The organism is Streptomyces sp. NPDC059785, from assembly GCF_042732375.1.
Lineage (GTDB): Bacteria > Actinomycetota > Actinomycetes > Streptomycetales > Streptomycetaceae > Streptomyces.
The window spans coordinates 1-56,083 of record NZ_JBHWHV010000033.1 but is presented as its reverse complement, the minus strand read 5'-3'; the positions used below and the strand labels follow the sequence as shown (position 1 = coordinate 56,083).

The window sequence follows — 56,083 nt, the reverse complement described above, 5'->3', positions numbered from 1 at the left end:
GCGGCGGTCCGTAATCGACGCGCTCTTCGTAGCAGGCCGTTCGTGGCCGGGTGACCCTTTCCCCAGATCTACGAGGAGTGATCATGTCCGAGGTGAAGCTCGCCGCCGAGGCCCGTACCGAGTTCGGCAAGGGTGCTGCCCGTCGTATCCGCCGTGAGAACAAGGTTCCGGGCGTCATCTACGGTCACGGCACCGAGCCGGTCCACGTGACCCTGCCGGGCCACGAGCTGCTGCTGGCGCTGCGTACGCCGAACGTTCTGCTGTCCCTGGACATCGAGGGCCGCAACGAGCTGGCGATCCCGAAGGCCGTCCAGCGTGACGCGATCAAGGGCTTCCTTGAGCACGTCGACCTGCTGCTCGTCACGCGTGGCGAGAAGGTCACGGTCGAGATCCCGGTGCACACCGAGGGCGAGCTGGCCCCGGGCGGGAACCTGCTGGAGCACGTGCTGAACACGCTGCCGGTCGAGGCCGAGGCCACGCACATCCCCGAGTCGGTGACCGTGTCGGTGGAGGGTCTGGAGGCCGGTGCCTCGATCCACGCCAAGGACATCACGCTGCCGTCCGGTTCGACGCTGGCCATCGACGAGGACGCGGTCGTCCTCCAGGTGCTGGCCGCGCAGGCGGAGGAGTCCTCCGAGGAGGGCGAGGGCGAGGGCGACGCGGCCGCCGAGGCCTGATCGCTTTTCGTATGCTCGGCTGTCGGCCGCCGCTCCGGTTCGGGGCGGCGGCCGACGCGTATCAGGGCTCGTTTGCAGCGAGGACGTAGGGAGACAGGGACGTGACGACCGACGCCAATGCCCCGTGGCTGATCGTGGGGCTCGGCAATCCGGGGCCCGGGTATGCGATGAACCGGCACAACGTGGGGTTCATGGTGGCGGATCTGCTGGCGGAGCGGACCGGCGGGAAGTTCAAGCGGGCGGGCAAGGCGCAGGCGCAGGTGATCGAGGGCCGGATCGGTCCGCCGGGACCCGCGAACCGCCGGGTGGTGCTGGCGAAGCCGATGTCGTTCATGAACCTGTCGGGCGGTCCGGTGAACGCGCTGCGGGAGTTCTACAAGGTGCCGCTCGACCGCGTGGTGGCGGTCCATGACGAGCTGGACATCGACTACGGGGCGCTGCGGCTGAAGCTGGGCGGCGGCGACAACGGGCACAACGGTCTGAAGTCGATGACGAAGGCGATGGGCGCGGACTACCACCGGGTGCGCTTCGGGATCGGTCGTCCGCCGGGGCGCCAGCAAGTCGCGGACTTCGTGCTGAAGGACTTCTCGTCGGCGGAGCGCAAGGAGCTGGACTACTTCGTGGACCGGGCGGCGGACGCGGTGGAGTCTCTGGTGACCGAGGGCCTGGAGCGGGCGCAGAGTTCGTACAACTCCTGACTTGTCCGCCCGTCACGTTCCCGGCAGTTGACCGGTGGTGGCGCCATGGCCAATGATCCCGGCCATGCCTGCCACTGCCACCTCCAGTCAGAGCGCGCGAGCGGCGCTGCGGTTCGGGCGGATCGCGGTGATGGGGGTGGTCACGGTGCTGATCCTGGTCGCGGGTGTGTGGGGTTCGTGGGGCACGGCGCAGTACGTGATGCTGACCAAGGGCCGTGAGCAGGGGACGATGACGGTCACGGCGTGCGGGGGCGATACGTGCACGGGCCCCTACCGGCCGGTGTCGCCCGGTTCGCAGGCGCGCGAGGAGGTCGTGATCGGGAAGTCGGTCGCGGTGCGCAAGGGGCGTACGTACTCCGTCGCGCTGAAGCCGGGCGGTGATCACGCGGTGCGCACGGGTCCCGCGGGGCTGCTGTACGCGTGGATCCCGCTGGCGGGCGCGCTGCTGCTGGCGTCGGTCGTGGTGGCGGGCGGTCTGCGGCTGCGGCGGACGGCGTGGCTGATGGCGGGCGCGGGGGTGGCGTTCCTGACGGCGACGTTCGTCGTGCTCTGAAGCGGTTCCGGCATGACGGTGCCCCCGTTCCCGTACGCGTGCGTACGGGAACGGGGGCACCGTCATGAGCGCCGGTCAGCCGGTGTTGCGCAGTCCTGCCGCGACTCCGTTGACGGTCAGGAGCAGGGCGCGGGAGAGCAGCGGGTCGGGCTCCGCGCCGGCCGCGGCCTCGTCGCGCTGCCGCTTGAGCAGGGCGACCTGGAGGTAGGAGATCGGGTCCAGGTAGGCGTCGCGGATGGCGAAGGTCTGCTGGAGGACGGGGTGGGTGTCCAGGAGCTGCTGTCCGCCGGTGATGCGCAGGACCTCGGCGACGGTGAGCTCGTGCTCGGCGCGGATGACGTCGAAGACGTGCTTGAGCTCGTCGGGGACGAGGGTGTCGACGTAGTGGGCGGCGATCCGCAGGTCCGTCTTGGCGAGGGTCATCTCGACGTTGGAGAGGAAGTTGCGGAAGAAGTGCCACTGCTCGTGCATCTCGTCGAGCACGGTGTCGAGGCCGGTCTCGCGCAGCGCCTTGAGCCCGGAGCCGACGCCGAACCAGCCGGGGACGATCTGCCGGGACTGGGTCCAGCCGAAGACCCAGGGGATGGCGCGCAGTCCGTCGAGCGAGACGCCCGAGCCGGGACGGCGGGAGGGCCGCGAGCCCAGGTGCAGGTCGGCGAGCTGGTCGACCGGCGTGGAGGCCAGGAAGTACGTCGGCAGGTCGGGGTCTTCGACGAGGCTGCGGTAGGCGGCGTGGGCGGCGTCGGAGACGACGTCCATGGCGGCGTCCCAGCGGGCCAGGGCCTCGTCGGACTGGCGGGGCGCGGTGTGCAGGGCGGACGCCTGGAGCGTGGCGGCGACCGTCAGCTCCAGGTTCTCCCTGGCCAGGGACGGTACGAGGTACTTGTCGGAGATGACCTCGCCCTGTTCGGTGACCTTGATCTCGCCCTCCAGGGTGCCCCAGGGCTGGGCGAGGATCGCGTCGTGCGAGGGGCCGCCGCCGCGGCCGACGGTGCCGCCGCGGCCGTGGAAGAGACGCAGCCGTACGCCGTAGCGGTGGGCGACGTCGCGCAGCCGGCGCTGGGCGCGGTGGATCTCCCACTGGCTGGTGGTGATGCCGCCGAACTTGGAGGAGTCGGAGTAGCCGAGCATGACCTCCTGGACGTCTCCGCGCAGCGCGACCAGGCGCCGGTAGGAGGGGTCGGAGAGCATGTCCTCCAGGATGGTGTCGGCGGCCTTGAGCTCGTCGGTCGTCTCGAGGAGCGGCACGATGCCGATCTTGGCCCAGCCGGCGTGCAGGTCGAGCAGACCGGCCTCGCGGGCGAGCACGGCGGCGGCGAAGACGTCGTCGGCGCCCTGGCACATGGAGATGATGTACGACTCGATGACCTCGGGTCCGAAGACGGCCAGGGCCCGCTTGACGGTCTGGAAGACGCCGAGGGTCTTCTCGCCGGCGGCGTCGACGGGGGCGGGGCTGGGCGCGAGGGGGCGCCGGGAGCGCAGTTCCTTGGCGAGCAGCTTGCCGCGGTAGTCGCGGGGCATGTCGGCGTAGCGCCAGGACTCCTCGCCGAGCCGGTCGAAGAGCTGGCCGAGGGCGTGGTGGTGGGCGTCGGCGTGTTCGCGGACGTCCATGGTGGCGAGCTGGAGGCCGAAGGCGGCCAGCGTGCGGATGGTGCGGTTCATCCGGCCCTCGGCGAAGAGGCCGCCGCGGTGTTCGCGCAGGGAGGTCTGGATGAGGGTGAGGTCGGCGAGGAGTTCGCTGGTGCCGAGGTAGTCGCGGCCGTCCTCGTGGGGGGTGCCCTTGGCGAGCCGCTGCTTGGTGTTCTCCAGCTTCTGCCGGATGGCGGTGGCCTTGAGGCGGTAGGGCTCCTCGGCGTTGAGGCGCTTGTAGCGGGGGCTGATCTCCGGCAGCCGCTCCAGGTCGGCCTGGAGGGAGCTGAGCAGTTCCTCGGTGGCGCCGGTGTAGCGGATGGAGTTGGAGAGGAAGCCGCGCAGTTCGTCGATCATCTCCAGGGCGTCGTTGATGCCGTGTTCGTGCTGGAGGATGAGGACGTCCCAGGTGACCTGGGGGGTGACGTTCGGGTTGCCGTCGCGGTCGCCGCCGATCCAGGTGCCGAAGGTGAGCGGGCGGGTGTCGTCGGGGATCTGGAAGCCGACGCGCTCCAGTTCGGCGGTGAGGTCCTCCAGGACGTCGCCGACGGCGCCGGCGTGGAGTTCGTCGAGGTAGTAGATGGCGTTGCGGGCCTCGTCGGCGGGCTCGGGGCGGACGACGCGGAGTTCGTCGGTCTGCCAGACGAGGTCGATGTTCTCGGCGAGGCGGGTGTCGTAGCGGCGCCGGTCGGACTCGATGACGGGAGTTTCGAGGAGGGCGGCGATACGGCGGAGCTTGTTGAGGACGGAGCGGCGGGCGGCCTCGGTGGGGTGGGCGGTGAAGACGGGCCGTACGTTGAGGTTCGCGACCGTCTCCCGCAGGTGCTCGGGGTCGGCGTCCTTGAGCCGGTCGGCGGTGCGGGCGAGGAGGCCGCCCTCGGCGGCGCGCTTGGCGCGCAGTTCGCGGCCGCGGTGCACCTGCTCGGTGACGTTGGCCAGGTGGAAGTAGGTGGAGAAGGCGCGGACCAGCTTCGCGGCGGTCTCCAGTTCGGTGCCGCGCAGCAGTTCTGCGGCGGCTTCGCCGTCCTCGCGGGTCAGGCGGCGGACCTTCTCGACCAGTTCCAGGAGTTCGGGACCCTCCTGCCGGACGAGGGTCTCTCCCAGCAGATCACCCAGGCGCCTGATGTCGGCGCGCAGCTCGCTGCTGGTCGTCGTGGTCTGATCGTCGGCACTGCTCACAGGTGCGGCTCCTTGCAGTGTTGAAGCTCGTCTGAAGCTCGTCTGGGAGGGAACCCGGGTGGCGACCGCGCGGCGGGTGCCGCTTAGGGACGTGGCATCCGGGCAGAAAATCAGAGCGGACCGCGCTGTCCGACCGACTCCAAGGATAGGTGTCCATGCGGACGCGCAGACTCACGGGCTCTTGCCGCCGTGCTACGCACTGCCATACTTACGATGCCGTAGGTTACGGACGCGTAGGAAACCCGTAGCTTGCCGGGAAGAGCCCGGGGCTCATGTCCCGGGCAGCTGCCTCCACATCCTCGACCCCCCAGGGGACGCCCATGACCACGAGCTCCGATGTGATCGACGACGCCTCACGGGCGCAAGACGGCACCTCCACCTCCTCCGCCACGCTGGGCGGTGAGCAGAAGCGTTCGGTGGAACAGCTCGCGCTGCTGCTCTTCATCACGGTCCCGTTCCTGGCGCTGGTGGCGGCGGTGCCGCTGGCCTGGGGCTGGGGGGTGAGCTGGCTGGACCTCGCGCTGCTGGTGTTCTTCTACTACCTCGGCTGCCACGGCATCACCATCGGCTTCCACCGTTACTTCACGCACGGGTCCTTCAAGGCGAAGCGTCCGCTGCGGATCGCGCTCGCGGTCGCCGGTTCGATGGCCGTGGAGGGGCCGCTGGTGCGCTGGGTCGCGGACCACCGCAAGCACCACAAGTTCTCGGACGCGGAGGGGGACCCGCATTCGCCGTGGCGGTTCGGCGAGACGGTGCCGGCGCTGATGAAGGGCCTGTGGTGGGCGCACATCGCATGGATGTTCGATGAGGAGCAGACGTCACAGGAGAAGTACGCGCCGGATCTGATCAAGGACCCGGCCATCCGAGCGGTCTCCCGGCAGTTCGTGTTCTGGACGACGCTGTCGCTGGCACTGCCGCCGCTGATCGGCGGGCTGGCGACGATGTCGTGGTGGGGCGCGTTCACCGCCTTCTTCTGGGGTTCACTCGTTCGGGTGGCGCTGCTCCATCACGTCACCTGGTCGATCAACTCGATCTGTCACGCGGTGGGCAAGCGCCCCTTCAAGTCGCGGGACCGCTCCGGGAACGTGTGGTGGCTGGCGGTCCTGTCGTGCGGCGAGTCCTGGCACAACCTGCACCACGCCGACCCGACCTCGGCGCGGCACGGTGTGGAGCGCGGTCAGCTCGACTCCTCGGCGCGGATCATCCGCTGGTTCGAGCGGCTCGGCTGGGCCCATGACGTGCGCTGGCCGTCACGCTCGCGTATCGATTCACGGCGCAACACCGACGGGACGGGTGCCCGCCGCAAGCCGGAGACCGCCGACGCGGCATGATTGACGGTGTGGCGACCGACTCCAGCAGCACCCCGGCAGGCGAGAAGCAGCGGCGAGCGCGTCGCACCCGTATGACGGGGGCCGAGAGACGGCAGCAGCTTCTCGAGATCGGTCGCACGCTGTTCGCCGCGAAGGGCTTCGAGGGCACGTCGGTGGAGGAGATCGCGGCGAAGGCCGGGGTGTCCAAGCCGGTGGTGTACGAGCACTTCGGCGGCAAGGAAGGTCTGTACGCGGTGGTGGTGGACCGCGAGATGCGCCGCCTGTTGGACATGGTCACCGGCTCCCTCACGGCCGGCCACCCCCGCGAACTGTGCGAACAGGCGGCCTTCGCCCTCCTCGACTACATCGAGGAGTACACGGACGGCTTCCGCATCCTGGTCCGCGACTCCCCCATCCCCCAGTCCACCGGCTCCTTCGCCTCCCTCATCTCCGACATCGCGACCCAGGTCGAGGACATCCTGGGCCGCGAGTTCAAGAGCCGCGGCTTCGACTCCAAGCTGGCGCCGCTGTACGCGCAGGCCCTGGTCGGCATGGTCGCGCTGACCGGCCAGTGGTGGCTGGACGTCCGCCGCCCGAAGAAGGCCGAGGTCGCCGCCCACCTGGTGAACCTGGCCTGGCACGGCCTGGACGGCCTGGAACAGAAGCCCCGCCTGATAGGCCACCGCAAGAGCTGACGTCTCACCCCGCGGGGGCGGCGCCACGCGGTTCCAGGAACTCCAGCCGGTTGCCCACCGGGTCCTCGGAGTAGAAGCGCCGGTGGCCCGGGAGCTCGTCGTCCCACTCCACGCGTGCGCCGCGGGCGGCGAGCCGGGCCGCGTACGCGTCGATGCCGGTGACGCGCAGGCCCGGGTGGGCCTTGCGGGCCGGGCGGAAGTCGGTCTCGATACCGAGATGGAGCTGTACGGCTCCGGCGCCGGCGGTGAACCAGCAGCCGCCGCGGGCCGCGAGGACCGGCGGCTTGGGGATCTCCGTCATACCGAGGACGTGCACGTAGTAGGCGCGCAGCGCGTCCTCCGTGCCCGGCGGCGCGGCGAGCTGTACGTGATCGACGGCGACGACGGCGCCGAGCACGGTCAGGCCGCCTTCCGGGCGACGGCGAAGATCCGGCGGAACGGGAAGACCGTGCCGTGGGCGGTGGGCGGGTACGCCTCGCGGAGCGCGGCGCGGTAGTCGGTGACGAAGGCGTCGGCGTCCGCGCCCAGCGTGGTGAGGACGGGGCGCAGTCCGGTGCCCTTGACCCAGTCGAGCACCGGGTCCTCGCCCTTCAGCAGATGCAGGTACGTGGTCTCCCAGACGTCCGTCTCGTCGGCCGCGCAGCCCGCGGCGATCAGGTGGCCGAGGTAGGCGGCGGGGGTGCGGACCGCGTCGTCGTGGCGCAGCGTCCCGGCGAGCCGGTCCTTCCAGCGCGGGGATTCGGCGAGTTCCCGCATCAGACGGTGGCTGGGCGAGTCGAAGTTGCCGGGGACCTGGAAGGCGAAGGTGCCGCCGGGTGCCAGGGCGTCCACCCAGGCGGGGAAGGACGCGGTGTGGTCCGGGACCCATTGCAGGGTGGCGTTGCTGACGATCAGGTCGTACGGCCCCTCGGGGGTCCAGGTACGGGCGTCGGCGGTGGCGAAGTCGAGCCGGCCGCCGCCGGGGGTGGGGCCCTCGTGGTCGGCGCGGGCCCTGGCCAGCATCTCGGGCGAGTTGTCGTAGCCGGTGATGCGGGCGGTGGGCCAGCGGCCGGCGAGCAGCGCGGTGACGTTGCCGGGGCCGCAGCCCAGGTCGGCGATGCGGGCGGGCCGTCCGGGCAGGTCGGGGACGCGGGCTAGGAGGTCGGTGAAGGGGCGGGCGCGGTGGTCCGCGTGGCGCAGGTACTGGCCCGGGTCCCAGGAGGGATCGGCGGCGGTCGGCATGGGGAAGCCTCCTGTGCGGCACTTAGGGCGGGACGGGTACGACGGGGCGGTCATGGCGGGACGGGTACGACGGCGCGGACACGGCGAACGGGGACGACGGGGCGGACACGGCGGGCAGGTGCGGCCGGGCGGTCATGGCGGGCAGGTGCGGCCGGGCGGTCATGGCGAGCAGGTGCGGCCGGGCGGACACGGCGAGCAGGTACGACCGGGCGGACACGGCGGGCAGGTGCGGCCGGGCGGACACGGCGGGACGGTACGACCGGGCGGTCATGGCGGGACGGTACGGCGGGCTGGTTACGGCGGACGGGTACGACAGGGCGGATACGGGAGCGGACGCGGTGGCGTGGCCGCCGGTGAGGGGCCGCGGTGCTCGTCCAGCCTCACACTCGCAGTATCTTGACGTCAAGAGACTTCACGTCGACACAACGACTACACTGATCGTCATGGAGGACGAGGTCGATCGGCTGGTCGCTGCATGGCGCCGGGAGCGCCCGGACCTCGACGTGGAACCGCTCGAGGTGCTCAGCCGGGTGAGCAGACTGGCCCGGCATCTCGACCGCGCACGCCGTCTGGCGTTCTCCGAGCACAGCCTGGAGCCCTGGGAGTTCGACGTCCTGACGTCGCTGCGGCGCGCGGGCGACCCCTACCAGCTCTCCCCCGGGCAGTTGCTCACCCAGACCCTCGTGACGTCCGGGACGATGACCAACCGCATCGACCGGCTGGCGAAGAAGGGCCTGGTGGAGCGGTTGCCCGACCCCAGTGACCGGCGGGGGGTGCTGGTGCGGCTGACGGACGAGGGCCGCGACCGCGCCGACCAGTCGCTGGCCGGGCTGCTCGACCAGGAGCGCGCCATCCTGGCCGAGCTGAGCCGGGCGCAGCGCAGTGAACTGGCCGCGCTGCTACGCCAGTTGACCGCCCCGTTCGACAACATCCCCGGTTAGGTCGACCGGGCCCACCCCGGCCCGGCGGGCGAGCGCGACGGCGGCCAGCGTGGAGTGCACGCCGAGCTTGCCGAGGACGTTCTGCATGTGGGTGCGGACCGTGTGCGGGGAGAGGAACAGCCGCTCGGCGACGGCCTTGCGGCCGAGCCCCGCGACCATGCACCGCAGCACCTCGCGCTCGCGCGGAGTGAGGGACTCCACCAGGCGCTCGCTCTCGGTGCGGTGCTTGCGGGCCGCGGTCAGTTCGCGCAGGACGCCGGTGAGCAGCGCGGGCGGCAGATGCGTCTCCTCGCGCAGCACGCCCCGGATGACGGTGAGCAGCCGGGACAGCGAGCAGTCCTTGGCGACCCAGCCGGAGGCGCCGGCCTGGAGGGCGAGCGCGGCGCGGCGCGGGTCGTCCTTCTCGGCGAGCACGACCGTACGCACCCCGGGCTGGCCGGAGCGGACGCCGGCGACGAGGGAGATCCCGTCGACGAGTCCGTCCTCGTTGCTCTCCTGGACGGGGACGGCCGGGCGCATGCCGGGCACGTTGCCGCCGAGGTCGGCGTCGACGAGCAGCACATCGAATCTGCGGCCCTCCGCCGCCGCGCGCTCCAGGCTGCGCAGGGCGGCGGGCCCGCTGCCCGCGGCGGACACGTCGACGTCGGGCTCGGCGGCCAGGGCCGCGGCGAGCGACTCGGCGAAGATGCGATGGTCGTCGACGACCAGGACTCGGATGCGAACCACTGAAACCCCCACAGGTCGGGGGACGGCCGGTGCGGGTACGGCGCCCGGAGCACCTCCGGCCCCCAGTAGGCCAGGGACCAGGAGTGGGGTGCCGCAGCCGACACGGCCGCCGCCGTGCTGGATCTGCTACCCCCACTCCGGGCGTCGTACCCGACTGTCTCGCCCCCTGATCAGCACCGGCCCCCACCGGTGCTGTTCATCAGGGTAGGCCCGGGAGCGGGCAGCGGAAGCTAATTTGCAGAACTGATTGGCCGGCCCGTTTATGGTGAGCCACATGTTTCGTCTTGAGGCAGAAGTCGACAAAGAGCGACACGATCTCCTGCGCCGACGGCTGCGGGAGGCCAACCTCCGGGCCTCACCCGTGCTGCGTGCGCTGCGCGGAACCCCTGGCGAACGCGAACACCCGCTCCAGGTATGGGCGTTCGACGAGGACGGCACTTGGGCGGGCGGCCTGGTCGGGCACACCTGGGCGAACTGGCTGCACGTGACCTACCTTTGGGTCGACGAGCCGCACCGTGGCCGCGGGCTCGGCGGCCGGCTCCTCGCCCGCGCCGAGCGCAAGGCCCGCGACGACCACGGCTGCCGCGCCGCCCGCCTGGAGACCTGGGACTTCCAGGCCCCGGACTTCTACCGCAAGCAGGGCTACGACGTGGTGTGCGTCATCCCCGATTACCCGCCCGGAATCACGGAGTACACCCTGACGAAACCCCTGGTACACGGCCTGTGAAACGGGTGTGACGGACGGGTCCGCGCACTCAGGTGAGTCTAAGATTGGCTGCCTACCGTGCGGGCCATGAGCCTGCTGCGCAAGCTGAACACCAAGCTCGCCGACACCACCGGTTACCAGGTCCGCCGGGTGCCCGCACCGGGCGCCGCCGGGAACCTGGGCGCCGTACCGAGACCGCGCGGCCCGCGCCCGGCGCGGCCGGCCGAGGCGGCCCGATGTCCGGTGGATCCCGTCCTCGACCGGCTCCTGGAACGGCCGGTATTCATCCTGACGTCGGTCCGTTCCGGGTCGACGCTGCTGCGTCTGATGCTGGGCGCGCATTCGCAGCTGCACGCCTCCCACGAACTGCATCTGACCGGCCTGGAGGTGTACTTCAAGCCGGGCAGCCCCACGGAGCGCTCCTTCCGCGCCCTCGGCCTCGGTCACGAGGACCTGGAGGGGCTGCTGTGGGACCGGGCCCTGCACCGCGAACTCGTCAGGTCCGGCAAGCCGTTCATCGTGGAGAAGACCCCTGGCAACGCCTTCCAGTGGCGGCGGATCGCCGAGACCTGGCCGGACGCCCGCTATCTGTTCCTGCGCCGGCATCCGGCGGCCGTGGCCCGTTCCTGGCACGAGGCCGTCCCCGACCGCTCCCTCGACGAGGCCGCGGGGCGCGTCGTGAAGTACATGGAGGCCATGGAGGAGGCGCACGCCGAGCTCGGCGGTCACGTCCTGCGCTACGAGGACCTCACCGCCGACCCGGCCGCCCAGCTGCGCCGGATCTGCGCCTGCCTCGGGCTCGACTTCGAGCCGGGCATGCTGGACTACGGCTCCGGTCTGGAGAACACCGTGCTCGGCGGCGGCTTCGGCGACTGGAACGACAAGATCCGCTCCGGGCGCGTCCAGCCGGACCGTCCCGCGCCCGAGACGGTCCCCGAGGTGCTGGAGCCGATCTGCCGCACGTGGGGCTACCTCTGAACCGCACCGGCAGAAGCGGGGTCCGGGAGCCGTGGCTCCCGGACCCCCCCCCTTTGGGGGCGCGGCCCGCGCGCCGGCGCCCCCCGCCCCGCGGCGGGGGGCCCACCCACCCCCCCCCCCGCCCCCCGGGGGGGCGCGGGCGCCGGGCCCCCCCCACCCCGCCGATGTCCGTACGCGCGCTCAGCGCAGGCGCCGCGCTCCCGCCGAGGGCACCGCCGGGAACACCCGCGGGGCGGAGTAGCCCGCCGCGGCGAACGCCTCCTCGACCGCCTTGGTGATGGTGTCCGCGTCGGCGGACTCCGTGAGCACGATCGCCGAGCCGCCGAAGCCGCCGCCCGTCATCCGGGCGCCGAGCGCGCCGGCCGCGTTGGCGGTGGAGACGACCAGGTCCAGCTCCGGACAGGAGATGCGCAGATCGTCGCGGAGCGAGGCGTGGCCGTCGGTCAGCACCGGGCCGATGGCGCGGACGTCGCCCGCGTCGAGCAGGGCGATGACCCGCTCCACCCGGTGGTCGTCGGAGACGACGTGGCGCACGTAGCGGCGCAGGCGCTCGTCGGAGAGCCGGGACAGCGCGCCGTCCAGGTCCTCGTACGCGACGTCCCGCAGATGGGAGACGCCGAGCTGCCGGGCGCCCTCCTCGCAGCCCTCGCGCCGTTCCGCGTACGCGCCGTCGCCGAGCGCGTGCTTGACCCGGCTGTCGACGACGAGGAGCTCAAGGCCCTGGGCGGCGAGGTCGAAGGGCACCTGCCGGATGGACAGGTCGCGGCAGTCGAGGTGGACGGCGTGGCCCTCGGTGCAGCACGCCGACGCCGTCTGGTCCATGATCCCGCAGGGCACGCCGACGAAGTCGTTCTCCGCGCGCTGGGCGATCCTGGCCAGCTCGGGGCCGGTGAGCCCCAGCTCGTACAGGTCGTTCAGGGCGAGCGCGGTCACCACTTCGAGGGCCGCCGAGGAGGACAGGCCCGCGCCGGTCGGCACGGTGGAGGCCAGGTGGATGTCGGCGCCGGTGACGGCCGCGTGCCCGGCCTCGCGCAGCGCCCACACCACGCCCGCCGGGTACGCGGCCCAGCTGGTGTTCGTCAGCGGCGCCAGGGAGTCGACGTGCAGCTCGACGGTCGGCCCCTCGATGTCGGCCGAGTGCAGCCGCAGTACGCCGTCGGCGCGGCGCGAGACCGCCGCGACCGCCGTGTGCGGCAGGGCGAGCGGCATCACGAAGCCCTCGTTGAAGTCCGTGTACTCGCCGATCAAATTGACCCGGCCGGGGGCCGCCCAGACGCCCTCCGGCGCGGCCCCGTACAGCGTCTCGAAGCCCTCGCGAACGCGAACCCCCAGCTCAGCCACTGCTCCTCCTTCTGTGCCGGTGCCGGTTCAGGCCCGGTTCTGTGCGAACGCCCACGCGTCCGCGACGATGCCCGCGAGGTCCGCGCGGGACGGATTCCAGCCGAGCCGCTCGCGCGCGGTGGCGGCCGAGGCGACCAGGACGGCCGGGTCGCCGCCGCGGCGCGGGGCCACCACCTCGGGGACCGGGTGGCCGGTGACCTGGCGGACGGTCTCGATGACCTCGCGGACGGAGAAGCCGTTGCCGTTGCCGAGGTTGCAGATCAGGTGCTCGCCGGAGGTGGCCGCGTCCAGCGCGAGGAGGTGGGCCTCGGCCAGGTCGGCGACGTGGATGTAGTCGCGTACGCAGGTGCCGTCCGGCGTCGGGTAGTCGTCGCCGAAGACGGAGATCGCCTCACGGCGGCCCTGCGCGACCTGGAGGACCAGCGGGATGAGGTGCGACTCGGGGTCGTGGCGCTCGCCGCAGTCGCCGTAGGCGCCGGCGACGTTGAAGTAGCGCAGCGACACCGCGCCCAGGCCGTGCGCCGCCGCCTCGCCGGTGATCATGTGGTCGACGGCGAGCTTGGAGGCGCCGTACGGGGAGGTCGGGGCGGTGGGGTCGGTCTCGGTGATGGGAGTGTTCACCGGTTCGCCGTAGGTCGCGGCGGTGGAGGAGAAGACGAGCCTGCGCACACCGGCCTCGCGCATGGCGCCGAGCAGCGCCATGGTGCCGCCGACGTTGTTGTCCCAGTACTTCTCGGGCTTCACGACCGACTCGCCGACCTGGGAGAAGGCGGCGAAGTGCAGCACGGCATCGTAGGAGGAGTCCAGCCACTTGGCGGCGTCGCGGATGTCGCCCTCGACGAAGGCGGCGCCCGCGGGGATGCCCTCGCGGAAGCCGGTGGAGAGGTTGTCGAGGACGGTGACCTCGTGACCGGCTTCGATCAGATGCTGCGCGACCACGCTGCCGACATAGCCCGCTCCGCCGGTGACCAGGTACTTCCCACTCATTTGCTCGCTACCTCTCGCAGTCGCTGGGCCGCGGTCTCCGGCGGCACGTCGTTGATGAACACGTTCATGCCGGATTCGGAACCCGCGAGGAACTTCAGCTTGCCGGAAGTGCGGCGGATGGTGAAAAGCTCGAGGTGGAGGGCGAAGTCGTCGCGCTGGACGCCTTCGAACTCCGCCAGCGGGCCGAACGGCGCCTGGTGCCAGGCGGCGATGTACGGCGTCGGCGGTTCACCTTCGCCGAAAATCCGGTCGAAGCGCCTCAAGAGTTCCAGATAGACCTGGGGGAACTCTGTGCGCGCCTCCTCGTCGAGCGCGAGCAGGTCGGGCACCCGCCGCCGGGGGTAGAGGTGCACCTCGTAAGGCCAGTGCGCCGCGTACGGCACGAAGGCCACCCAGTGCTCGGCCTCCAGGACGACGCGGTCCTTGTCGGTGAGCTCGCGCTCCACCACGTCGTCGAAGAGGTTGGCGCCGCCGGTGGCCTCCTTGTGGGCCGCGAGCGAGCGCAGCATCAGGGCGGTACGGGGGGTGGTGAAGGGGTAGGCGTAGATCTGGCCGTGCGGATGGCCGAGGGTGACGCCGATCTCGGCGCCGCGGTTCTCGAAGCAGAAGATCTGCTCGACGGAGGGGAGGTGGGACAGTTCCGCGGTGCGGTCGGTCCATGCCTCCAGGACGAGCCCCGCCTGTTCCTCGGTGAGGTCGGCGAAGGACGCGTCGTGGTCGGAGGTGAAGCAGACGACCTCGCAGCGGCCGGAGTCGCCGGCCAGCGAGGGGAAGCGGTTCTCGAAGACCGCGACGTCGTAGGCGGAGTCGGGGATCTCGCTCAGCCGGTCGCCCTGAGTGGGGCACAGCGGGCACTGGTCGGCCGGCGGGTGGTAGGTGCGGCCCTGGCGGTGCGAGGCGATGGCGACGGAGTCGCCGAGCAGCGCGTCCCGGCGGATCTCGGACGTGGTGACGGTCCGCTCCAGCGGGCGCCGGTCGACCGCGTCACGGACGGTGTCGTCGCTCAGGTCGTAGTAGATGAGCTCACGACCGTCGGCCAGCCGGGTCGAGGTCTTCTTCACTGCCGGACTCCCCTGTGCCACTCATCGAAACGCACCCATCAAACAGAACCGAACATAACAAACCACAAGTGCGCACGGACGTCAACATCACAATCAAACAAAGAACATCACTTGTAGTGTTCATTTATTTAACGCGGAGGCGTATGTTCCGGTCGGATACGTTCACGCAACGAAGCGAGTTCCTATGCAGTCCCCCACATTCCCGGCCGGAGGCGTCCAGCTCGCCGACGGCCTGCGTCTCCCCACGAACGGTCTCGACTACACGATCCTGGCGATCTACTTCGTCGTCGTGCTGGGCATCGGCTTCGCCGCCCGCCGCTCGGTGAAGACGAGCCTCGACTTCTTCCTGTCCGGGCGCTCGCTGCCCGCCTGGGTCACCGGCCTCGCCTTCGTCGCCGCGAACCTCGGCGCCACCGAGATCCTGGGCATGGCCGCGACCGGCGCGCAGTACGGCGTCGCGGTCGTCCACTGGTACTGGATCGGCGCCATCCCGGCCATGGTCTTCCTCGGCCTGGTGATGATGCCGTTCTACTACGGCTCGAAAGTCCGGTCGGTGCCGGAGTTCCTGCTCCAGCGCTTCGACAAGTCCGCACATCTGCTGAGCTCGATCCTGTTCGCCTTCGCGGCGATCCTGATCGCCGGCGTCAACCTCTACGCCCTGGCGATCGTCGTCGAGGCGCTGCTCGGCTGGCCGCAGTGGGTGGCCATCGTGGTCGCCGGCGTCTTCGTGCTGGCGTACATCACGGTCGGCGGTCTGTCCTCGGCGATCTACAACGAGGTGCTCCAGTTCTTCGTCATCCTCGCCGCGCTCATCCCGCTGTCCATCCTCGGCCTGAAGAAGGTCGGCGGCTGGGACGGCCTGTCCGACTCGCTCACCAAGAGCCACGGCGACAACTTCCTGTCGGCGTGGGGCGGTACGGGCATCGGTGACGCCAATCCGCTCGGCGCCAACTGGCTGACCATCGTCGTCGGCCTCGGCTTCGTGCTCGGCTTCGGCTACTGGACCACCAACTTCGCCGAGGTGCAGCGCGCCCTGTCCGCGAAGAACCTGTCCGCCGCCAAGCGCACCCCGCTGATCGCCGCCTTCCCGAAGATCTTCATCGTCTTCGCGGTGATGATCCCCGGACTGGTCGCCGCCGTCCTGGTCCCGAAGATCGGCACCGCAGGATCGGACCTCCAGTACAACGACGCCATCCCGTACCTGATGCAGGAGCTGCTGCCCAACGGTGTGCTCGGCATCGCGGTCACCGGTCTGCTCGCCGCGTTCATGGCCGGCATGGCGGCCAACGTCTCGTCGTTCAACACCGTGTTCACCACGGACATCTGGCAGAAGTACGTGGTCAAGGACCGCGAGGACGGCTACTACCTGAAGTTCGGCCGGCTCATCACCGCGATCGGCGTGCTCGCGTCCATCGGCACGGCGTTCATCGCGTCCAGCTTCTCCAACATCATGAGCTACCTCCAGACGCTCTTCTCCTTCTTCAACGTGCCGATGTTCGTGGTCTTCATCATCGGCATGTTCTGGAAGCGGGCCTCCATGAAGTCCGGTGTGTGGGGCCTGCTCGCGGGCACCACGGCCGCGATGGTCAACTACTTCTGGATCTACAAGCAGGGCGTCATCGACATCCCCAGTGACCAGGGCGCCAACTTCGTCTCCGCGATCGTCGGCTTCGTCGCCGGCGCGGTGGTCATGGTCGTGGTCACCCTGTTCACCGCCCCGAAGCCGGCGGCCGAACTCGCGGGCCTGGTCTACGGCACCCGGTCCCCCGGTATGGAGGAGCCGCCGGCCACCGGTGACGACGCCTGGTACCGCAAGCCGGCCGTGCTCGGCTGGGGCGCGGTCGTCCTCGCCGCCGCCTGCTACGTCCCGTACTCCTTCTGACCCGATCGGAGGCATGACCCATGTCCGAATTGCAGCGTGAAGTCTCCGAGCTGGAGAGCAAGTCGGCGACCGCCGCCCGGCTCTTCGACATCCGGCGGATCATCGGCGGCCTGTTCGTCGTCTACGGCGTGATCGTCACGATCGCCGGTATCAGCCCGTCCGACGAGGACCTGAAGAAGGCCCAGGACATCAACATCAATCTGTGGACGGGCCTCGCGATGCTCGTCCTCGGTCTGTTCTTCCTCGTCTGGCTCAAGCTGCGTCCCACGGCGCCGCCGACGCCCGGCGAGGGCGAGTAACCATCCCGTGCGGGGCCGGAGTTCACTCCGGCCCCGCCGGCGTTCCCGCGGGTCCCGGCGGTCCGGGGGGCACGGGCGGCGAGTTCGTCACCGGGCCCGCCCGGTCGAGCAGGCCGGTCCTGGCGGCGAGCGCCGCCGCCTCGAGGCGGGAGCCCACGCCCAGCTTCATCAGGACCCGCTGGACATGGGTGCGGGCGGTGCTCGGGGCGATCCCCATGCCGGCCGCGATCAGCCGGGTGTCCTCACCGTCGGCCACCCGCACCAGCACCTCCACCTCGCGCGGGGTGAGCATCTGGAGCAGCCGCTGCCCCTCGTCGTCGGGCTGCGCCGCCGGGTTGAGCAGTTCGCTGAACGCGCCCTGGAGCAACTGCGGTGCCACGGCGGCCTCACCTGCCCTGGCCTTCATGATCGCCCGCTCGACACCCTCTATCCGCTCGTCGTGCCGTACGTAACCCGAGGCGCCGGAGGCGAAGGCGGCGGCGATGCCGCGCGGGTTGGGCACCGGGCCGAGCACCAGGACGGCCACCTGCGGACGCTCCCGCTTGATCTTCACCACCGGGTCGAAGATCCCCGGCGCGGCCGGGGTCGCGGTACCTATCAGGCACACCTCGGGCGCCCGGGTGATCACCAGCTCCGCCGCGCCCGCGGCCGGTGCCGCCGCCGCGAGCACCCGGTGCCCGCGTAATTTCAGCGCCGAGGCCAGCGCCTCGGCGAGCAGTCGGTGGTCGTCGACCACCATGAGCCGAACTCCCATCGAGCAACCCCCCAGTCCCCCTGAGCATCCCCACTGGTTCCCCGCGTAGGAGCCCCCCGGCTCTCCATCCCCGGAAGCTACACGCTTGTTCGAGGTTGCGCTTCCCCTACTCGTGAGAAGTGCCCCGGAATACCGAAATGCCTCCCATTCGCAAGTGTTCAGGAGTACGCGCGCGGCCCCGCACCCGGGTGGGGGCGGGGCCGTCGGCCGAGGTGAACGGACGGGACGCTATTCGGCACCGAAACCGAGCGCCGTGTACTCCTTCTCGTCCGCGTCGTAGGGCTTGCTGACCAGATCCTTGCCCATGAACAGGCGGCCGTCGCTGTACAGCATCTCGCAGGTGTCGGGCACCATGCCGCTGATCGCGTCGAGGACCGTCTCCGAGGCGGGGGTCTCCAGGAGCTTCGTCGCCTTCAGCGACTTGCCGTCCACGGAGACGACCTGGGCGCCCTTGTCGTACGGGCCGTCCTTGTAGGCGAGGATGTTCCCGCCGTCCATCCGGATCGGGCGGATCTCGTAGTCGTCACCTGCGTCGATGCGGTCGCCGGTGGTCTTCCCGGTGTCCAGCGAGAAGGAGATGATCTCGTTGGTCTGGCTGTAGTCGCCGCCGCCGTCGTGGCTCTTGGTCGGCACGTACAGCTTGTCGTTGCCGACCGTGATCCCCTTGCAGTCGTGAACCTTGTTGACGCCGCAGTCGTGCTCGTACTTGCCGTCCGCGAGCGTGATCTTGGTGCGCAGCTTGCCGCTCTCGTCGAGCGAGAAGACGTCCGTGACACCGGACGCGGTGATCTCACCGGAGTCCACGCCGAAGACCACCGGCTTGGTGGAGATGACCTTGGCGTTGTCGATGCCGTCGGGCAGCTTGTAGGACCACTTCACGCTGCCCGACTTCGGGTCGAGCAGCTGCACCTGGTACTTCTCGTTGTCGTACGTGCCGCACTTGCGGACCGCGACGAGCTGGTCGCCGCCCGCGTAGCCGACGTCCTCGCAGGTGCTGACCTTCGGCTGCCACAGCACCTTGCCGCTCTTCACGTCGAACGCGGCGCCGCCGTTGTAGCCGCCGCCGGCCGCGACGGTGGACCCGGAGATGGAGATCTCGTCGAAGGCGATCGTCGTGCCGCTGATGTCGACGCTCTTCGTCCACAGCTTCTTGCCGGTGTTGACGTTGAAGGCGAGGATCTGCGTGCACAGTTCGTGCTTGTTGTCGCTGCCGCGCTTGGCGGCCTCGGTGACCACCGCGGCGACCCCGTCACCGGTGATCTCGGGCGAGCCCGCGCAGGTCTGGCCCGGCAGGTCGAGGGTCCACTTCTCGGAGCCGCTGCCGGGCTCGTAACCCACGATCTTGTTGATGCCCGCCTTGGCGTACACCGACTCGGTGAGCCAGGAGCCGGCGACGCTGTCGATCTCGTCCTCGCTCTTGATCTCCGGCGCGGGGAGCTGGAAGAGGACCTTGGCGCTGGTGTTCGCCGGGACCTTCTCCTTCGCGGCGCCGCCGGTGGAGCCGGAGTCGCCGCCCTCCTCACCGCCGTCCGAACCGCCGGAGGTGGAGCCGGAGGTGTTCTTGCTGTCGTCGTCCTTGCCGGACGAGGACGCGTACCAGACACCGCCGCCGACGATCAGGGCGATGGCCGCGACGGCCGCCACGATGATCACGAGCTGGCTGTTGGACTTCTTGCCGCCGCCCTGGGGGGCCTGCGGCTGCATCGACACGGTCTGCGGCTGCGGGTAGCCGTAGGGGCCCTGGGGCTGCTGGCCGGGGTAACCGTAACCCGGTTGGGTGGGCGGCGGGGTCGGCGGTCCGTAGCCGGGCTGGGTGGGCGGCGGAGTGCCCGGCGTCTGCGGGTAGCCGTAACCCGGGCCCTGCGGCGGGGGCGGCGGCGTGGGCTGTCCCTGCGGCGGGGCGGGCGGCGGCGTCTGCGGCGGCTGGGGGGCCTGCGGGTAGCTGTAACCGGGGCCCTGCTGCGGCGGCTGGGGCTGCTGGGGTGCGCCGTAACCGCCGGGCGGCGGGGTCTGCGGGGCGCCGAAGCCGCCCGGGGGCGGGTTCTGGGGCGCGCCGAAACCTTGCTGCGGGGGCTGGTTGGGCGGCTGGTTCGGCGGCGGGGGCGGCGGCTGGGTCATGACGTGTCTGCCTCGGAAGGTTCGTGGCGCGCGGGGCGCGCGGGAGGTGAAGGGTTCGGCGGGATCGAGGTGCGCCGGCCGGTGGTCACTTGCCGTAGGCCAGCATCAACTTCTCCTTGGTCTCGTCGTTGCCCGTCAACCGCGTGGAGGAGATGTAGAAGCGTCCGTCCACCCAGTCGATGTCCCGCGAGTAGAAGCTGCTCTCGATGTCGGCGGTGCCCTGCGGGTTCTGGAGCAGCTTGGTCGTCTTGTGGCTGCTGCCGCCGGTCGGCAGCGAGACGATCTGGCCGCCGGCGTCGTAGGACGGCTCGACGTAGGCGATCAGGTTCGAGCCGTCCGTCTTCAGCGGCAGCATCGTCTCGTCGGCGGGCGACTTGGTGCGCCACTTCTCCTTGCCGCTGTCCAGGCTGATCGCGACGACCTCGTTCGCGCCGCTCTTCGCCTCGGTCGGCAGGTACAGCGTGTCCGCGTCGGCGGCGACGCCCGTGCAGCCCTGGAGGCTACGGTCGAGGATCGCCCAGTCGCACTCGGGGGCGAACGACTCGTCCACGTCGACCTGCGAGCGGACCGAGCCGTCGGCCTTCAGCGTGGCGATGTTCCACTGCTTCTTCTCCTCGTTGGTGGAGTAGAGGACGACGGGGTCGACGGAATAGGTGCGGGCGACCGTCCAGCCCTTGGCCATCTGCCGGGTCCACTTGACCGCGCCGGACTTCGGGTCGAGCTCCTGCACCTCGTCGTGCTCGTTGTCCGTGCTCGCCCCGCAGGAGGAGACGGCGATCAGCCTGGCCCCGCCCGCGAACGCGGAGGGGAAGCAGGCCTCGCCGTACTTCTTCTTGTCCCACAGCTTCTTGCCGGTGGACAGGTCGTAGGCGGTGCCGGACTGCGAGCGGCCCACCATCAGGGTGTCGCCGGTGATGGACAGGCCGATGGTCAGGGAGCTGTCGAAGAGACCGCCCTCGGCGACCGTCGCGGTCCAGCCCTTCTTGCCGGTGGCGAGGTCGATCTGCTGGAGCTGGTTGCACTTGGCGCTGTCGCTCGCGCCGTTCTCGTACGCCACCACGACCTTGTCGTCGGACGACTTCTCCGGGGTGACGGAGCAGATCTTCTGCGGCAGCTCGATCTTGTCCCAGGTCGGCTCGCCGTTGCCGACGTTGTAGGCGACGACCTCCTTGTACGCGGCCTTCACCGCCGTCTTGTCGGTGATCCACATGCCGGGGGCGTCGGCGCCGGAACCGGGGGCGTCGGGCGCCTCCTTGTACCAGAGCACCTTGGCCTCGCCGTCCTGGCGGCCCTCGTTGAGGTCGTCCGGGTCGGCGCCGCCGTCACCGCTGCCGTCGCCCTCGTCGACCTTGCCGTCCGAGTCCTTGTCCTTCGCGTCCTGGCTCTTGTCGGCGACCGGCTTCTTGCCGTCGTCGCCGTCACCGCCGCTGACCGCCCACACCGTGCCGCCGATGACGAGCAGTGCGGCGACCGCGGCACCGATGATCATGGCTGGCTTGCCCTTGAAGGGGTTTTTCGAACCGCCGCCGGGCGGCGGCGGCACCGGACCGCCGGGGAACTGGCCCTGCGGATAGCCGTACCCGCCCTGCGGCTGCCCGTAAGGACCGGGCTGCCCGTACGGACCCGGCTGCTGCGGCTGGCCGTACGGGCCCGGCTGGGCGTACGGACCGGGCTGCTGCGGGTAGCCGTAACCGGGGCCCGAGGCGGGCGGCGGGGTCTGCGGGTAGCCGTAGCCGGGACCGGCCGCGGGCGGCGGGGTCCCCGGAGGGCCCGCGGGCGGGGCGGACGGGGGCGGCGGGGTCCGCGGCGGGCCGACGGGCGGCTGCGGCGCCGCCCCCTGCCGCGGGTCCTGCGGCGCCGCGCCGAACGCCTGCGTCGGCTGGTCGTGCGGTGACTGCGAGCCGCCCTGCGGCGGCTGATTCGGCGGTGCTCCGAAGCCGCCGTGCGGCGGCTGGTTGGGCGGCTGAGTCATCAGCGCTCCCCCTCTTCACTGACTTTTAGCCACCCGCGGTCGTGCTGGAGTGGTTCTCAGACTTGTCTCAGACGGCCCTTTCTATCACTCGAAAGCAGTACAGGACGGGGTCGGTCCGCTCCCTGTTCCCAAGGGAGGACCGGCCTGTGATGCCCTCGTTACGCGCCTTCACGCGCCCTTCACCCGGCGCGCGCGCCGCCCGCGCCGCTACTGCGCGTCGTCGGCCAACTCCAGCCAGCGCAGTTCGAGCTCGTCACGCTCGCCGGCCAGTTCGCGCAGCTCGGCATCGAATCCGGCCACCTTCTCGAAGTCCGTGGCGTTCTCGGCGATCCGCGCGTGCAGTGCGGTCTCCCGCTCGGAAATCTTGTCGAGCCGCCGCTCGATCTTCTGGAGTTCCTTCTTGGCGGCACGGCTGTCCGCCGCGGAGACGGTCTTGGCCTGCGCGGCGGCCGGGGCCGCGGCGGGCGCGGCGGCAGCGGCGGCCTCCTCCATGCGGTGGCGCCGCTCCAGGTACTCGTCGATGCCGCGCGGCAGCATCCGCAGGGTGGCGTCGCCGAGCAGGGCGAAGACCCGGTCGGTGGTCCGCTCCAGGAAGAACCGGTCGTGGGAGATGACCACCATCGACCCGGGCCAGCCGTCGAGCAGGTCCTCCAGCTGGGTCAGCGTCTCGATGTCGAGGTCGTTGGTGGGCTCGTCGAGGAAGAGCACGTTCGGCTCGTCCATGAGCAGACGGAGCAGTTGCAGGCGCCTGCGCTCACCGCCGGAGAGGTCGCCGACGGGCGTCCACTGCTTCTCCTTGCCGAAGCCGAACGTCTCGCAGAGCTGGCCCGCGGTCATCTCCCGGCCCTTGCCGAGGTCGACCCGGTCGCGGACGGCCTGCACGGCCTGGAGCACCCGCCACTCCGGGTCGAGTTCGGCGACCTCCTGGGACAGGTAGGCGAGCTTGACGGTCTTGCCGGTGACGATCCGCCCGGCCGCGGGCTGCCGGTCGCCCTCGCTGCGCGCGGCCTCCGCCATGGCCCGCAGCAGCGAGGTCTTGCCCGCGCCGTTCACGCCGACCAGGCCGATCCGGTCGCCGGGGCCGAGCTGCCAGGTCAGGTGCTTCAGCAGCACCTTGGGCCCGGCCTGGACGGTCACGTCCTCCAGGTCGAAGACGGTCTTGCCGAGCCGCGAGGAGGCGAACTTCATCAGCTCGCTGGAGTCGCGCGGCGGCGGCACGTCCGCGATCAGCTCGTTGGCGGCCTCGATCCGGAAGCGCGGCTTGGACGTACGGGCGGGGGCGCCGCGGCGCAGCCAGGCCAGCTCCTTGCGGACCAGGTTCTGCCGCTTGATCTCCTCGGTGGCCGCGATCCGCTCGCGCTCGGCACGGGCGAAGACGTAGTCCGAGTAGCCGCCCTCGTACTCGTAGACGTCGCCCTTCTGCACGTCCCACATGCGGGTGCAGACCTGGTCGAGGAACCAGCGGTCGTGGGTGACGCAGACCAGGGCCGAGCGGCGCTCGCGCAGGTGCTTCGCCAGCCAGGAGATGCCCTCGACGTCGAGGTGGTTGGTGGGCTCGTCGAGGACGATCAGATCCTGTTCCTCGATGAGCAGCTTGGCGAGCGCGATGCGCCGCCGCTCGCCGCCGGAGAGCGGGCCGATCACGGTGTCCAGGCCCTGCGGGAAGCCGGGCAGGTCGAGTCCGCCGAAGAGCCCGGTCAGCACGTCGCGGATCTTGGCGACGCCCGCCCACTCGTGGTCGGCCATGTCGCCGATGACCTCGTGCCGCACCGTCGCCACGGGATCGAGGGAGTCGTGCTGCGTCAGCACGCCGAGGTGCAGGCCGCCGGAGTGGGTGACCCGCCCGGTGTCGGCCTCCTCCAGCTTGGCGAGCATCCGGATCAGGGTCGTCTTGCCGTCGCCGTTGCGCCCGACCACGCCGATCCGGTCGCCCTCCGAGACGCCGAGGGAGACGCCGTCGAGAAGGGCACGGGTGCCGTAGACCTTCGACACGTTCTCGACGTTGACCAGATTGACTGCCATTTCGCTCCTGCCACGGGACTGCACCCTCGGGTCGGCCCCCAGGGGACTGGGGATTGGGCCGGCTTTCAAGCGTAGTCGGAGTGGCGGGTGCGGTAGCGTGCGCCTTTCTCTCTACGAACGGGGGTTCGGTGCGGTGCGGGTACGGCACGTGATGCGACGGGTGGCGCTGTGGGTGACGCTGCCGCTGGTGGTCGTCCTGGCCGGCGGCTGGACCTGGTACCGGGTGAGCGACACCGGCAAGCGCTGGCGGATGGAGGACCGGCTCGCGTCGTACTGCGACGGGCTGCTGCCGTACGAGGAGACGGCCGCGCTGACCGGGCTGTCCACGGAGTCGTTCCAGAACGACATCCGGCACGGCGGCACCGACGCGCGCTACGAGTTCTGCTGGGTCGCCGACCTGTACCTGACCGTCAGCCGGGTCCCGGACGGCACGGACAGCGGCCTGCTCTCGGACGACGTGCAGTTCTTCCTGCCGTACGAGGACGTGGGCGCGCTCTCCACCCCGCAGCCGCTGCGCGGCGGCTGGCGCGGCTACACCGACGCGAAGAACACCGTCACCGCACTGCCCTGCGCGCACGGCGGTTCGATCGTCGTCACGGCGCAGTCCCACGGCTACGTCGAGGACGACAACGCGGACACCTGGCCGCGCGTGGACCGCACCGGACCGCAGCGGGAGGCCGAGCTGGCCGCCGCCACCGCCCTGCGCGCCGCCGACCGCTGGGGCTGCGCGGTGAAGGCCCCGTCCGGGCCGCCGAAGGTGCCGGCGCTGCACGCCGACCCGGACGGCGCCACCGGGGTCACCGAGGGCGCCTGCGCCGGGCTGCGCACGACCGCCGACGAACGGGTCACGTGGACCCGCGGCACCGACGACGACCCGCGGACCCTGTGGGAGACGTGCACGCTGGGCACGGAGGCGCCCGAATACCAGGGCGACGACGAAGGGGTCCTGTACCGCTTCTCCGCCAAGTACGGCACCCAGGCCCTGGCCGCCCGGCTCCAGGACCGGGGGTGGTCGGGCGGGTCCGGGACCGAGCGGGACGACCCGTTGCGCGCCAGCGCCAAGTGCCCGGGCGACCGGGAACGCGCCCTGTTCACGGCCTTCGCCCAGGACGAGACCGCCAAGGCCGAGCAGCTCGCCGCGACCACCCTGAAGACCTTCGCCCGGCTCGCCGCCGACCGGCGCGGCTGTACGGATCTGCGGATCGCGGACTGACCCGGAGGCGCGGACCGGGCGCGGGCGGCTACAGGAGCGTCGCGCCGGGTGCGGGCGAGCCGGCCACCCGTACCGCCCGGCAGGTGCCGGACGCGGCCAGGGCTTCGGCCACCCGGTGCGCCGCCGCCTCGTCCGCCGCGAGGAACGCCGTCGTCGGGCCCGAGCCCGAGACCAGCGCGGCCGCCGCCCCGGCCGCCGTCCCCGCGTCGAGCGTGGCCCGCAGGGACGGGAAGAGCGACAGGGCCGCGGGCTGGAGGCCGTTGGTGACGGTCGCGGCGAGGGCCGCCACGTCGCCGGTGCGCAGCGCGTCCAGCAGGGCGGGCGACGCGACGGGCTCGGGCGCCGTCGGGCTGAGCCGGTCGAACTCGCGGTAGACGGCCGGGGTCGACAGGCCGCCGTCGGCGAGCGCGAACACCCACCAGAACTCCCCGCCCACGTCGAGGACTTCCAGCTTCTCGCCGCGCCCGGTGCCGAGCGCCGCCCCGCCGACCAGGCTGAACGGTACGTCGCTGCCCAACTCGGCGCAGATGTCGAGGAGTTCACCGCGCGAGGCGTGCGTGCCCCACAGTGCGTCGCAGGCCAGCAGGGCGCCCGCCGCGTCCGCGGAGCCGCCCGCCATGCCGCCCGCGACGGGGATGTCCTTGGCGATGTGGATCCGGACCGCCGGCTCCCCGAGCCCGTACCGCCCGGCCAGCGCGAGCGCGGCCCGCGCCGCCAGGTTCGTACGGTCCAGGGGCACCTGGTCGGATCCGGGTCCGGCGCAGGTGATCTCGAAGGTGTCCGCCTTCGCCACCGTGACCTCGTCGTACAGGCCGACGGCGAGGAAGACGTTGGCCAGGTCGTGGAAGCCGTCGGGGCGGGCGGCGCCCACCGCGAGCTGGACGTTGACCTTGGCCGGTACGCGTACGGTCACGCTCGCGGACGCGCTCACACTCGTACTCACTTCTGCCGCGCCTCCGCGATCCTGGCGAACTCCTCCACGGTCAGCGCCTCGCCGCGGGCCTGCGGTGAGACACCGGCCGTGACCAGCGCCTCTTCGGCGGCCTGCGCGGAACCCGCCCAGCCGGCGAGAGCGGCCCGCAGGGTCTTGCGGCGCTGCGCGAACGCGGCGTCGACCACGGCGAAGACCTCCTGGCGCGAGGCCGAGGTGGTGGGCGGGGCGGGGCGCCGCACGAGGGAGACGAGCCCGCTGTCCACGTTGGGCGCGGGCCAGAAGACGTTGCGGCCGATGGCGCCGGCGCGCTTGACCTCGGCGTACCAGTTGGCCTTCACGGACGGGACGCCGTACACCTTGTTGCCGGGCGCGGCGGCGAGCCGGTCGGCGACCTCGGCCTGCACCATCACGAGCGTGCGCTCGATGCTCGGGAAGGTCTCCAGCATGTGCAGCAGCACGGGCACGGCGACGTTGTACGGCAGGTTGGCGACGAGCGCGGTGGGCGCGGGCCCCGGCAGCTCGGTCACCCGCATCGCGTCCGAGTGCACCAGCGAGAACCGCTCGGCCCGCTCGGGCATCCGGGCCGCGACCGTGGCGGGCAGCGCCCCGGCCAGCACGTCGTCGATCTCCACGGCGACGACCCGCTCGGCCTCCTCCAGCAGGCCCAGGGTCAGGGACCCGAGCCCGGGTCCGACCTCGACGACCACGTCGTCGGAGCGCACCTCGGCGGTCCTGACGATGCGCCGCACGGTGTTCGCGTCGATCACGAAGTTCTGGCCACGCTGCTTGGTGGGCCGCACACCGAGGGCGCCCGCGAGTTCGCGGACGTCGGCGGGGCCCAGAAGGGCGTCGGGGGTGGGGCTGCTCACGCACCAAGGGTACGGGTGGGACGCGGCGGTCCCGCGCCCACGCCGTACCCGGGGCCCGGTCAGCCCTCCAGGCGGGAGCCGCAGTGCGGCCAGGGGGCGGTGCCCTGGCGCACGTAGAGCTTCTTCGCGCGGAACGTCTGCTCCTCGGCCGAGGCGTCCTGGGGGCGGCCGAAGCCGCCGAGCCCGTGCCAGGTGTTCGTGTCGAACTGGTAGAGCCCGCCGTACGTGCCGGACGAGTCCACCGCTCCCGGCCTGCCGCCCGACTCGCACTGCGCGAGCGCGGGCCAGTTCAGGTCGTCGGCCCCGGCGACGGAGTCCGGCAGCGGCTTCGTGCCGACCTTGATCACCTGCGTCCGCGGCTCGCGCACCACCTCGGTCTTCAGCCGCCGCGGCTTCTGCCGCACCCCGTTGACGGTCCGCAGCGCGTACGTGACCCGGCGGGCCCCGGGCCGTCCGGCCCGCTCGACCACCTCCGTGCCCTGGAACAGCTCGGGGTCCTGGGTCCGCCGGGTCTCGAACCGGATCGGCTCCTCGCGGATCTCCCGGGTGCCGGTGATCCGCAGCACGGTGACGGTCTGCCCGTCGCGCGGGAAACTGCCGGGCGGCACGGACGTGGTGTCCTGCCCGTGCAGGGTGATCCCGGCCTGGGCGACGGTCTCCCGTACGGTCGCGGCGTTCGTGCGGATGGTGCGCGCCCGCCCGTCCGCCATGATCGTGACGGTCCGCTCGGTGCGGACCTCGAGCGTCATCCCCGCGCGGCCGATCGGCCGGGAGCGCGCCGCCGACACGTACGCGCCCTGCGGGCGCACGCCGAGCTGGTGCAGCACCTCGTCCACGGTCCTGGCCGTCGTCCACATCCGGCGCCGCTGCCCGTCGAGGGTGAGCCGCACCGGCCGCCCGTACCGGACCGCGATGGCGTCGCCGCTGGTCAGCTCGGTGCCGGGACCGGGCGCCACCAGGTCGTGGCCGCCCACGTCGACGCCCTCCTCGGTGAGCAGTCCGGAGACGTCGTCGGCGAAGGTGTGCAGGGTGCGCGGCTCGCCGTCGACGTTCAGCTCGACGGCCTTGTCCTCGGCGACGAACGCGCTGGTGCCGCCCGCCAGGAACGCCACGACCAGCGCCTGCGGCAGCAGCCGGCGCAGCGGTTCGGGGCGGGAGGCGGCGCGTCTGCGGCGGCCAGCCCCGCGCGCCTCGGCCCTGCGCGCTTCGGCCCGCCGGGTCTCGGTCCGCCGCGCCCCGGCTTTCCGTACTTCGGCTTTTCGTGCTTCGGCTTTCCGTGCTTCGGCTTTTCGTGCTTCGGCCCGGCCGCCGGACCGCCGCGCGCCGTCCCGGTCACCCGCGTCCCCGGCCTCCCCCGGCTTCCCGGGTTCCCCGGCCTCCTCTGGACCTACGCCCTCTTTGAACCCTTCGGTGTCCTCGGGCCCTTCGTACAGCGCCTCCTCGTAGGCGGGCCGGTAGGTGTCCGCGTAACCGCCGTGGACGCCGTACGCCTCGTATGCCTCGTACGGGGGCGCGGGCGTGACGTACCGCCCGGCCGCGTCGTACGTGCCGTACAGGTCGTACGGCGGGTACGGCGCGGGCGGTTCGTGGAGTGCCGGGGCGTACGGGCCGACGGGTCCGTACGTCTCGTACTGCGTATTGCTCACGACGACACACGCTCCAGGAAGATCGGGCGACCGGCAGCCGGCGGAGCGGTCGTCACTCTCCATAGCAACGCGGGCACGCAGGGTCACGACACTCCCCCGCGCCGGGTGCCGCACGGATGCCCCGGAAGCGTTATGCCTCAGTAATCGAACGCGCGGGCGGTGTTGGCGGCGAGTGCCGACGCCAGCGCGTCCTCGCCGATGCCGCGCACCTCCGCCATCGCCCGGACGGTGACCGGAACGAGGTACGGCGCGTTGGGCCGTCCGCGGTACGGCGCCGGCGTCAGGAACGGGGCGTCGGTCTCCACCAGGACCAGTTCCAGCGGTGCCACGGCGAGCGCGTCGCGCAGCTGCTGGGCGTTCTTGAAGGTCACGTTCCCGGCGAAGGACATGAAGTAGCCGGCGCGGGCGCAGAGCGCGGCCATCTCCGCGTCGCCCGAGTAGCAGTGGAAGACGGTGCGCTCGGGCGCGCCCTCCTCCTTGAGGATGCGCAGCACGTCGTCGTGGGCCTCGCGGTCGTGGATGACCAGCGCCTTGCCGTGCCGCTTGGCCATCTCGATGTGCGCGCGGAAGGACCGTTCCTGGGCGGCCTTGCCCTCTTCTCCGGTGCGGAAGTGGTCGAGCCCGGTCTCGCCGACGCCCTTGACCTGGGGCAGCGCGGCGAGCCGGTCGATCTCCGCGAGCGCCTCGTCGAGGGCGGCGTCCCCGCCGGGCCCCCGCGCCCCCTGCCGGGACCAGCCGTCGGGATCGCCGAGCACGATGCGCGGCGCCTCGTTGGGGTGCAGGGCGACGGCCGCGTGGACGGCGTCGTACGCCGCGGCCGTCTCGGCGGCCCAGCGCGAGCCCGCCAGGTCGCAGCCGACCTGGACGACCGTCGTGACGCCGACCGACGCGGCCCTGGCCAGCCCCTCCCCGACCGTGCCGGACTGCATGTCGAGATGGGTGTGCGAGTCGGCGACGGGCACCCGGAGGGGTTCCGGCAGGGGCGGGGCTTCGGCGCTTCGGGAAGGCATGCCCCGATCTTACGAACCCGGTGCCGGGGACGTGCCCCGCCCGCCTGCCGGCCCCCGGCTCAGCCCGCCTTGCGGTGCTGGAAGGGGTGCAGCAGGTCGGAGAGGTGCCAGTGGTGGTCCTGCGCGGGCTCCGGCGCCTCGTGCGGCGCGTCCGCCGCGGGCTGCCGGGGCACGGCGCCCGGCCGGTGCATCGAGTTCAGCGCCGAGGACACCTGTCCGGCGCGCATGATGCGCACCACGTGGTTGTCGCAGTTCTGGCAGGTGGGGCTGGACAGCGGCGAGGGCACCGCGTGCCCGTTCGCGAGATAGGTCACATACGCGGTGCCCTCGTGGTCGAGGTGGTGCTCTATCTCGTACGACTGCTCCCAGCCGTGCCCGCAGCGCATGCAGGCGAAGGAGTAGGACTCATGCACGGTTTCACTCATGCCGGCTCCAGTTCCCCGCTGGACGAGCGCCTCCGTGGCCGTGGGGCCCGCGGTCCCTCGCGGAACCGCGGGCTTCCACCGGAGGCGGAGGACGGGTGCGTCCCTTGAACCAGTGGACGCCTCTCCCGGCGCGAACGCATCGGACCTGCCGACTATTGGAGCCGTTTTGGCCCTTTCTTGCCGTGAAGGTCCCGGTCGGGTGCCTGGGCTTTGCTCTTCCCGTCCGTCCTTTGCCGTCCTATGGGGCGCTGTGCGCCGCGTTCTTTGCCGCCACGACGGCATCAAAGACCTCCCGCTTGGGAAGCCCCGCCTCCGCGGCGACCGCCGCGATGGCCTCCTTGCGCCGCTCCCCCGCCTCCTCGCGCACCCGCACCCTGCGCACCAGCTCGGCCGCGTCCAGCTCCCCGGCCTTCTCGGGGGCGCCCTCGACGACCACGGTGATCTCGCCGCGCACGCCCTCGGCGGCCCAGACCGCCAGCTCGCCCAGCGGCCCGCGCTTGACTTCCTCGTACGTCTTGGTCAGCTCGCGGCAGACGGCGGCGCGGCGGTCCGCGCCGAACACCTCGGCCATCGCGGCGAGGGTGTCGTCGAGCCGGTGCGGGGCCTCGAAATAGACGAGAGTGCGCCGTTCTTGCGCGACCTCGCGCAGCCGCGACAGCCGCTCGCCCGCCTTCCTCGGCAGGAAGCCCTCGAAGCAGAACCGGTCGACGGGCAGCCCGGACAGCGCCAGCGCGGTGAGCACCGCGGACGGGCCCGGCACGGCCGTGACCTTGATGTCCTTCTCCACCGCCGCCGCCACCAGGCGGTAGCCCGGGTCGGAGACGGACGGCATCCCGGCGTCGGTGACCAGCAGCACCCGCGCCCCGCCGGCCAGCGCCTCGACCAGTTCCGGGGTGCGGGCGGCCTCGTTGCCCTCGAAGTAGGAGACCACGCGCCCGGCCGGCTGCGCGTCCAGTGCCTGCGCCAGCCTGCGCAGCCGCCGGGTGTCCTCGGCGGCCACGACGTCCGCCGCCGCCAGCTCCTGCGCGAGCCGGGGCGGGGCGTCCGCCACGTCGCCGATGGGGGTGCCTGCCAGTACTAGGGTTCCTGTCACGTTTCCATCCTCGCAGGGCCCGGGGACGGGACTCCCACAGAGACGTTCCCTACGATGGCGCGGTGACCAGTACCGCGTCCTCCACGGACACCCGGCAGGGCCAGGCCACCGAAGAACAGCCGCCGTCGTGGCAGCAGCGGCTGCGCCGATTCGGCTACCAGGCACGGCCCCGGAGCGATGTCCGCGACCGCCTCGTGCCGCCGTACGCCGAGCCAGGGCCGCGGATCTGGGCGGCGTTCGGGCTGCGCCACGAGGCGGCCGAGCGGATCCACCGCTGGTCGGGCTGGGGCGGCCCGCTGCTGGTGACCCTGCTGGCCGGGCTGATGCGGTTCTGGCACCTGGGCAGCCCCAAGGCGGTGATATTCGACGAGACGTACTACGCCAAGGACGCCTGGGCGCTCGTCCACCGCGGATACGAGGTCAACTGGGCCAAGGACGCCAACGACCTGATCCTCCAGGGCGGCGGCCACGTCACCATCCCGGCCGACGCCTCGTACGTGGTGCACCCGCCGGTCGGCAAGTACGTCATCGGGCTCGGCGAGCTGATGTTCGGCTTCGACCCGTTCGGCTGGCGCTTCATGACGGCGCTGCTCGGCACCCTGTCGGTGCTGATGCTGTGCCGGATCGGGCGCCGCCTGTTCCGCTCGACCTTCCTCGGCTGTCTCGCGGGCGCGCTGATGGCCGTGGACGGGCTGCACTTCGTGATGAGCCGCACCTCGCTGCTCGACGGCGTGCTGATGTTCTTCGTGCTCGCCGCGTTCGGCTGCCTGGTCATCGACCGGGACAGGGCGCGGGCCCGGCTCGCGGCCGCGCTGCCGCCGGACGCGCACGGGGTGGTCCGCCCCGACGCGCACACCGCCGAGACCACCCGCCTCGGCTGGCGGCCCTGGCGCTGGGCGGCCGGACTGATGCTGGGCCTGGCCATCGGCACCAAGTGGAACGGCCTGTACGTCACGGCCGCGTTCTGCCTGATGGCCCTGTTGTGGGACGCCGGCTCGCGCCGGGTGGCGGGCGCCCGGCACCCGTACACGGCCGTCCTCAAGCGCGACACCGGCATCACCTTCCTGGCCACGGTGCCGGTCGCGCTCGCCGTCTACCTGGTCTCCTGGATCGGCTGGATCCTCTCCCCCGACGACGGCAGCGGCGGCTACTTCCGCAACTGGGCCGTCACCGACGGCAAGGGCGGCAGCTGGACGTTCCTGCCGGACTGGCTGCGCAGCCTGTGGCACTACGAGCACGAGGTCTACAAGTTCCACGTCGGCCTCTCCTCGCCGCACACCTACCAGTCCAACCCCTGGAGCTGGATCGTCACCGGCCGCCCGGTGTCGTACTTCTACGAGTCGCCCTCCCCGGGCACGGACGGCTGCCCGGCGGACGCGGGCGAGAAGTGCGCCCGCGAGGTCCTGGCGCTCGGCACCCCGCTGCTGTGGTGGGCGGCGTGCTTCGCCCTGCTGTACGTGCTGTGGCGCTGGGCGTTCCGCCGCGACTGGCGGGCGGGCGCCATCGCCTGCGGCATCGCGGCCGGCTATCTGCCCTGGTTCATGTACCAGGAGCGCACGATCTTCTACTTCTACGCCGTCGTGTTCCTGCCGTTCCTGTGCCTGGCCGTCGCCATGATGATCGGCGCGATCCTCGGCCCGCCGGGATCCGGCGAACGCCGCCGCGTCGCGGGTGCCGCGGGCGCCGGCGTCCTGGTCCTCCTGATCGCCTGGAACTTCATCTACTTCTGGCCCCTGTACACCGGCACCGCCATCCCGATCGACTCGTGGCGGTCTCGGATGTGGCTGGATACGTGGGTCTAGCCGGGCCGGAGCAGTCCGACGGCGCCCGTCACAGCAGGCGCCTCCGGCCCCACAGGACGGTGAAGGCGACGACGGCGGCCGTGGCGGCGAGCATGACGCCCGCGCCCATCCACTGCATCGTGTGCATCTGGGACATCGGCAGATAGTCGACGGAGTAGCCGACGACGTGCTTGGACGCCAGGCAGGCGTTGTGCGCCTTCTCGCTGTCCATCTGGTCCAGGCAGGTCGTCCAGTCCAGGTGCTCTCCGGAGCCGGTGAGGAAGTAGTCGCCCTGGCCCTGCTGCACGGCGTGCAGTGGCAGCTTCGGACGCGGGGCGTCGTCACCGACACCGCCGTGGGTGCCGGCCGACACGATGTTGCCGAAGCTCAGGCGGAAGTGGTTCCAGACGACCCCGATCGCCACGGTGATGCCGAGTGTGACCACCATCGACACCAGCGTGCGGCGCAGGACCATGCCGACCGCCACGCCCACGGTGAAGGTCAGCAGGACGTAGGCCACCGGCATGATCCCCGTGGTGTCGAAGATGTTGCCGCTGGTCCACGCCAGGGAGTCGGCGGTGTCGGCGCGGCCCCTGACCGGGCTCCACCACCACTCGAAGACGGCGGCGAGCACGGCGGTGCACAGCACCAGCAGTCCGGCGGTCATCGCGAGCTTCGTGGTCAGCCAGCGCAGCCTGCCGACGGACTGCGAGGTGACCAGCTTGGCGGTGCCGGACTCCAGGTCGCCCGCGACGAGCGGGGCGCCGAGGAAGACGCCCGCCAGGACGGGCAGGTACGTCAGGTAGGTCCCGCCGTCGAAGAGCCGGGTGGCGTGGCCCTCGAACGCGCCCGTCACGCCGCCGGACTTCTGCGGCACCGAGGTTAGGTAGTCGGTGAGCTGTCCGCGCAGGAAGACCATGCCGAGCGCGTACAGCGCGGTGAGGCCGATGAGGGTCCAGAACGCGGCGCGGTGCTGGCGCCAGACGAGCCAGGCCGTACCGCCGAGCCGGGGGCGGGAGCGCCCGGGGCCCCCTTGGCCGCGCGGGTGTCCGGCGGACGTCGGGCCGGCCGGGTTCCGAGTGAGCGTGGTCATGCCGTCACAGCCTTCTCGCGGTCGTGGGTGATGATGTCGTGGATGTCGCCGACCCGGGCGCCGGGGGTGATCAGCGCGGGCGCGCCGGGTGAGCGCAGGTAGGCGAGCAGCAGTTCTTCCAGCGTCGGAGGCTCGGCCCGCCCGCCGTACTCGACCGGAGCGCCGAGCCGCACCAGGACGCCGGGCCTGCCGTCGCCGCGGGACTCGACGACCGTGTGCGGGGCGAGGTCCGCATGCGAGCCGTCGCCGGGGTCGGCGAACAGGGCGTGCGCGGCGCGCAGTTCGTCCACCCCGCCCGCGAGGCGCAGCGTGCCGTCCGCGACGACGAGGAGGAAGTCGCAGACGTTCTCCAGCTCGGCGAGCATGTGCGAGGAGATCAGGATCGTCGTGCCGTGTCCGGCGGCCTCCGCGGTCAGCGTGGCCATCAGCTCGCGGCGCACCAGCGGGTCGAGGTCGGCCATCGGCTCGTCGAGGATGAGCAGGTCGGGGCGTTTGCCGAAGGCGAGGGCGAAGGCGACGCGGGTGCGCTGCCCGCCGGACAGGGTGCCGATCTTCGCCTCCAGCGGCACCTGGCCCGCGCGGACGATGTCCTCGGCGACCCGCTGGTCCCAGCGGGGGTTGAGCTCGCGGCCCAGGCGCAGGGTCTCGGCCACGGTGAAGCGCTTGAACAGCGGCTTCTCCTGGGTCAGGAACGCGGTGCGCCGCACCGCCTCCGCCGAGCCCGGTGCCGTGCCGAACACCCGCAGACCGCCGGCCGTCGGCCGGTTCATGCCGGTGGCCAGGCCCATCAGGGTGCTCTTGCCCGCGCCGTTGGGGCCGACGAGGCCGCACACCCGCCCGGCCGGGAGCCGGAAGGAGACGTCCCGCAGGGCCCAGCCGCGCCGGTACTTCCTGCCGAGCCCACGGGCCTCGACCGCCGCCGGCCCGCCGGCGGGGCGTGCCCGCCCGGTCCGGTCGCCGTGGTGGGTGTCTGCGTGATCCATGTGTGGCTCCTGTGCGGGTCGCGGGGTGGAAGGGCGGCCGTGAGCGGTGCATACGCTGGAGTGGGAACGCCGCCCGGTGATCTCCACTCTTCTTCGCCGGGGCCCCGTGGCGGATCGGGCGAAAGACAGATCTTGTGCGGCCGGCTGTGACTTTCGGCCGGTCGGCAGGAGGGATGGTGGAGGAGATGGCGCAGGCGGCGAGCGGCGCGGCCGTGAGGGGCGGGGAGCGCCGGCGGCTGTGGCCCGTGACGGCGTGGCTGCTGCTGTTCGGATGCCTTCTCGGCCTCGTCGTACTGGACGTGGTGGGCGGTTTCTACGCGATCGACGCGTACGCCTCCGCCAAGCCGTTCGTCGTGCTGCCGGCCGTCGTCCTCGTCGCCGTCTCGCCCCGGCTCGGCGGCCGGGCGCTGCCGGTGGCCGCCTGCGTGCTCGCGTTCGCCTCGCTGTCCCTCTCGGTCCTGTTCGGTTTCCGGACCGCTCCGGCCTCGCAGCCCATGGGGTTCGCCGAACCGGCGGCGCTGGTGTGGCTGCTGCTGGTCGTCGCCCGGCGCGGGAAGCCGTCGTGGGCGACGGCGGCCGTGCTGATGCTGTTCACGGCGGTCGTGCTGCGGCCGGTGTCGGTCTCGGTCCGGCAGTCCACGACCATCCTGGCGCTGGCCTTCGCGCTGGCGGCGGTCCTGGCGCTCGGCACCGGCCTCGGGGCGCGCCTGCTCATGGCGGACCGGCGGCGGCAGGCGGCGGCCCTGCGCCTGGAGCAGCGGACCGAGTTCGCCCGGGACCTGCACGACTTCGTCGCCCACCACGTCACCGGCATCGTCGTGCAGGCGCAGGGCGCCCAGGCGATCGCGGACCGGCGGCCCGATCTGGTGCCGCCCGCGCTGCGGCGGATCGAACAGGCGGGCTCGGAGGCGCTGACCTCGATGCGGCACATGGTGGGGATGCTCCGCGACACCGACGGGGAGGTGACGCTGACGCCGCTGGCGGGCATCGGCGAGGTGCGCTCGCTCGTCGAGGAGTTCTCGGCCGTCGGCGGCGCCCGCGCCCGGCTCGACATCGACGGGACCTTCGACGACCTGCCGGTCGAGGTGACCACGACCGCGCACCGGGTGGTGATGGAGGCCCTGACCAACGTACGCAAGCACGCCCACGGCTGCACCGGGGTACGGGTGCGGGTGGACCGTTCGGGAGACCGGCTCACCGTCCGGGTCAGTGACGACGGGCGGCCGCATCACGTGTCCGGCAGCGGCTTCGGGCTGACCGGCCTGGCCGAGCGGGTGGGCCTGGTCGGCGGCACCGTCCAGGCGGGGCCTGTGACGGGCGGCGGCTGGGGTGTCGAGGCGACGCTCCCCGTGCGGGCGAAGGGGTCCACGGCCAGGGTGCCCGCGGCGAAGGCGGTGGCGTCATGACGATCCGGGTGCTGATCGCCGACGACCAGGCCATGGTCCGTGCCGGGTTCGCGATGATCCTCGGCGCGGAGGACGACATCGAGGTCGTCGGGGAGGCCGTGGACGGGGTGCAGGCCGTGGAACTCGCCGAGCGCCACCGGCCCGAGGTGGTGCTGATGGACATCCGCATGCCCCGCATGGACGGGTTGGAGGCCCTGCGCCGGCTGACCCGCCCCGGCACCGTGAACCCGCCCAAGGTCGTCGTGGTCACGACGTTCGACGACGACGAGTACGTCCAGCGCGCCCTGGGCGAGGGCGCCTCCGGGTTCCTGCTCAAGGACTCGGGGCCTGCCCTGCTGGTCGAGGCCATCAGGGCGGCCGTCTCCGGCGAGGCGCTGGTCAGCCCGGCCATCACCGTACGGCTGCTGCGGCAGCTGCACAGCGCCGCGCCCGCCGCCAGGGCGCCGCGGTCCGCGCTGTCCGCCCGGGAGGAGGACCTGGTGCGGCTGGTGGCCAGAGGGCTGACCAACGCCGAGATCGCCGCCGAGCTGTGCATCTCGGTGGGCACGGTGAAGACGCACCTCGGCAACGTGCAGACCAAGCTGCCCGCCCGCAACCGGGTGGAGATCGCCGCCTGGGCCTGGGAATCAGGGCTGGTCGACGGGCGGCGGTGAGCGGCGGCGCCGCCGGCGTTCACATGCGTGACCGGCCGGTCGCCTCTGATCTCTCTTAGGACACCATCCGGGAACGGCGCTCACACACGTGACCTCCCTCTGCCTAAGGTGCGAAGGACTAGGGGAGGAAGACGCATGCGCAAGGGGGCAAAGGCCGCCATCGTCGGGAGTGTGTTCGCCGTCATGGTGGGCGGCGCCGGGTACGGCGCGTACAACGTGGTGACCGCGATCAGCGGCGACGGCGCGGGCGGGCCCGCGCCCGTGAAGACCGGGCCGCCGAGCAGCGAAGAGGTCAAGGAGACCAGCGAGAAGTTCTTCGCGGCCTGGGAGAAGGGCAGCGCCGCGGCCGCCGCCGAGGAGACCAACAACTCCGCCGCCGCCGAGCAGCTGCTGACCGGTTTCCGCGAGGACGCGCACATCACCAAGGTGAAGATCACGGCCGGCAGGGGGTCGGGGGCCACCGTGCCCTACAAGGTCGCCGCGAAGGTGACGTACGACGGCAGGAGCAAATCCTTCGGTTACTACTCCCGGCTCACCGTGGTGCGCGGGGAGACCACCGGCAAGGCGCTGGTGGACTGGGAGCCCACCGTGGTCCATCCCGACCTCGGGGACGGGGACACGCTGGTCACCGGCGAGGCGGCGAGCCCGCCGATCGAGGCCGTGGACCGTAAGGGCGCCGTCCTGACCAAGGACAAGTACCCCTCCCTCGGCCCGATCCTGGACGTCCTGCGCACCAAGTACGGCGACAAGGCGGGCGGCACCCCCGGCATCGAGCTGGCGGTCCACCGGGCCGACGAGAACGCGGGCGACAAGACGCTTGTGACCCTCGCCAAGGGCGAGCCGGGCAAGCTGCACACCACGCTCAGCGCGAGCGCGCAGGGCGCGGCCGAGCGGGCCGTGGAGAAGTACGACGAGTCCTCCGTGGTCGCGGTCAAGCCCAGCACCGGTGAGGTGCTCGCGGTCGCCAACCACCGCAAGGACGAGTTCAACGCGGCGTTCGAGGGCACCCTCGCCCCCGGCTCCACGATGAAGATCATCACGTCCGCGATGCTCATCGACAACGGTGTCACCTCGATGAACGGTCCGGCGCCGTGCCCCGACACCGCCGTCTGGCAGAGCCAGAAGTTCCACAACCTCGAAGGCATGAAGGCCAACGAGAGCGCGACCCTCGCCAACAGCTTCATGCGCTCGTGCAACACCGCCTTCATCAAGCTGATCGACGAGAAGCCGCTCACGGACGAGTCGCTGACCACCGAGGCACAGGACCGGTTCGGGCTCGGCCGGAACAACTGGAAGACGGGCATCACCTCCTTCGACGGCAGCGTCCCCGCGTCCGGCGGCCCGGACCGCGCGGCCAACGCCATCGGCCAGGGCCAGGTCCAGATGAGCCCGCTGAACATGGCGTCGGTCACCGCCACCGCCATCACCGGCGCCTTCCACCAGCCCTACCTGGTCTCGCCGAAGCTCGACGACCGTGAACTGGCCACCGCCCGCGGCCTGTCCGGCTCCACCGCCGCCCAGCTCAAGCAGATGATGAAGCTGACCGCGACCCAGGGCACGGGTGCCCAGGCGATGGCCGGGCTCAGCGGTGACATCGGCGCCAAGACCGGCTCCGCCGAGGTCGACGGGCAGTCGAAGTCCAACAGCTGGTTCACCGGCTTCCGGGGTGACATCGCCGCCGCCGCGATGACGCAGGAGGGCGGCCACGGCGGCGACGCGGCGGGGCCGATCGTCGCAGCTGTGCTACAGACCGGCGGCTGAACGTTTGCCCGTGGTGCCGGGACTTTAGGGTGGTGCCTCTCGTTTCGAGGAGCGTGAGGGCACGGGGGCGCCAGAGGGCACGGGGGATCCAGGGGACCAGCAAAGGACTCGCAGCAGTGGGCAACAGAAGACGCGCCGCCGGGCGCGGCAGGACCAGGCCGGCCGTGCTCGGCGGGCTGATCGCCGTGGCCGTCGGCGGCGCGGCGTTCGGCGCGTACAGCCTCTTCGGCGGCGGTGCGGCGGCCGACGACCGGACGGCCACGACCGCCAAGCACCAGGCCATCAAGACCGGCCCGCTGTCGGCGGCCGAGGTCCGCACGACGGCCGCCGGCTTCCTCACCGCCTGGGGAGCGGGCAAGACCGCCGACGCCGCCGCCCTGACCGACGACCCGTCCGCCGCGAAGACCGCGCTGACCGGCTTCGGCAAGGACGCCCGCATCACCCTTCAGACGCTGACGCCCGGCAAGCGCTCGGGCGACTCCGTCCCCTTCACCGTCAAAGGCACCGTCACCTACAAGGGCAAGAGCAAGCCCCTGTCGTACGCCTCCGAGGTGACCGTCGTGCGGCGGACCGAGGACGGAGTGCCGCTGGTCGGCTGGCAGCCGTCCGTGGTGCACCCCGATCTCAAGGACGGCGACAAGCTGGTCACGGGCGAGGCGGGCACGCCGCCGGTCAAGGCCCTCGACCGGGACGGCGGCGAGCTGACCACCGCCGCCTACCCGTCGCTCGGCACGGTCCTGGACGGACTGCGCGAGAAATACGGCAAGAAGGCCGGCGGCACCGCGGGCATCGAGCTGCGGGTGGTCCGCAAGGCGGCGGCGAAGGGCGAGGACAAGGAGTCCGACAAGACCCTGGTCACCCTGAGCAAGGGCACGCCGGGCACGGTGAAGACGACGCTCGACCCCGGCCTCCAGGCGGAGGCCGAGAAGCAGGTCGCGAAGAAGTCCCGCGCGTCGGTCACCCTGATCCGCCCCTCCACGGGTGAGATCCTCGCGGTGGCGAACTCCTCGCACGGCTTCAACACCGCCTTCCAGGGCTCCCTGGCCCCCGGCTCCACGATGAAGATCGTCACGTCGTCGCTGCTGATCGACAAGGGCCTCGCGAGCGCCGACAAGCAGCACCCGTGCCCCAAGTACGTGACGTACGGCGGCTGGAAGTTCCAGAACGACGACAAGTTCGAGATCGAGAACGGCACGTTCAAGGCGAGCTTCGCGCGCTCCTGCAACACGGCCTTCATCTCGCAGGCCAAGAAGCTGGACGACGACGACCTCACCCAGCAGGCCCAGCAGGTCTTCGGGCTCGGCATGGACAACTGGGCGATCGGGGTGCCGTCCTTCGACGGCTCGGTGCCGGTGCAGAGCGCCGCGCAGATGGCGGCCTCGCTGATCGGCCAGGGCGGGGTCCGGATGAACCCGCTCAACATGGCGTCGGTGGTCGCCACGGCCAAGACCGGCACCTTCCACCAGCCGTACCTGGTCTCCCCGGAGGTCGACAACCGCACGCTGGCCAAGGCGTCCCGCTCGCTGTCCTCCTCCACCCAGTCGCAGCTGCGCGAGCTCCTCCAGTACACGGCCGCCGCGGGCACCGCCGCCGAGGCGATGTCCGGGCTCGGCCCCGACTACGGCGCCAAGACCGGCTCCGCCGAGGTCGACAACCAGAAGGAGCCCAACGGCTGGTTCACCGCCTGGAAGGGCGACCTCGCGGGGGCCGGCGTGGTCGTGGCGGGCGGCCACGGCGGCGACTCGGCGGGCCCGATCGTGGCGGCACTGCTGAAGGCGGGGAGCTGATCCTTCCGCCGGGGTGGGCGGGGCGGTAACCCGGTCGCGTGCGCCGTACACGCACAACTACGGTGCGGTGCATGACCTCCGCCGAAGACGCCCACGCACACACCGCGCCACCCCGTTTCGCCGAGGCCCTGTACGAACTGGGCCTCGGCGAACTGCTGCCGAGGGTCCGCCGGTTCCCGGCGGCGACCCGCACCGCCGCCGAGGCCGCCGCCGCCATCGGCTGCGACCTCAGCCAGATCTGCAAGTCGCTGATCTTCACGACGTACGGGTCGCCCCAGCTGCGGAGCGCGGCGGCCGGGCCGGACGCCGGGGTGCCCGTCCTGGTGCTGATGGACGGGGCGTCACGGGTGGACGTCGAACGCGTCCGGCGGGAGCTGGCGGCCGAGAAGGTCACCCGGGCGAAGGCGGACGTGGTCCGCGAGACCACGGGCTACGCGATCGGCGGCGTCCCGCCCTTCGGACACCGCGTCCGCACCCGCGTCCTGGCGGACCGCTCCCTCCTGGCCCACGACACGGTGTGGGCCGCGGCCGGCAGCCCGTACGCCGTCTTCCCGATGGCGCCGGACGCGCTCGTGGTGCACGCCGGGGGCACGTTCGTGGACGTGCGGGAGCGCGAGGACGAGGCCGAGGGCGAGGGCGAGAGCGGCGGCGCCGGGGAGCCGGGCGCGCGCGGGGCCGGGAAGCCGGACGCCCGCGGCACCGGAAAACCGGACGCCCGCGGGGCCGAAAAGCCGAACACCCGCGGCACCGGAAAACCGGACGCCCGCGGGGCCGCCCGGTGACGCCCCTGGTCACCGCCGCGGTGCTGTGCGCCGCGGTCACCCACGCGGGCTGGAACGCGCTCGCGCACCGCATCACCGACAAGCTGGTCGGCTTCACGCTGATAGCGGGCGGCGGAGCACTCATCGGCCTCGCCCTGATGCCGTTCGTACCGGTCCCGGCGGCCGGTGCCTGGCCGTACCTGCTCGTCTCCGCCGTCATCCACGTCGTGTACTACGCGCTGCTGATGCGGTCGTTCCGGCTCGGCGACTTCGGGCAGGCGTACCCGATCGCCCGCGGCACCGCGCCGCTCGTCGTCACCGCGCTGGCAGCCGTCTTCGCGCACGAGGTCCCGGGCCGGTGGGCGGCCGCGGGCATCGCGCTGTCCTGCGCGGGGCTGACCGGCGTCGCCCTGTGGGGACTGCGCGGCCGCAGGCCCCACTGGGCGGCGATCGGCGCGGCCCTGGCCACCGGCCTGTCCATCGCCGCGTACACGGTGGTCGACGGACTCGGCGTGCGCGCCTCCGGCTCCTCGCTCGGCTACGTCGCCTGGCTGATGGCGGTGGAGGGCGTCGCGATCCCGGCGTACGCGGCCTACCGGTGGCGCGGCGAACTTCCGGGCAAGCTGCGGCCGTTCACCGGTCTCGGCCTGCTCGGGGCGGCGCTGTCCGTCGCCGCGTACGGGCTGGTCCTGTGGGCCCAGACCCAGGCGGAACTCGCCCCGGTCGCGGCCCTGCGGGAATCGTCGGTCAAGTTCCGCTCACGCCGTAATAAACGCCGCTGCTCAGATGTTTCGAGGCCACTCGTAGACCCTCGACGCCCCGTGGCCGTTACCGGATTTGCTGTTCTCCGGACACACAGCAAACATACTGGCTATCGTTAAGCTGCCGAGCACGTCGATGACTAGCGACAGACCTGGGGGACCCAGTGGCAGAAGCACTTCCATCTTATGCGGAGAAGATGGCCCAGGAAGCATGCACTTTGCAGCCATTCCAATCAATCAATCTTCTCGGAATCCGGAATAGCTTGGAAGAGCTTCTAGGCGCCATCGGAAATAGAGGCATCTTTGAAGAATACACAAAGCATGACATTAGCCACATCGATGCGATGCTCGAATCGCTTGAATGGATCATTCCGGAAGAAACTAAGAGCCAGCTAACTCCAACCGACTGGCTCCTCACGGTCCTGGCGATCTATTTTCACGACCTAGGCATGCTCGTCACGAGAGGTGAATACCAGCAGCGAGACCAATCATCCTTCGCGAGGTTCAAAGAAGATGTACTGCTAACGGACGATAATAACGGGCGAGACTACAAAGCTCGCATCGGCGAACTGCAAGCTCAAGGGGGCGACGTCGAGAGGTTCCTCTATCAAGAGTTTGTGCGCTATTTCCATGCGGCGCGCGTTCGAAATTGGATTATTGGCAATGCAACCACAGAGTACGGCGCCTCCGGCGCGGCGCAAACGGAAGTCTTGAGGCTACTTGAGAGCCTTCCTTATGTCTTCCGTAAGGATCTCGCCCTGGTCTGCGAGAGCCATCACCTAGACGACCTTGACAACGTCACGAAATACAGCGTGTCCAAGCCGTACGGGACCCGTAAAACACAAACTGCGAACGTTCAATACGCAGCCGTTCTATTGCGAACAGTCGATATCCTCCACGTCACAAGCGACAGAACTCCGTCAATTACTTTTCGAATCCTGAGCCCAAGTGACCCTACCAGTCAACTGGAATGGGCCAAGCAACAAGCAGTGACATCGGTACGAGCAAAAATAGCCGTCAACAGTGAAGGAGAACTAGACCCGTCACTCACCCCAGACAGTATCGAAGTTCACGCGCTCTTCACGGATGGAAATGCCTATTTTGGCTTGATTGCCTATTTGCAATATGCAGAGCAGCAACTGCGCATGAGTCACGATTGGGTAGCCCGCTCCAATCGCCTGTTTGCATCTAGCTTTACTTTCCCTTGGAAATTCATCGACACGCACAATATTCACGTAGAAGGTTTCCTTCCGCGGCAGTTCGACTTCAACATTGATCGAGAAAAGATTCTCGACCTTCTCACTGGGCACACTCTTTACAATGACAGCAATGTTGTGCTGCGAGAGCTTCTACAGAACTCCATCGATGCAGTGCGGCTCCAGGAGGAGCTATCGACCTGCAACGACGGAAAAGTATGGATTTTCTGGGATAGCAAGGCCCGGACCCTTGAGGTGAGAGACAACGGTTGCGGCATGACACAGGAGATCATCGAGAATAATCTCCTTAGGGCCGGATCGAGTCGCTACCAAGAGCCGGATTTCAGAAAGAAACACCCTAACTTCAGTCCGATTAGCCGATTCGGTATCGGCGTTATGTCTGCTTTCATGATTGCGGATCAGGTTGAAGTCATCACCTCGAACCCGGAAGAAGAGCAGGCCCGTCAACTAGAACTGCGTTCCGTTCACGGTAAATACCTGGTAAGAGTCCTACCCAAAGAAGAAGTCGATGCTTCGATTAGGCCACACGGCACGATCGTCCGCCTGGTGGTGCGTCCCAGCGCAGAAATTGACGACATCCTTGAAACTGCGCGCCGCTGGATCGTGGTACCAGGCTGCACTGTAACCTGCGTGATTGACGGTTCAGAGGACCGGCGGATTGGTTATGACGACCTTAAGGGGGCTCTAGAAGACTTTTTGGTCAAGTCTTCGCTAGCCCCTCGCGAGCAGCTTGCTGCGAACAAGATTCAAGTGAAGGTGGTCGAAAAAGATAACGCAACAATCGCCTATGCCCTACGATGGAATGAATTCTTCAAACAATGGGAATTCCTCAAAAGTAATCGGTATCCACCTATGTCACGAAGGGCCTTCCTTCGAGATCAATACATTGGTGGGCGCGAAGGTCACCATCGTGCTCAGTTTGCCCCAGGCGTGTGTGTAGAAGGCGTGCGTGTTGAAAGCACAGCACCAGGATACAAGGATCGAAACGGAATTTTTTGCCTTGTCAATGTGAGTGGGCAAGGCTCCCCCCGCACCAATGTCGCTAGGTCTTCTCTGGATGATACGCCTGAGAAGATCGCTCTCATTGGAAAAATATACGAAGCATATTGTGATCATATCCGAGATCAAAGTGAATTACTGCAAAGCGAAAACGGATACTCGCTGACATGGGCTTGCAGTGAAGCTCAGTTTCTAACTTCGTCATTGACGGCACATAACATGGCGCCTAGCTCATACAGGCTCCTTCAGACTGCACTTCAACGAGTACCGCTGGCCGTGGTGGAAGTTGGAGGCGTGCGACGAAAAGCGTCAATCGAAGAGATTCGTGCTCTACCCGAGATCCATATGCGTCTTAGTAATTTTGCTGACCATGTGGAAGCGCTGCTTCGGGAAGTGCCCGCCGATGTTTCCTTGCAGTCACTCCTGGAGTTCCTAGGGAATGCAGAGGACCCCATTCCAGCGCACTGGACACTATTGTGCAGTCGCCTCAGCGGGTTCGGACTCCTGGAAGAGCATCTCGCGAAAGAGTGGGAGATCGCGGTTCTCTCTGGCCGTATGGATCGGAGATCTTGTAACGTCACCTGGCGCCGACAAGAAGGCGCGTCTAGATGGACATCAGGCCTAAACAACAGAGAGGCTCTCGATTTGGTCGAACATCTATCAGTGCGGTCACTGGAGGGTGAGAGGGATGTCCGCCTGCGTCCCGTCGTAAGGCTACCCATCAGAGATGTCGAGACAACCGGGTTCTCGGACCGCTATATCGGAGTCAGGGTAGGGGTTGAGCAGTACCTATTCAACGCTCACCCGTGGGCTTGGGCTGTCGACCTAGCAAAGGAGCGGTTCAGCGACCCGGAAGAACTCAATCAGCACTTTCTGCTTTTGTCATGGTTTGTCACCCACGTTGGCCTAAGCAGCAAAGAGGTAACAGAAGAAGTCTATCGAAGACTATCGGGTTCGGAATTCGACATCAGCTATCTCGGGCTTGAAAGATTGCAAGAGTCTTATGAGGTAGCTACAGCCAAACAAATCTTCGACTCTTCGCGTTGGACGCGATCGGATAGTGTTTGATCTCCTCTGTTTGGTGGCCGCATCGTTCGTGGTCGCATATATAGTGAAGCCGCGACTCTATGAGGCTAAAGAGGGCGGGCGCTGCGGCCGTTGTTGTGCACGGCGTCCGCGACGTCTGTGAGGCTCATAGCTGCCGAGTGCGATTGCAAGGTGTTGCGTCGTGTGGATCGCGAGCGAGGCGCATTTCGCTTCTTTACTTCATCGCCGGCAGAAGGAAGAAACCAGCAAGCAGCCACATAACGATCAACGAGACGACAATGAACAACAAGACGTAAGTCTCGTACCAGCGAAAAAAGTTACGAGATCGTGGACGCGCACGGAAGCCGGGCGCGATCATCTCGTCAGTGATATCGCACTCTTCGTTACGGTAGTCGAACCATGCAACAGCGCCGACCACAATCAATGTGGAAGTGAACGCCGCGACCACCGTGGTAAGGCTGAGCAATCCGATTACTCCGCCCCGCGCGATACCGGGGGACACTTCCCATTTCCGGTAACCGACGAACAGAGCGAGCGATGCGGTTACGAGGCCGGTAGCTAGCGTCTGATAAATAGCTAGGAAGCGGTGCGCGTTCTCGTTAACTGCGTTAATTTGCTGCAAGAGGTAGCGGTACCGCTCCAGCGCGAACTCGTTCCGCAAGGACCTTATTTCAGGCCCGGTATCCCCCGATGCTGCCATCGTCCCCACCTCTCGACCTACCGTCAGCCTAGGTCACGCAGCCTGCAAGGTTTCCCTGCCATCGGTACCCTATTGCGCCACAGACATGCTGCCACGCGAGCGCGGCCTGCGGTGAACGTTGGGGCACGAGTGTGCCAGGCAAGGTGCATACCTGAGCTTGGTACTCGTCTCAGCACTGGTTGACTCAGTACCGTCGGGGTCGTGTCTGGCGTGCGTTGGGTTGGTCACCCGTGGGCGTGCGCCGGTTGATCGCGCGCAACTAGGGGAGCTGGTACGGGCATGGCGGTTGGCGCTGCTCGGTCGGAAGAGGGGTTCACGTCGGCGCGGGCTACGCGGGTGATGGCTGCCGCGTGCCAGGCCGCGAGGCTTGAGGGCAGAGACGCTGAGTTGATCCGGCTCGGAGAGAACGCGTTGTTCCGGCTGGCCTCGGCCCCGGTGATCGTGCGGGTGGCCCGCGGGGAAGAGTGGCTGCCCAAAGCGCGCGTCGAGGTAGCCGTCTCGCGGTGGCTGACCGGGGAAGGATTCCCTGCGGCCCGCGTCGCTGAAGATCTTGAGCAGCCGCTCGTGGTCGATGGTCACCCGGTGACGTTCTGGCACTTGATCGTGGAGGGTGATCGGAAGGCGACGTACGGAGAGTTGGGTGGTGTCCTGCGGGATTTGCACTCCCTGACCGTGCCGGACGGGCTGGAGTTGCCGTCGTTCGAGCCTTTCGACAAGCAGGAGTCGCGGATCAACCGGGCTGTCGTGCCGGAGGATGACCGGGTCTTCCTGCGGAAGCGGTGGCGGGAGTTGCAAGGCAAGTACGCCGAGCTGCGGTTCGCGACGCCCAAGGGACCCGTACACGGGGATGCCCACGTGCAGAACCTGATGGTGGACGATCGGGGGCGGGTGATCCTGATCGACTTTGAAGCCTTCTGCTTCGATCATCCTGAGTGGGATCTGATGGTCACCGCTGTCGAGCATCACAGTCTTGGGTGGCAGACCGACGAGCAGTACGCCGGTTTCGTGGCCGCGTACGGGCGGGATCTGTACGACTGGCCGGGGTACGAGACGCTGCGTGGTCTGCAAGAGTTCGGGATGACGACGTGGCTGATGCAGAACGTGCAGGAGGACGAGCGGACGGCGGCCGAGTACCGTCGGCGTATCGCTGGTCTGCGCGATGACGATGGGCCTCGGGACTGGCGTCCCTGGTAGTTCCTACTCGTCGTCCAGGCGGGCGAGGGCGTCGCGCACCTGGTCGTTGAAAGCGATCACGGTGGGGTTCGCCGCGTGGGTGCTGACCTCCGTCTGGAAGTCGGTCACGTAGCGCTGGAAGCGGGAGGACTGGAGGGAGTCGCCGCCGTGCAGGGCGAGGCTGGCCGTGGTGACGGCGGCTTCCAGGTCTTCGCTCAGTAGGTGGCTCTGGGCGAGGACCATGCGGCAGAAGCCGAGCGAGCGGGCGTACTTCGGGTCGGTCGCGTTGACCGCGCGCTGTGCGGCCTCGACCGATTTCCGGCGCATCTTCAGGTCGCGGAAGCAGTGGCAGAGTTCGCCCATGAGTTCCGCGGAGTCGAAGTAGGCGAGCCACGTGGGGTCTTCGGCCGTGTCGGCGTGGTCGAAGTGGCGTTCTGCTTCGTTCATAGCGCGGCCTGCTCCGCTGGGGTCGCCTCCGTTCGCAAGGGCCCGTGCCTCCATCGCCGAGTTGAGTGCCATGGCGCGCGGGGTGGCCCGGCCCTTGGCGCCCTCGACCGCGGCGCGGGCCAGCTGGATGGCCTGGGCGTGGTTGCCGAGGTAGTTGGCCTGGTGGCTGAGGTTGCCGAGGATGCGGGCGCCGAACATGCGGTCGTCGATGACCTGCGACAGGCGGAGTGTCGAGGTCAGGTAGCGGTGGGCGAGCCGGTGGTTTCCCGTGTCGTACGCGGTCCAGGCGAGCAGTTGTGAGACCTCGGCAGCGGCGCCGAACAGGGCGGTGCCGGCCTTCTCGCTGTAGCTGGTGTTCAGGAGTGGCAGTACTTCGTGGCGGAAGTAGTGGCGCAGTGCCTTGTGGCCGTGACCTCCGCCGTACTTGAAGTCGAGTTGCATGAACATGCTGGCGGCGTCTCTGATCGCGCGTACGTCGCGCATGCCGATGCGTTGCTGAGCGGGCCTGTCGGCCTGGATGCCGTCCGGGCGCCCGATCATCCACGACAGGACGGCGGAGCTGAGGTCGGCGTCGTCCACGGCCAGCGGCGCGCGGTCCGAGGGTTCCATGCGTTCGCCCGCTAGATCGTCCAGCGTGGACAAGACGTCTGGGACGGTGTTCGGGTAGCCGACGGGCTGGGGTGTGGTGGGCGGGATGGTGTCGAAGAAGCCGAGGTCTCCGGGTGTGATGCGTCGGCTGAGCTTGGCGCCGAGTACGTCCGCCATGATCGCCGCTGTCTGGGGCTGAATGCCCGCTCCGTCTCGCCAGCGCTGCACGGCGACGTGCGTTGTCCCGAGGCTCATTCCGCGGTGTCCGGCGGCATCCCGCATGCGTTTGGCGAGTCCCTTGTTCGAGACCTTCGCCTCGGCCATGACTGTGATCAACTGCGCGTTCGGCTCTCGGTTCATGTTCCCCCGCCAGCCCGATAATGACAGTGAGTGTTCATCGTGACACAGCGGAGTGGCAGAGGGGGGTTCATCACTGAACCCCCCTCCTCTTTGCTGGTGTCCATGTGAACCCCCCGGTGAACACTCCCGGTCGGACGGCTCGCGCCGTTCACTGTTCGGCACGGAGCAACGGGCAACAGGGCCCGTCGGATGTCGGCAGGGGATGCCATGGAGACTCGGCTGAGCGCACGCAGAGTGAACACCCCTCGGGCGGTCACGGAGGAGCGGGAAGCGACGCGCAGTCGCTCGTCAGGTCACTTCCGGGCGATGACGCTCTTCGACGAGTCATCGAGCACCGTGCATGCCGCGCGCGTCATGGTCGGGGCTTGTCTCCAGGACTGGGGCCTGGGCGACGTGGTCGATGATGCCCGGCTCGTCGTCTCGGAGCTGGTCGGCAACGTCGTGCACCACGCGGTGCCGGACGAGTGCCTGGCACGGCCTGGTGCCGCACGGCGGATCGACGTACTGGTGAAGGCGTGGCCCGGATGGCTGTTCATCGGGGTCGCCGATGAGGACTCGACTCCGCCTGATCTGCCGGCGGGTGAGTTCGTCTCCCCGGAGTTGACGGGCGACTTCGTCGAAGCGCTGTTGCCCGACCGGGGGCGCGGACTGCTGATCATTCAGCGGCTGACCGACGCGGTGTGGTGGACGCCGGAGGGGCCGGGCGGCAAGACCGTGTGGTGCCGCTTCGACCTCAACACCACGACGTAGAGATCTCCGAACCGTCTCCTCCGGCTGCTCCCACGCGATCGGGAGCGGAGGGCGGTTCGGACACCGGCCGGAGTCTGACCCGCTCCGGCCACAAGGGGCGCGGCTCCTCGGAGCACCCCAGGGGCTCCCTTCCGAGAGAGGGGCCGCGCTTCACAACCTCATACCGAGACCGGACCACCCCCGCGCCTGGCAGCTACCGGGGTGGTCCGGGAGGGGACAGCGGTCCCCGGTGCCTGATGGTACCGGGGCCGTTGCGCTGCGTATCTGCCTTGGGCCAACCAGAGTTGACGATCCGCTATGAGTACGGGGCAGAGGTGGGCAAGGTGACTGGCTCGGGTGAGGACTGGCTGAGTGACGGTCTCGACGTCGGGGGCGCGGACTGCGGTCTGTGGGTGCCCGGCGTCGACTACGTGGCGGGCTGGCGCGGGGCGCGGGTGGCTGCGGACCGGCTGAACCGCGCACTGCTGGGTGCGGGGTTTGAGCTGTCGCAGGTGCGGGCCGTCGCGTCGACGGATGAACGCGGGCCCGGCGTCGTGCGCGTGGCGGGCTGGCCGGACGCGGTGGAACGGCTCGCCGTGCTCCTGGAGGCGTGCGCGGGTGGCGACGGCGGTGCGGTATGAGGTGCGTCTTCGCTGGTGAGCGGCGCGCGTGGGCACGTCGCCGGCCGGAGGGACTTTGGGCGGGAGCTGCCATGGGGCGAGTGAACAGGGGGCCTTACGCTCGCCAGCAGATCGGGCAGTCCTTGGAGCTGCCCGCAATGGCCCGATCGGCCCCCTGTTCTTCGAGGCTCGCCCCATGGTGGCTGCCTAAAGTCTCGGAGGCCGGTGACCCCCGGCCACGTGCACCCCGGCCTGCGACGGCCGGTCGACGCCCCGGCTTCTCGGCTGCGCTGCGGGCGGGGGCGTCGGGCGGCCGGACGGGACCGGCGGCCACGCCGCACGCCCGGCCGGGGCGGCCGGGCGGCCCGGCGTGCCGCAGGCGCGCCCTTGAGGAAGTGAAGACAGGTTCGACCGATCGCCCTCGGCCCTCAGTCGCGGGTGCGTCGTGCGGGCTGCTGGTCGGCGGTGATCCGGTAGGCGAGTTCGGCACGGTCCGCTCCGACGCAGAGTTCTTCGAGGATTAGCGGGCGGTCGTCGGTGCCGTGGGTGACGCGGGCCAGGTGCAGGATCGGGGTCGCGTCCGGAAGCTGGAGCGCGGTCCGCTCGTCGGGCAGGGGCATGCGGGCGCGGACCGTCTCCGACCACCACAGCTTGTGCCCGGCCTGGGCGAGCAGCCCGTAGACCGAGGCGGGCTGCTGACCGGGGGCCTCGGCGAGCTGCGGGATGCCCTCGGCCACCTCGAACGGAATCAACGTGCGGTGCATCGCGCGTGCGCCGCTGGCGGGGTCGGTGAGCAGCCGGTCACAGCCGAAAAGGGCTTCCTCCTCGGCGAGTTCGAGGAGCTGGCCGGTGGCCTTGGTGGTGTGCGAGCGGTACGGGGTCGGCTCCTCGGCCTCGTCCCAGACGGCGCCGTTGGGCATCACGAATTGCCCGTCCGAGGCGCGGCTGATCCGGCGTTCGAGGGTGACGGTGGGCTGGCCGTCAGAGCGTACGAAGCTGCCTTTGCCGTGCCGTACCTCGATCAGACCCTCGGCGCGCAGGGCTGCCACGGCGTTGCGGACGGTGGGGCGGGACACCTTGTAGCGCTCGATGAGCTGGGCCTCGGAGGGCAGCGGGGCGCCGGGGGTGAACTCGCCGTTCAGGATCGCCTCCCGGATCGCGGCGGCCACCTGCTGGTAGAGGGCTCCAGGCCGTTGGATCTCCGTCATCTCCGCACCTTCTGCTGTCGGTCGTAGACCGTCGCTCGCGCGACGTCACTCGTCAGTATAAGTAGTTGCACCCCTTCCGTACAGAACTCCATGGTCGTAACTCGTAAGGACAAGTGACGTCAGGATGTAACTGGCGTCCCCAACTGGCCTAGGAGGCCAAGCACATGCAGTCCATTCCCGTGGACACGACGCGACTGGGCGTACTGCGGTGCGCCATCGCGCCGGAAGTGAAGATCAGCAACTCCGAGACACAGGAGGTGATGAAGGACCGCGACGGCAATCCCGTCTACACCGTGGCCGTCACCGTCCGGCAGGACCGGCGCCGGATCTCCGTCATCGAGATCGCGGTGAGCGGCGAACCCAAGAACATCGAAGAAGGACAGATCCTCAAGGTGACCGGGCTGACGGCGTTCGCCTGGTCGATGGGCGACCGGCACGGGATCAGCTTCCGTGCCGACGCCATCACACCTGTCGTCGGCTCCGCGGCGCCCGCTGCGGCCAAGGGCGGTGGTGGCTCATGACGGGCGCCATCGTGTTCGCCTTCGCGCTGGCCGGGCTCGCCTGGACACTCGTCCTCGGCGATCTGCTCAGGCGCCAGCGTCCGGCTCTGCACTGGTACGTCACCGGGTATCCGGCGACCACGTGCCGGGTGCTGTTCACCTGGCGGAAGGTCGCCATGCTCAACGACCTCGCCGTTTCCCGCCGTCCGGCCCGCGGGCTGCTCGGGGATCTCATGGTCAAGGGCGACCCGCTGCGGCCGGTCGCGCCGCGGATCTCCTTCCCGCGAGCGACCTGCCTCGGCCTGTCCGTGACCGTGCGCCTGCACGCCGGACAGACCCCGGCGACGTACATGAAGGCCGCCGATGCCCTCGTACACGCGTGGAAGGTCCACGCCGTCCGCGTCACCTCACCGGAACGCGGCCTCGTCCTGCTGACCGCCACGGCCAGTGATCCGCTGGAGCGGCCCGGCCTGGCGACCGCCCCCGCCTCCCTCCTGTCCGCCCTCATCGGCGCACTGGAAAGCGGCGGGGCGTGGGTGATGGACCTGCGCCTGGTACCGCACTGGCTCATCGCCGGGGCCACCCGCTCGGGCAAGTCCACCCTGCTGGCCCGGCTCATCACCCAACTCGCTCCGCAACCCGTCGCCCTGGTCGGCATCGACTGCAAGGGCGGCATGGAGCTGGGGCTGTTCGCCGGACGGCTCTCCGCCCTGACGACCTGTCGGCGCGAGGCGGTCGCCGTGCTTTCTGCGCTCGTCGTCGACATGCAGGACCGGATGCGCCTGTGCCGGTCCGCGGGCGTCCGCTCCATCTGGGAGCTGCCCGAGAAACTGCGGCCCGTGCCCGTCGTCGTGATCGTCGACGAACTCGCGGAGCTGTACCTGTCCGATGGCAGACGCGACAGCCGCGCCGAGGCCGAACAGTGCTCCACGCTGCTGCTGCGGCTGGCCCAGCTCGGTGCCGCGCTCGGCATGCACCTGGTCGTCGCCGGCCAACGCGTCGGCTCCGACCTCGGCCCCGGCGTCACCGCCCTGCGCGCCCAGCTCGGCGGCCGTATCTGCCACCGCGTCAACGACCCCGGCACAGCCGAGATGACCCTCGGCGACCTCAACAAGGACGCCGTGACCGTCGCCCAGTCGATCACCGCCGAGGAACGCGGCGTGGCCGTGTGCACCGGCCCGGACGGCGGCTGGAGCCGCGCCCGCTCCCACCTCACCACCACCGAAGAGGCCGTCACGGCGGCGCGGCGGTACTCCGCCCTGACCCCCGACATGCCTGCCGTGACCCGCGCTCTCACAGCGCTGGAAGGGGACACCAAATGATCAACGAAGGTACGGCGTACACGTTCGCGGTGATCTTCGGGATCATCACCGTCCTCCTCGTCCGCTCCCGCGACGTCCGCCCCTGGGAAGCGGTCTGCGTCGGCCTCTTCGGCCTCTACCTCGGCCAGACCCCCGTCCTCTTCACCGTGCACGGGCTCGTCACCTGGGTCATCAGCGGCTTCTCCCACACCTGAACAGTAAGGACGCTCCACCATGCCCATGTCTCGCGTGAGGTGCCCCCACTGCAAGGGCGACGGGGCCCGGAAGACCTGGACCGGACGGCTGCGCCGCTGCCGCGTCTGCCGAGGCGCCGGAACCATCCGCTGACCCACAGCACACCCGACTACCCACAGCACGAAAGGTGCTCCCCATGACCCACCACGCGCCACCCACCACCATCCGTGCCGCTACGGCGGCTCACCCCGAGAGGTCACCACCATCACCCCGGAGTACACCCCGGCTGACCGGCGCGCCGCCCTCGACCGCGCGGCGCGCCTGCGTCAGCTCCCCGAAGCAGACCGCGACGCCATCCGCCTCGCCCAAGACCCGCACTTCCCCCGCTGGCTGGAACAGATCACCGCAACCGGCGGCTGCGCCCACCCCGTCCACCTCTCCGGCTCCACCACCACCCTGGACGGGACAACCGGCGAAGTCCTCCACCGGTACGACACCCGCGATGAACCCGGAGAACGCCTCCTCGTCCGCTGCCGCAACCGCCGGGCAACCGTCTGCGCTCCCTGCTCCCGCCTCCACGCCGGAGACACCTTCCACCTGGTCCGCGCGGGCCTCCTCGGCGGCAAGAACGTCCCCACCGCCGTCCGCGACCGGCCCCGGCTCTTCATCACCCTGACCGCGCCGTCCTTCGGACCCGTGCACCGGACCGGGAAACGATGTCGTCCCCGCCGCGGCGGCGGCACTTGCGAACACGGCCGTCCCCTGGGCTGCGGGACGGAGCACACCCCGACTGCTCCTCTTGTCGGGCAACCCCTGTGCCCCGACTGCTACGACTACACCGCCCACGTGCTGTGGCACGCGCACGCCTCCCAGCTCTGGGACCGGTTCGTCATCGACGTCCGGCGGCGCCTCGCCTCCGCGGCCGGACTCGTACAGTCCCGCTTCGCCCACCACGCCCGGCTGTCCTTCGCCCGCGTCGCCGAGTACCAGAAACGGGCCGCCGTCCACGTGCACGCCGTGGTCCGCCTCGACGGCCCGGCCGGACCCGACGACGCACCCCCGGCCTGGGGCACTAACGACCGGCTCACCGACGCCGTACGCGCCTCCGCCCGGCGGGTCCTGGTCCGCACTGCCTACAGTCCCGCCGTCGGTGAACTCGCTCTGCGGTGGGGCGTTCAGATCGACGCTCGCCCTCTGCGCGCCGACGGCGACGGACCCGACGACGACGCGGTGGCCGCCTACGTAGCCAAGTACGTCACCAAAGGTGCGCAGGAGACAGGCGCCGGCACTGACCACAGGCTGACGACCTGGGAAGACATCAGCGCGGTGCCCGTCACCAACCACGTGCGAGCGCTCATGCGCACCTGCTGGCGCCTCGGCGGTCTGCCCGAGCATGCGCATCTGAACCTCCGGAGCTGGACCCACACCCTCGGCTACCGCGGCCGCATCCTCACCAAGTCCCGCGCCTACTCAACGACCTATGCAGCCCTCCGCGCTGACCGCGCCGAACACGTCGGTCTCGACGCGATGCCCGACATGGCCACGGACGGCCACTGGCGCTACGTCGGCTCCGGCCACACTCCCGGCGCCGCGCTCCTGGCCGCTGGAGTCGCCGAAGACATCGCCACGAACCGTGAGGTCGCCCGTGAAGAGCGGGAGGTGCCCCGATGACGGGACGCCACAGCGAGCAATGGTCTCGGGCGGTCGAGCGCCAGGCAGCCAAGTTCCCCACGCGAGTGGGGCCCAAGAGCGCTGCGCGACTCGCACGCCTCCTCGGCCCTACCCAGAGGGATTGAGGAGTCGCGCCCCACGCTCACCTCGTTATCAAGCCACATTGGACAGGAAGCGCACTGGCGTTCTACCTTGGCTCGTATTAGCCCACTCGAGTGAAGATCGATACGGCCTTTGACGAGGAGAGTGCTGTGAGCCAGCTTGCTTACTGCGTCAAGTCCATCCCGTTTCCCGCCCCTTTGCACATAGCCATATCCCTGTAAAGGACGGGCTCCGGTAGCGGAGTCTCGGGGTGGCTCCATCGTCAGCCATTGGCTGACAGCCACCAGGGGGTCGAAAGTGAGCCTCCATGGGCACCGTGGGATGGGTATCGACAGTTACCGTTCTGTTGGGCGGTACCTTCCTAATCCTCCGGCACGTTTGCGGCCAGTTGGTCAAACTCAGCACAGATCTGATCCACGTCATTCGCGCTTTCCGCAAGGTGCGCGAGGAGCTGAAGAAAAAGGTCAGTAAGTCACCTACCAAGGCGTGTCCTGAAGAACGGCGCGACCGCGCGATCATGGCGCCGGTTGACATCCACGCAGACCAGCGAGTTGGTGCAGACGAATCAGCAGAGGTGATCGCTGTCCCATCACAAGGCGGGACACCGCCACCTACCAAGGCGGACTCGCAGCAAAGTGACGAAGCTGAGGTGATTTGACCATGGAGGCCCTCAACGTGACGTTGAGGGCCTCCATGCTGCACGCGAGTCCCAAGCGGCCGAAAGCTGCTCAGTCCAGCGGGTTCGGCTTGATGTCCACTCGGCCGGTGTCGAACCCCCTGCCCTTCCTCGTCGGAGGGAGCACGACCACAGCCGCGAACAGGAAGCGGTAGATCGCGTTCATGCGCTCGTAGTCCTCATCCTGTTCCAGCCTCTCCCAGTTGGCTTCGGCCCCCGGTCCGGCGATCCCCTCCAGGACGGCGATGGGCCGCTTGACCGTCTTCCGCTGGCGCTCCTTGATCCGCTTGAGTACGACGGCGCGCATGGCGTGGAAGTCGGCGGTCGTGAAGTCGTCATCCGTGAGCCAAAGTTGCTTCAGCTCCTCCAGCTTCGCGCGGTCCTTCTCGTCCGCGATCACGTCGGCCTCGGGAAGCGTGGTCGTCGCGGGCTCGTAGCCGGATGTGTCCAGCTTCGTGAGGACTTTGATCGCGACGTCCCGCGAGAACGCTTCGAGAGGAGCGGCGGAAACGGAGCGTCCGCACTTCTGCTGGTCGTGTCCCTCGTCGTGGTGTTGGGGGTCAGCTGACCGTTGTGTTGGTGGTGTTGGGTAGCGCGGGGGCGCTTTCGGGGAGTTCGGGATAGA

The 56,083-nt window shown here is 69.9% G+C and carries 49 protein-coding genes and 2 pseudogenes; 27 read left to right on the top strand and 24 right to left on the bottom strand.

Annotated elements, in window-relative coordinates:
* Window positions 1-83 precede the first annotated feature (83 nt).
* The 3 genes from ACFV6E_RS24375 (at window position 84) to ACFV6E_RS24365 (ending at window position 1,928) form a co-directional block, all read left to right on the top strand.
* Window positions 84-677 (top strand): 50S ribosomal protein L25/general stress protein Ctc, encoded by a 594-nt coding sequence (locus tag ACFV6E_RS24375; protein WP_385164495.1) that lies wholly within the window; start codon window positions 84-86, stop codon window positions 675-677.
* 101 nt (window positions 678-778) lie between these two features.
* Complete coding sequence (pth, locus tag ACFV6E_RS24370; RefSeq protein WP_385164498.1) at window positions 779-1,375, top strand: aminoacyl-tRNA hydrolase; 597 nt, start codon at window positions 779-781, stop codon at window positions 1,373-1,375.
* 52 nt (window positions 1,376-1,427) lie between these two features.
* Window positions 1,428-1,928 carry a hypothetical protein gene (locus ACFV6E_RS24365; RefSeq protein WP_385464530.1) on the top strand — a complete coding sequence of 167 codons (501 nt, stop codon included), beginning with the start codon at window positions 1,428-1,430 and terminating at the stop codon, window positions 1,926-1,928.
* A 75-nt stretch (window positions 1,929-2,003) separates the two neighbouring features.
* Here the strand turns inward: ACFV6E_RS24365 and ppc are convergent, their stop codons facing one another.
* The gene (gene ppc / locus ACFV6E_RS24360) at window positions 2,004-4,736 is read right to left on the bottom strand and encodes a phosphoenolpyruvate carboxylase (RefSeq protein WP_385164503.1); all 2,733 of its coding nucleotides are present in this window, start codon (window positions 4,734-4,736) and stop codon (window positions 2,004-2,006) included.
* Window positions 4,737-5,056: 320 nt separating this feature from the next.
* Here ppc and ACFV6E_RS24355 point away from each other — a divergent pair, with 320 nt between their 5' ends.
* Window positions 5,057-6,067: an acyl-CoA desaturase gene (locus tag ACFV6E_RS24355; protein ID WP_385164505.1), complete on the top strand. Its 1,011-nt coding sequence runs from the start codon at window positions 5,057-5,059 to the stop codon at window positions 6,065-6,067.
* Window positions 6,064-6,741, top strand: coding sequence for a TetR family transcriptional regulator (locus tag ACFV6E_RS24350; RefSeq protein WP_385164508.1), 678 nt, complete (start codon window positions 6,064-6,066; stop codon window positions 6,739-6,741). Before ACFV6E_RS24355 ends, ACFV6E_RS24350 begins: the two co-directional genes overlap by 4 nt.
* A gap of 4 nt (window positions 6,742-6,745) precedes the next feature.
* Here the strand turns inward: ACFV6E_RS24350 and ACFV6E_RS24345 are convergent, their stop codons facing one another.
* From ACFV6E_RS24345 to ACFV6E_RS24335, 3 genes are read right to left on the bottom strand one after another with little or no spacing between them, the layout of a single operon-like run.
* A complete protein-coding gene (locus tag ACFV6E_RS24345) occupies window positions 6,746-7,138 on the bottom strand; it encodes a VOC family protein (RefSeq protein ID WP_385164510.1) in 393 nt (130 codons plus the stop codon).
* A 2-nt stretch (window positions 7,139-7,140) separates the two neighbouring features.
* A complete protein-coding gene (locus ACFV6E_RS24340; RefSeq protein WP_385464528.1) occupies window positions 7,141-7,962 on the bottom strand; it encodes a trans-aconitate 2-methyltransferase in 822 nt (273 codons plus the stop codon).
* A 22-nt stretch (window positions 7,963-7,984) separates the two neighbouring features.
* Window positions 7,985-8,233 (bottom strand): hypothetical protein, encoded by a 249-nt coding sequence (locus ACFV6E_RS24335; RefSeq protein ID WP_385464525.1) that lies wholly within the window; start codon window positions 8,231-8,233, stop codon window positions 7,985-7,987.
* 172 nt (window positions 8,234-8,405) lie between these two features.
* Between ACFV6E_RS24335 and tamR the strand changes: the two genes are divergently transcribed.
* Complete coding sequence (gene tamR / locus ACFV6E_RS24330) at window positions 8,406-8,903, top strand: MarR family transcriptional regulator TamR (protein ID WP_385164517.1); 498 nt, start codon at window positions 8,406-8,408, stop codon at window positions 8,901-8,903.
* On the opposite strand, the gene ACFV6E_RS24325 is transcribed toward tamR, so the two are convergent.
* Window positions 8,862-9,629, bottom strand: coding sequence for a LuxR C-terminal-related transcriptional regulator (locus tag ACFV6E_RS24325; protein WP_385164519.1), 768 nt, complete (start codon window positions 9,627-9,629; stop codon window positions 8,862-8,864). The two genes, tamR and ACFV6E_RS24325, sit on opposite strands and share 42 nt — an antisense overlap.
* Before the next feature lie 262 nt (window positions 9,630-9,891).
* On the opposite strand from ACFV6E_RS24325, the gene ACFV6E_RS24320 reads away from it, so the two are divergent.
* Entirely contained in the window at window positions 9,892-10,356 is a 465-nt protein-coding gene (locus tag ACFV6E_RS24320; protein ID WP_385164618.1) for a GNAT family N-acetyltransferase, read from the top strand.
* Between the two features lie 66 nt (window positions 10,357-10,422).
* Complete coding sequence (locus ACFV6E_RS24315; RefSeq protein ID WP_385464522.1) at window positions 10,423-11,313, top strand: sulfotransferase family protein; 891 nt, start codon at window positions 10,423-10,425, stop codon at window positions 11,311-11,313.
* 180 nt (window positions 11,314-11,493) lie between these two features.
* Here the strand turns inward: ACFV6E_RS24315 and galK are convergent, their stop codons facing one another.
* The 3 genes from galK to galT are packed head-to-tail and all read right to left on the bottom strand — an operon-like array spanning window position 11,494 to window position 14,702.
* On the bottom strand, window positions 11,494-12,645 hold the full coding sequence (gene galK, locus ACFV6E_RS24310; protein ID WP_385164621.1) for a galactokinase: 1,152 nt from the start codon (window positions 12,643-12,645) through the stop codon (window positions 11,494-11,496).
* Between the two features lie 36 nt (window positions 12,646-12,681).
* A complete protein-coding gene (gene galE / locus ACFV6E_RS24305; protein WP_385164525.1) occupies window positions 12,682-13,641 on the bottom strand; it encodes a UDP-glucose 4-epimerase GalE in 960 nt (319 codons plus the stop codon).
* Entirely contained in the window at window positions 13,638-14,702 is a 1,065-nt protein-coding gene (gene galT / locus ACFV6E_RS24300; protein ID WP_385164528.1) for a galactose-1-phosphate uridylyltransferase, read from the bottom strand. The genes galE and galT overlap by 4 nt, the downstream gene beginning before the upstream one ends.
* A 184-nt stretch (window positions 14,703-14,886) precedes the next feature.
* Between galT and ACFV6E_RS24295 the strand changes: the two genes are divergently transcribed.
* Window positions 14,887-16,584 carry a sodium:solute symporter family protein gene (locus ACFV6E_RS24295; RefSeq protein WP_385164531.1) on the top strand — a complete coding sequence of 566 codons (1,698 nt, stop codon included), beginning with the start codon at window positions 14,887-14,889 and terminating at the stop codon, window positions 16,582-16,584.
* Window positions 16,585-16,604: 20 nt separating this feature from the next.
* Window positions 16,605-16,883 (top strand): hypothetical protein, encoded by a 279-nt coding sequence (locus ACFV6E_RS24290; protein ID WP_385164534.1) that lies wholly within the window; start codon window positions 16,605-16,607, stop codon window positions 16,881-16,883.
* A gap of 22 nt (window positions 16,884-16,905) precedes the next feature.
* Here the strand turns inward: ACFV6E_RS24290 and ACFV6E_RS24285 are convergent, their stop codons facing one another.
* From ACFV6E_RS24285 to ACFV6E_RS24270, 4 genes are all read right to left on the bottom strand, one after another.
* A complete protein-coding gene (locus tag ACFV6E_RS24285) occupies window positions 16,906-17,637 on the bottom strand; it encodes a LuxR C-terminal-related transcriptional regulator (RefSeq protein WP_385164537.1) in 732 nt (243 codons plus the stop codon).
* A gap of 228 nt (window positions 17,638-17,865) precedes the next feature.
* Window positions 17,866-19,755 (bottom strand): PQQ-binding-like beta-propeller repeat protein, encoded by a 1,890-nt coding sequence (locus tag ACFV6E_RS24280; protein WP_385164539.1) that lies wholly within the window; start codon window positions 19,753-19,755, stop codon window positions 17,866-17,868.
* Window positions 19,756-19,840: 85 nt separating this feature from the next.
* The gene (locus ACFV6E_RS24275; RefSeq protein WP_385164541.1) at window positions 19,841-21,727 is read right to left on the bottom strand and encodes a PQQ-binding-like beta-propeller repeat protein; all 1,887 of its coding nucleotides are present in this window, start codon (window positions 21,725-21,727) and stop codon (window positions 19,841-19,843) included.
* Between the two features lie 207 nt (window positions 21,728-21,934).
* Window positions 21,935-23,749, bottom strand: a complete 1,815-nt coding sequence (locus ACFV6E_RS24270) for an ABC-F family ATP-binding cassette domain-containing protein (RefSeq protein WP_385164544.1) — start codon at window positions 23,747-23,749, stop codon at window positions 21,935-21,937.
* A gap of 97 nt (window positions 23,750-23,846) precedes the next feature.
* On the opposite strand from ACFV6E_RS24270, the gene ACFV6E_RS24265 reads away from it, so the two are divergent.
* Entirely contained in the window at window positions 23,847-24,962 is a 1,116-nt protein-coding gene (locus ACFV6E_RS24265; protein WP_385464519.1) for a hypothetical protein, read from the top strand.
* 28 nt (window positions 24,963-24,990) lie between these two features.
* Here the strand turns inward: ACFV6E_RS24265 and ACFV6E_RS24260 are convergent, their stop codons facing one another.
* The 6 genes from ACFV6E_RS24260 to rsmI form a co-directional block, all read right to left on the bottom strand.
* The gene (locus tag ACFV6E_RS24260) at window positions 24,991-25,905 is read right to left on the bottom strand and encodes a 4-(cytidine 5'-diphospho)-2-C-methyl-D-erythritol kinase (protein WP_385164550.1); all 915 of its coding nucleotides are present in this window, start codon (window positions 25,903-25,905) and stop codon (window positions 24,991-24,993) included.
* A complete protein-coding gene (gene rsmA / locus ACFV6E_RS24255; RefSeq protein WP_385164553.1) occupies window positions 25,902-26,765 on the bottom strand; it encodes a 16S rRNA (adenine(1518)-N(6)/adenine(1519)-N(6))-dimethyltransferase RsmA in 864 nt (287 codons plus the stop codon). The genes ACFV6E_RS24260 and rsmA overlap by 4 nt, the downstream gene beginning before the upstream one ends.
* A gap of 59 nt (window positions 26,766-26,824) precedes the next feature.
* Complete coding sequence (locus tag ACFV6E_RS24250; RefSeq protein WP_385464516.1) at window positions 26,825-28,411, bottom strand: ubiquitin-like domain-containing protein; 1,587 nt, start codon at window positions 28,409-28,411, stop codon at window positions 26,825-26,827.
* 137 nt (window positions 28,412-28,548) lie between these two features.
* A complete protein-coding gene (locus tag ACFV6E_RS24245; protein WP_385164558.1) occupies window positions 28,549-29,421 on the bottom strand; it encodes a TatD family hydrolase in 873 nt (290 codons plus the stop codon).
* A 59-nt stretch (window positions 29,422-29,480) separates the two neighbouring features.
* Entirely contained in the window at window positions 29,481-29,846 is a 366-nt protein-coding gene (locus ACFV6E_RS24240) for a hypothetical protein (protein ID WP_385164561.1), read from the bottom strand.
* A gap of 238 nt (window positions 29,847-30,084) precedes the next feature.
* A complete protein-coding gene (gene rsmI / locus ACFV6E_RS24235; RefSeq protein WP_385164564.1) occupies window positions 30,085-30,939 on the bottom strand; it encodes a 16S rRNA (cytidine(1402)-2'-O)-methyltransferase in 855 nt (284 codons plus the stop codon).
* Between the two features lie 62 nt (window positions 30,940-31,001).
* On the opposite strand from rsmI, the gene ACFV6E_RS24230 reads away from it, so the two are divergent.
* Window positions 31,002-32,741, top strand: coding sequence for a dolichyl-phosphate-mannose--protein mannosyltransferase (locus tag ACFV6E_RS24230; protein ID WP_385164567.1), 1,740 nt, complete (start codon window positions 31,002-31,004; stop codon window positions 32,739-32,741).
* 28 nt (window positions 32,742-32,769) lie between these two features.
* On the opposite strand, the gene ACFV6E_RS24225 is transcribed toward ACFV6E_RS24230, so the two are convergent.
* Together ACFV6E_RS24225 and ACFV6E_RS24220 are read right to left on the bottom strand one after the other, a co-directional pair.
* Window positions 32,770-33,813, bottom strand: a complete 1,044-nt coding sequence (locus ACFV6E_RS24225) for an ABC transporter permease subunit (protein WP_385464513.1) — start codon at window positions 33,811-33,813, stop codon at window positions 32,770-32,772.
* Entirely contained in the window at window positions 33,810-34,796 is a 987-nt protein-coding gene (locus ACFV6E_RS24220; RefSeq protein WP_385464511.1) for an ABC transporter ATP-binding protein, read from the bottom strand. The genes ACFV6E_RS24225 and ACFV6E_RS24220 overlap by 4 nt, the downstream gene beginning before the upstream one ends.
* 173 nt (window positions 34,797-34,969) lie before the next feature.
* On the opposite strand from ACFV6E_RS24220, the gene ACFV6E_RS24215 reads away from it, so the two are divergent.
* From ACFV6E_RS24215 to ACFV6E_RS24185, 7 genes and pseudogenes are all read left to right on the top strand, one after another.
* Window positions 34,970-36,202 (top strand): sensor histidine kinase, encoded by a 1,233-nt coding sequence (locus ACFV6E_RS24215; protein ID WP_385164576.1) that lies wholly within the window; start codon window positions 34,970-34,972, stop codon window positions 36,200-36,202.
* A complete protein-coding gene (locus ACFV6E_RS24210) occupies window positions 36,199-36,855 on the top strand; it encodes a response regulator (protein ID WP_385164579.1) in 657 nt (218 codons plus the stop codon). The genes ACFV6E_RS24215 and ACFV6E_RS24210 overlap by 4 nt, the downstream gene beginning before the upstream one ends.
* Before the next feature lie 135 nt (window positions 36,856-36,990).
* Window positions 36,991-38,616: a penicillin-binding transpeptidase domain-containing protein gene (locus tag ACFV6E_RS24205; RefSeq protein ID WP_385464508.1), complete on the top strand. Its 1,626-nt coding sequence runs from the start codon at window positions 36,991-36,993 to the stop codon at window positions 38,614-38,616.
* 116 nt (window positions 38,617-38,732) lie between these two features.
* Complete coding sequence (locus ACFV6E_RS24200) at window positions 38,733-40,403, top strand: penicillin-binding transpeptidase domain-containing protein (RefSeq protein ID WP_385464506.1); 1,671 nt, start codon at window positions 38,733-38,735, stop codon at window positions 40,401-40,403.
* Window positions 40,404-40,474: 71 nt separating this feature from the next.
* Window positions 40,475-41,017: pseudogene (locus tag ACFV6E_RS24195) on the top strand (YbaK/EbsC family protein); the annotation flags it as partial.
* Window positions 41,018-41,181: 164 nt separating this feature from the next.
* The gene (locus tag ACFV6E_RS24190; RefSeq protein WP_385464503.1) at window positions 41,182-42,045 is read left to right on the top strand and encodes an EamA family transporter; all 864 of its coding nucleotides are present in this window, start codon (window positions 41,182-41,184) and stop codon (window positions 42,043-42,045) included.
* Between the two features lie 44 nt (window positions 42,046-42,089).
* Window positions 42,090-45,209 (top strand): ATP-binding protein, encoded by a 3,120-nt coding sequence (locus ACFV6E_RS24185; RefSeq protein WP_385464500.1) that lies wholly within the window; start codon window positions 42,090-42,092, stop codon window positions 45,207-45,209.
* 193 nt (window positions 45,210-45,402) lie between these two features.
* Here the strand turns inward: ACFV6E_RS24185 and ACFV6E_RS24180 are convergent, their stop codons facing one another.
* Entirely contained in the window at window positions 45,403-45,888 is a 486-nt protein-coding gene (locus ACFV6E_RS24180; protein ID WP_385464497.1) for a hypothetical protein, read from the bottom strand.
* Window positions 45,889-46,167: 279 nt separating this feature from the next.
* Here ACFV6E_RS24180 and ACFV6E_RS24175 point away from each other — a divergent pair, with 279 nt between their 5' ends.
* On the top strand, window positions 46,168-47,082 hold the full coding sequence (locus ACFV6E_RS24175) for an aminoglycoside phosphotransferase family protein (protein WP_385464494.1): 915 nt from the start codon (window positions 46,168-46,170) through the stop codon (window positions 47,080-47,082).
* A 3-nt stretch (window positions 47,083-47,085) separates the two neighbouring features.
* On the opposite strand, the gene ACFV6E_RS24170 is transcribed toward ACFV6E_RS24175, so the two are convergent.
* On the bottom strand, window positions 47,086-48,456 hold the full coding sequence (locus tag ACFV6E_RS24170; RefSeq protein ID WP_385464491.1) for a sporulation protein: 1,371 nt from the start codon (window positions 48,454-48,456) through the stop codon (window positions 47,086-47,088).
* A 306-nt stretch (window positions 48,457-48,762) separates the two neighbouring features.
* On the opposite strand from ACFV6E_RS24170, the gene ACFV6E_RS24165 reads away from it, so the two are divergent.
* Together ACFV6E_RS24165 and ACFV6E_RS24160 are read left to right on the top strand one after the other, a co-directional pair.
* Window positions 48,763-49,206: an ATP-binding protein gene (locus ACFV6E_RS24165; RefSeq protein WP_385464488.1), complete on the top strand. Its 444-nt coding sequence runs from the start codon at window positions 48,763-48,765 to the stop codon at window positions 49,204-49,206.
* 323 nt (window positions 49,207-49,529) lie between these two features.
* Window positions 49,530-49,826, top strand: coding sequence for a hypothetical protein (locus ACFV6E_RS24160; protein ID WP_385464485.1), 297 nt, complete (start codon window positions 49,530-49,532; stop codon window positions 49,824-49,826).
* 407 nt (window positions 49,827-50,233) lie between these two features.
* Here the strand turns inward: ACFV6E_RS24160 and ACFV6E_RS24155 are convergent, their stop codons facing one another.
* Entirely contained in the window at window positions 50,234-51,013 is a 780-nt protein-coding gene (locus ACFV6E_RS24155; RefSeq protein ID WP_385464482.1) for a GntR family transcriptional regulator, read from the bottom strand.
* Window positions 51,014-51,177: 164 nt separating this feature from the next.
* On the opposite strand from ACFV6E_RS24155, the gene ACFV6E_RS24150 reads away from it, so the two are divergent.
* The 5 genes from ACFV6E_RS24150 to ACFV6E_RS24130 all read left to right on the top strand — a co-directional run bounded on the left by ACFV6E_RS24150 (window position 51,178) and on the right by ACFV6E_RS24130 (window position 55,440).
* Window positions 51,178-51,534: a hypothetical protein gene (locus ACFV6E_RS24150; RefSeq protein WP_385464479.1), complete on the top strand. Its 357-nt coding sequence runs from the start codon at window positions 51,178-51,180 to the stop codon at window positions 51,532-51,534.
* Complete coding sequence (locus tag ACFV6E_RS24145; RefSeq protein ID WP_385464477.1) at window positions 51,531-52,835, top strand: FtsK/SpoIIIE domain-containing protein; 1,305 nt, start codon at window positions 51,531-51,533, stop codon at window positions 52,833-52,835. The genes ACFV6E_RS24150 and ACFV6E_RS24145 overlap by 4 nt, the downstream gene beginning before the upstream one ends.
* On the top strand, window positions 52,832-53,029 hold the full coding sequence (locus ACFV6E_RS24140; RefSeq protein WP_385464475.1) for a hypothetical protein: 198 nt from the start codon (window positions 52,832-52,834) through the stop codon (window positions 53,027-53,029). Before ACFV6E_RS24145 ends, ACFV6E_RS24140 begins: the two co-directional genes overlap by 4 nt.
* A gap of 301 nt (window positions 53,030-53,330) precedes the next feature.
* The gene (locus ACFV6E_RS24135; protein ID WP_385464584.1) at window positions 53,331-54,680 is read left to right on the top strand and encodes a replication initiator; all 1,350 of its coding nucleotides are present in this window, start codon (window positions 53,331-53,333) and stop codon (window positions 54,678-54,680) included.
* Between the two features lie 409 nt (window positions 54,681-55,089).
* Window positions 55,090-55,440: a hypothetical protein gene (locus tag ACFV6E_RS24130; protein WP_385464472.1), complete on the top strand. Its 351-nt coding sequence runs from the start codon at window positions 55,090-55,092 to the stop codon at window positions 55,438-55,440.
* A 70-nt stretch (window positions 55,441-55,510) separates the two neighbouring features.
* Here the strand turns inward: ACFV6E_RS24130 and ACFV6E_RS24125 are convergent.
* Window positions 55,511-56,083, bottom strand: a pseudogene (locus ACFV6E_RS24125) (hypothetical protein); the annotation flags it as partial.

Bases quoted from the DNA above. Each gene is read 5' to 3' on its own strand.
- ACFV6E_RS24165 (WP_385464488.1), top strand. From the start codon at position 48,763: ATGACGCTCTTCGACGAGTCATCGAGCACCGTGCATGCCGCGCGCGTC.
- galE (WP_385164525.1), bottom strand. From the start codon at position 13,641: ATGAGTGGGAAGTACCTGGTCACCGGCGGAGCGGGCTATGTCGGCAGC.
- ACFV6E_RS24240 (WP_385164561.1), bottom strand. From the start codon at position 29,846: ATGAGTGAAACCGTGCATGAGTCCTACTCCTTCGCCTGCATGCGCTGC.
- ACFV6E_RS24155 (WP_385464482.1), bottom strand. From the start codon at position 51,013: ATGACGGAGATCCAACGGCCTGGAGCCCTCTACCAGCAGGTGGCCGCC.
- ACFV6E_RS24290 (WP_385164534.1), top strand. From the start codon at position 16,605: ATGTCCGAATTGCAGCGTGAAGTCTCCGAGCTGGAGAGCAAGTCGGCG.
- tamR (WP_385164517.1), top strand. From the start codon at position 8,406: ATGGAGGACGAGGTCGATCGGCTGGTCGCTGCATGGCGCCGGGAGCGC.
- ACFV6E_RS24180 (WP_385464497.1), bottom strand. From the start codon at position 45,888: ATGGCAGCATCGGGGGATACCGGGCCTGAAATAAGGTCCTTGCGGAAC.
- ACFV6E_RS24220 (WP_385464511.1), bottom strand. From the start codon at position 34,796: ATGGATCACGCAGACACCCACCACGGCGACCGGACCGGGCGGGCACGC.
- ACFV6E_RS24205 (WP_385464508.1), top strand. From the start codon at position 36,991: ATGCGCAAGGGGGCAAAGGCCGCCATCGTCGGGAGTGTGTTCGCCGTC.
- ACFV6E_RS24225 (WP_385464513.1), bottom strand. From the start codon at position 33,813: ATGACCACGCTCACTCGGAACCCGGCCGGCCCGACGTCCGCCGGACAC.
- ACFV6E_RS24175 (WP_385464494.1), top strand. From the start codon at position 46,168: ATGGCGGTTGGCGCTGCTCGGTCGGAAGAGGGGTTCACGTCGGCGCGG.
- ACFV6E_RS24170 (WP_385464491.1), bottom strand. From the start codon at position 48,456: ATGAACCGAGAGCCGAACGCGCAGTTGATCACAGTCATGGCCGAGGCG.
- ACFV6E_RS24150 (WP_385464479.1), top strand. From the start codon at position 51,178: ATGCAGTCCATTCCCGTGGACACGACGCGACTGGGCGTACTGCGGTGC.
- ACFV6E_RS24365 (WP_385464530.1), top strand. From the start codon at position 1,428: ATGATCCCGGCCATGCCTGCCACTGCCACCTCCAGTCAGAGCGCGCGA.
- ACFV6E_RS24210 (WP_385164579.1), top strand. From the start codon at position 36,199: ATGACGATCCGGGTGCTGATCGCCGACGACCAGGCCATGGTCCGTGCC.
- ACFV6E_RS24130 (WP_385464472.1), top strand. From the start codon at position 55,090: ATGGGCACCGTGGGATGGGTATCGACAGTTACCGTTCTGTTGGGCGGT.
- ACFV6E_RS24245 (WP_385164558.1), bottom strand. From the start codon at position 29,421: ATGCCTTCCCGAAGCGCCGAAGCCCCGCCCCTGCCGGAACCCCTCCGG.
- ACFV6E_RS24295 (WP_385164531.1), top strand. From the start codon at position 14,887: ATGCAGTCCCCCACATTCCCGGCCGGAGGCGTCCAGCTCGCCGACGGC.
- ACFV6E_RS24215 (WP_385164576.1), top strand. From the start codon at position 34,970: ATGGTGGAGGAGATGGCGCAGGCGGCGAGCGGCGCGGCCGTGAGGGGC.
- ACFV6E_RS24145 (WP_385464477.1), top strand. From the start codon at position 51,531: ATGACGGGCGCCATCGTGTTCGCCTTCGCGCTGGCCGGGCTCGCCTGG.
- ACFV6E_RS24285 (WP_385164537.1), bottom strand. From the start codon at position 17,637: ATGGGAGTTCGGCTCATGGTGGTCGACGACCACCGACTGCTCGCCGAG.
- ACFV6E_RS24350 (WP_385164508.1), top strand. From the start codon at position 6,064: ATGATTGACGGTGTGGCGACCGACTCCAGCAGCACCCCGGCAGGCGAG.
- ACFV6E_RS24270 (WP_385164544.1), bottom strand. From the start codon at position 23,749: ATGGCAGTCAATCTGGTCAACGTCGAGAACGTGTCGAAGGTCTACGGC.
- ACFV6E_RS24375 (WP_385164495.1), top strand. From the start codon at position 84: ATGTCCGAGGTGAAGCTCGCCGCCGAGGCCCGTACCGAGTTCGGCAAG.
- ACFV6E_RS24320 (WP_385164618.1), top strand. From the start codon at position 9,892: ATGGTGAGCCACATGTTTCGTCTTGAGGCAGAAGTCGACAAAGAGCGA.
- ACFV6E_RS24315 (WP_385464522.1), top strand. From the start codon at position 10,423: ATGAGCCTGCTGCGCAAGCTGAACACCAAGCTCGCCGACACCACCGGT.
- ACFV6E_RS24275 (WP_385164541.1), bottom strand. From the start codon at position 21,727: ATGACTCAGCCGCCCAACCAGCCGCCGCACGGCGGCTTCGGAGCACCG.
- ACFV6E_RS24335 (WP_385464525.1), bottom strand. From the start codon at position 8,233: ATGACCGCCCGGTCGTACCGTCCCGCCGTGTCCGCCCGGCCGCACCTG.
- ACFV6E_RS24280 (WP_385164539.1), bottom strand. From the start codon at position 19,755: ATGACCCAGCCGCCGCCCCCGCCGCCGAACCAGCCGCCCAACCAGCCC.
- ACFV6E_RS24140 (WP_385464475.1), top strand. From the start codon at position 52,832: ATGATCAACGAAGGTACGGCGTACACGTTCGCGGTGATCTTCGGGATC.
- ACFV6E_RS24340 (WP_385464528.1), bottom strand. From the start codon at position 7,962: ATGCCGACCGCCGCCGATCCCTCCTGGGACCCGGGCCAGTACCTGCGC.
- ACFV6E_RS24355 (WP_385164505.1), top strand. From the start codon at position 5,057: ATGACCACGAGCTCCGATGTGATCGACGACGCCTCACGGGCGCAAGAC.